This is a genomic window from Flexilinea flocculi (genome assembly GCF_001192795.1).
Classification (GTDB): Bacteria; Chloroflexota; Anaerolineae; order Anaerolineales; family Anaerolineaceae; genus Flexilinea; species Flexilinea flocculi.
Genome location: NZ_DF968180.1, coordinates 173015 through 230685 on the forward strand (window position 1 = coordinate 173015; position 57671 = coordinate 230685).

Annotated in this window: 46 protein-coding genes, 1 tRNA gene, 1 other RNA gene and 1 pseudogene (2 of these 49 running past the window's edge); 21 read left to right on the top strand and 28 right to left on the bottom strand. The window is 42.1% G+C overall.

Features of this window, described 5'->3' with window-relative positions; all coding sequences use genetic code 11:
* Positions 1-674, bottom strand: the start of a protein-coding gene (gene pelF / locus ATC1_RS02820; protein WP_062278198.1) for a GT4 family glycosyltransferase PelF. It extends 757 nt beyond the left edge of the window; 674 of the gene's 1431 nt are visible here — the first part of the coding sequence; the start codon lies at positions 672-674; its stop codon lies off the left edge, out of view.
* Positions 671-2167, bottom strand: a pseudogene (locus ATC1_RS02825) (DUF2194 domain-containing protein); the annotation flags it as partial. The gene pelF and the pseudogene ATC1_RS02825, both read right to left, overlap by 4 nt.
* Before the next feature lie 98 nt (positions 2168-2265).
* Here ATC1_RS02825 and ATC1_RS02830 point away from each other — a divergent pair.
* The gene (locus tag ATC1_RS02830) at positions 2266-3441 is read left to right on the top strand and encodes an integrase catalytic domain-containing protein (RefSeq protein ID WP_062278202.1); all 1176 of its coding nucleotides are present in this window, start codon (positions 2266-2268) and stop codon (positions 3439-3441) included.
* A 145-nt stretch (positions 3442-3586) separates the two neighbouring features.
* Here the strand turns inward: ATC1_RS02830 and ATC1_RS02835 are convergent, their stop codons facing one another.
* From ATC1_RS02835 to murI, 5 genes are all read right to left on the bottom strand, one after another.
* Positions 3587-4000, bottom strand: a complete 414-nt coding sequence (locus tag ATC1_RS02835) for a hypothetical protein (RefSeq protein WP_062278204.1) — start codon at positions 3998-4000, stop codon at positions 3587-3589.
* Entirely contained in the window at positions 3997-4881 is an 885-nt protein-coding gene (locus ATC1_RS02840; RefSeq protein ID WP_062278206.1) for a hypothetical protein, read from the bottom strand. The genes ATC1_RS02835 and ATC1_RS02840 overlap by 4 nt, the downstream gene beginning before the upstream one ends.
* A complete protein-coding gene (locus tag ATC1_RS02845; RefSeq protein WP_172667700.1) occupies positions 4874-6580 on the bottom strand; it encodes an NAD-dependent epimerase/dehydratase family protein in 1707 nt (568 codons plus the stop codon). Before ATC1_RS02845 ends, ATC1_RS02840 begins: the two co-directional genes overlap by 8 nt.
* Positions 6478-7008, bottom strand: a complete 531-nt coding sequence (locus ATC1_RS02850; protein ID WP_152024207.1) for a Rossmann-fold NAD(P)-binding domain-containing protein — start codon at positions 7006-7008, stop codon at positions 6478-6480. The genes ATC1_RS02845 and ATC1_RS02850 overlap by 103 nt, the downstream gene beginning before the upstream one ends.
* Before the next feature lie 778 nt (positions 7009-7786).
* The gene (gene murI, locus ATC1_RS02855; protein WP_062278212.1) at positions 7787-8596 is read right to left on the bottom strand and encodes a glutamate racemase; all 810 of its coding nucleotides are present in this window, start codon (positions 8594-8596) and stop codon (positions 7787-7789) included.
* Between the two features lie 622 nt (positions 8597-9218).
* Between murI and ATC1_RS02860 the strand changes: the two genes are divergently transcribed.
* The 7 genes from ATC1_RS02860 to ATC1_RS02900 all read left to right on the top strand — a co-directional run bounded on the left by ATC1_RS02860 (position 9219) and on the right by ATC1_RS02900 (position 18469).
* Positions 9219-10157 (top strand): LysR family transcriptional regulator, encoded by a 939-nt coding sequence (locus tag ATC1_RS02860; RefSeq protein ID WP_062278213.1) that lies wholly within the window; start codon positions 9219-9221, stop codon positions 10155-10157.
* Positions 10158-10414: 257 nt separating this feature from the next.
* Positions 10415-11590 (top strand): iron-containing alcohol dehydrogenase, encoded by a 1176-nt coding sequence (locus tag ATC1_RS02865; RefSeq protein WP_062278215.1) that lies wholly within the window; start codon positions 10415-10417, stop codon positions 11588-11590.
* A gap of 997 nt (positions 11591-12587) precedes the next feature.
* The gene (locus ATC1_RS02880; protein WP_062278220.1) at positions 12588-13430 is read left to right on the top strand and encodes a sulfide/dihydroorotate dehydrogenase-like FAD/NAD-binding protein; all 843 of its coding nucleotides are present in this window, start codon (positions 12588-12590) and stop codon (positions 13428-13430) included.
* Position 13431: 1 nt separating this feature from the next.
* A complete protein-coding gene (gltA, locus tag ATC1_RS02885) occupies positions 13432-14829 on the top strand; it encodes an NADPH-dependent glutamate synthase (protein WP_062278222.1) in 1398 nt (465 codons plus the stop codon).
* Positions 14830-15140: 311 nt separating this feature from the next.
* Positions 15141-15431 carry a (2Fe-2S) ferredoxin domain-containing protein gene (locus ATC1_RS02890; RefSeq protein WP_082174631.1) on the top strand — a complete coding sequence of 97 codons (291 nt, stop codon included), beginning with the start codon at positions 15141-15143 and terminating at the stop codon, positions 15429-15431.
* Positions 15432-15624: 193 nt separating this feature from the next.
* Positions 15625-17301, top strand: coding sequence for a [Fe-Fe] hydrogenase large subunit C-terminal domain-containing protein (locus tag ATC1_RS02895; RefSeq protein WP_062278226.1), 1677 nt, complete (start codon positions 15625-15627; stop codon positions 17299-17301).
* On the top strand, positions 17294-18469 hold the full coding sequence (locus ATC1_RS02900; protein ID WP_062278228.1) for a SpoIIE family protein phosphatase: 1176 nt from the start codon (positions 17294-17296) through the stop codon (positions 18467-18469). The genes ATC1_RS02895 and ATC1_RS02900 overlap by 8 nt, the downstream gene beginning before the upstream one ends.
* Positions 18470-18749: 280 nt before the next feature.
* Here the strand turns inward: ATC1_RS02900 and ATC1_RS02905 are convergent, their stop codons facing one another.
* Complete coding sequence (locus tag ATC1_RS02905; RefSeq protein ID WP_062278230.1) at positions 18750-19958, bottom strand: ATP-binding protein; 1209 nt, start codon at positions 19956-19958, stop codon at positions 18750-18752.
* Between the two features lie 766 nt (positions 19959-20724).
* Here ATC1_RS02905 and ATC1_RS02910 point away from each other — a divergent pair.
* A tRNA-Val gene (locus ATC1_RS02910) sits at positions 20725-20799 on the top strand.
* 24 nt (positions 20800-20823) lie between these two features.
* Here the strand turns inward: ATC1_RS02910 and ATC1_RS02915 are convergent.
* From ATC1_RS02915 to ATC1_RS02935, 4 genes are all read right to left on the bottom strand, one after another.
* On the bottom strand, positions 20824-21717 hold the full coding sequence (locus ATC1_RS02915; RefSeq protein WP_062278231.1) for a class I SAM-dependent methyltransferase: 894 nt from the start codon (positions 21715-21717) through the stop codon (positions 20824-20826).
* A 25-nt stretch (positions 21718-21742) separates the two neighbouring features.
* Positions 21743-21842, bottom strand: an RNA gene (ffs, locus tag ATC1_RS02925) — signal recognition particle sRNA small type.
* A 238-nt stretch (positions 21843-22080) separates the two neighbouring features.
* On the bottom strand, positions 22081-22704 hold the full coding sequence (locus ATC1_RS02930; protein WP_062278233.1) for a DUF47 domain-containing protein: 624 nt from the start codon (positions 22702-22704) through the stop codon (positions 22081-22083).
* A gap of 29 nt (positions 22705-22733) precedes the next feature.
* Positions 22734-23786 (bottom strand): inorganic phosphate transporter, encoded by a 1053-nt coding sequence (locus tag ATC1_RS02935; RefSeq protein WP_062278235.1) that lies wholly within the window; start codon positions 23784-23786, stop codon positions 22734-22736.
* Positions 23787-24211: 425 nt separating this feature from the next.
* On the opposite strand from ATC1_RS02935, the gene ATC1_RS02940 reads away from it, so the two are divergent.
* From ATC1_RS02940 to ATC1_RS02960, 3 genes are all read left to right on the top strand, one after another.
* A complete protein-coding gene (locus tag ATC1_RS02940; RefSeq protein WP_062278237.1) occupies positions 24212-24667 on the top strand; it encodes a TM2 domain-containing protein in 456 nt (151 codons plus the stop codon).
* A gap of 255 nt (positions 24668-24922) precedes the next feature.
* Entirely contained in the window at positions 24923-26329 is a 1407-nt protein-coding gene (locus tag ATC1_RS02950) for a glycine--tRNA ligase (RefSeq protein ID WP_062278241.1), read from the top strand.
* A 618-nt stretch (positions 26330-26947) separates the two neighbouring features.
* Positions 26948-28021, top strand: coding sequence for an NADH:flavin oxidoreductase/NADH oxidase (locus ATC1_RS02960; protein WP_062278245.1), 1074 nt, complete (start codon positions 26948-26950; stop codon positions 28019-28021).
* Positions 28022-28150: 129 nt separating this feature from the next.
* Here the strand turns inward: ATC1_RS02960 and nifJ are convergent, their stop codons facing one another.
* From nifJ to ATC1_RS02980, 5 genes are all read right to left on the bottom strand, one after another.
* Positions 28151-31735, bottom strand: coding sequence for a pyruvate:ferredoxin (flavodoxin) oxidoreductase (gene nifJ, locus ATC1_RS02965; RefSeq protein ID WP_062278247.1), 3585 nt, complete (start codon positions 31733-31735; stop codon positions 28151-28153).
* A gap of 281 nt (positions 31736-32016) precedes the next feature.
* The gene (locus ATC1_RS02970; RefSeq protein WP_062278249.1) at positions 32017-32568 is read right to left on the bottom strand and encodes an NUDIX hydrolase; all 552 of its coding nucleotides are present in this window, start codon (positions 32566-32568) and stop codon (positions 32017-32019) included.
* 38 nt (positions 32569-32606) lie between these two features.
* The gene (locus ATC1_RS15075) at positions 32607-32735 is read right to left on the bottom strand and encodes a hypothetical protein (protein ID WP_269079289.1); all 129 of its coding nucleotides are present in this window, start codon (positions 32733-32735) and stop codon (positions 32607-32609) included.
* Positions 32736-32915: 180 nt separating this feature from the next.
* Positions 32916-34139, bottom strand: a complete 1224-nt coding sequence (locus tag ATC1_RS02975; protein WP_152024208.1) for a YihY/virulence factor BrkB family protein — start codon at positions 34137-34139, stop codon at positions 32916-32918.
* A 181-nt stretch (positions 34140-34320) separates the two neighbouring features.
* The gene (locus ATC1_RS02980; protein ID WP_062278253.1) at positions 34321-34854 is read right to left on the bottom strand and encodes a leucine-rich repeat domain-containing protein; all 534 of its coding nucleotides are present in this window, start codon (positions 34852-34854) and stop codon (positions 34321-34323) included.
* A gap of 191 nt (positions 34855-35045) precedes the next feature.
* Between ATC1_RS02980 and ATC1_RS02985 the strand changes: the two genes are divergently transcribed.
* Both ATC1_RS02985 and ATC1_RS02990 read left to right on the top strand, forming a co-directional pair.
* Positions 35046-35477, top strand: coding sequence for a hypothetical protein (locus tag ATC1_RS02985; protein ID WP_062278255.1), 432 nt, complete (start codon positions 35046-35048; stop codon positions 35475-35477).
* Between the two features lie 462 nt (positions 35478-35939).
* Entirely contained in the window at positions 35940-37331 is a 1392-nt protein-coding gene (locus tag ATC1_RS02990) for a TrpB-like pyridoxal phosphate-dependent enzyme (protein ID WP_062278256.1), read from the top strand.
* A 187-nt stretch (positions 37332-37518) separates the two neighbouring features.
* On the opposite strand, the gene ATC1_RS02995 is transcribed toward ATC1_RS02990, so the two are convergent.
* Positions 37519-39009, bottom strand: a complete 1491-nt coding sequence (locus tag ATC1_RS02995) for a phosphohexomutase domain-containing protein (protein ID WP_062278258.1) — start codon at positions 39007-39009, stop codon at positions 37519-37521.
* Between the two features lie 565 nt (positions 39010-39574).
* Between ATC1_RS02995 and ATC1_RS03000 the strand changes: the two genes are divergently transcribed.
* On the top strand, positions 39575-40852 hold the full coding sequence (locus ATC1_RS03000) for a chloride channel protein (RefSeq protein WP_082174633.1): 1278 nt from the start codon (positions 39575-39577) through the stop codon (positions 40850-40852).
* Between the two features lie 158 nt (positions 40853-41010).
* On the opposite strand, the gene ATC1_RS03005 is transcribed toward ATC1_RS03000, so the two are convergent.
* From ATC1_RS03005 to ATC1_RS03015, 3 genes are all read right to left on the bottom strand, one after another.
* Positions 41011-41691: a TIGR00266 family protein gene (locus ATC1_RS03005; RefSeq protein ID WP_062278259.1), complete on the bottom strand. Its 681-nt coding sequence runs from the start codon at positions 41689-41691 to the stop codon at positions 41011-41013.
* Positions 41692-41849: 158 nt separating this feature from the next.
* Positions 41850-42917, bottom strand: coding sequence for an alpha/beta hydrolase family protein (locus tag ATC1_RS03010; protein WP_062278261.1), 1068 nt, complete (start codon positions 42915-42917; stop codon positions 41850-41852).
* Positions 42918-43007: 90 nt separating this feature from the next.
* Entirely contained in the window at positions 43008-43451 is a 444-nt protein-coding gene (locus ATC1_RS03015) for a hypothetical protein (protein WP_062278263.1), read from the bottom strand.
* Positions 43452-43692: 241 nt separating this feature from the next.
* Here ATC1_RS03015 and ATC1_RS03020 point away from each other — a divergent pair, with 241 nt between their 5' ends.
* The 6 genes from ATC1_RS03020 to ATC1_RS03050 all read left to right on the top strand — a co-directional run bounded on the left by ATC1_RS03020 (position 43693) and on the right by ATC1_RS03050 (position 51682).
* Entirely contained in the window at positions 43693-44862 is a 1170-nt protein-coding gene (locus ATC1_RS03020) for an IS256 family transposase (RefSeq protein WP_062278265.1), read from the top strand.
* A gap of 220 nt (positions 44863-45082) precedes the next feature.
* On the top strand, positions 45083-46204 hold the full coding sequence (locus ATC1_RS03025; RefSeq protein ID WP_062278266.1) for a radical SAM protein: 1122 nt from the start codon (positions 45083-45085) through the stop codon (positions 46202-46204).
* A 26-nt stretch (positions 46205-46230) separates the two neighbouring features.
* Positions 46231-46938 carry an AzlC family ABC transporter permease gene (locus ATC1_RS03030; RefSeq protein ID WP_062278973.1) on the top strand — a complete coding sequence of 236 codons (708 nt, stop codon included), beginning with the start codon at positions 46231-46233 and terminating at the stop codon, positions 46936-46938.
* Complete coding sequence (locus ATC1_RS03035) at positions 46935-47261, top strand: branched-chain amino acid transporter permease (RefSeq protein WP_201777232.1); 327 nt, start codon at positions 46935-46937, stop codon at positions 47259-47261. Before ATC1_RS03030 ends, ATC1_RS03035 begins: the two co-directional genes overlap by 4 nt.
* Positions 47262-48209: 948 nt before the next feature.
* Entirely contained in the window at positions 48210-49340 is a 1131-nt protein-coding gene (dnaN, locus tag ATC1_RS03045) for a DNA polymerase III subunit beta (protein WP_062278272.1), read from the top strand.
* A 23-nt stretch (positions 49341-49363) separates the two neighbouring features.
* On the top strand, positions 49364-51682 hold the full coding sequence (locus tag ATC1_RS03050; RefSeq protein ID WP_062278273.1) for a PEP/pyruvate-binding domain-containing protein: 2319 nt from the start codon (positions 49364-49366) through the stop codon (positions 51680-51682).
* 122 nt (positions 51683-51804) lie between these two features.
* On the opposite strand, the gene ATC1_RS03055 is transcribed toward ATC1_RS03050, so the two are convergent.
* The 7 genes from ATC1_RS03055 to ATC1_RS03085 form a co-directional block, all read right to left on the bottom strand.
* Positions 51805-52332: a 2-oxoacid:acceptor oxidoreductase family protein gene (locus ATC1_RS03055; RefSeq protein WP_062278275.1), complete on the bottom strand. Its 528-nt coding sequence runs from the start codon at positions 52330-52332 to the stop codon at positions 51805-51807.
* The gene (locus tag ATC1_RS03060; RefSeq protein ID WP_062278277.1) at positions 52332-53078 is read right to left on the bottom strand and encodes a thiamine pyrophosphate-dependent enzyme; all 747 of its coding nucleotides are present in this window, start codon (positions 53076-53078) and stop codon (positions 52332-52334) included. Before ATC1_RS03060 ends, ATC1_RS03055 begins: the two co-directional genes overlap by 1 nt.
* The gene (gene vorB, locus ATC1_RS03065; RefSeq protein WP_201777233.1) at positions 53075-54154 is read right to left on the bottom strand and encodes a 3-methyl-2-oxobutanoate dehydrogenase subunit VorB; all 1080 of its coding nucleotides are present in this window, start codon (positions 54152-54154) and stop codon (positions 53075-53077) included. The genes ATC1_RS03060 and vorB overlap by 4 nt, the downstream gene beginning before the upstream one ends.
* Before the next feature lie 10 nt (positions 54155-54164).
* A complete protein-coding gene (locus tag ATC1_RS03070) occupies positions 54165-54380 on the bottom strand; it encodes a 4Fe-4S binding protein (RefSeq protein ID WP_062278283.1) in 216 nt (71 codons plus the stop codon).
* A 20-nt stretch (positions 54381-54400) separates the two neighbouring features.
* On the bottom strand, positions 54401-55108 hold the full coding sequence (locus ATC1_RS03075; RefSeq protein ID WP_062278285.1) for a hypothetical protein: 708 nt from the start codon (positions 55106-55108) through the stop codon (positions 54401-54403).
* Entirely contained in the window at positions 55105-56442 is a 1338-nt protein-coding gene (locus ATC1_RS03080) for an acetyl-CoA hydrolase/transferase family protein (RefSeq protein ID WP_082174635.1), read from the bottom strand. Before ATC1_RS03080 ends, ATC1_RS03075 begins: the two co-directional genes overlap by 4 nt.
* A gap of 729 nt (positions 56443-57171) precedes the next feature.
* Positions 57172-57671, bottom strand: the 3' portion of a protein-coding gene (locus ATC1_RS03085; protein ID WP_062278289.1) for an AIR synthase family protein. 538 nt of this gene lie beyond the right edge of the window; 500 of the gene's 1038 nt are visible here — the last part of the coding sequence; its start codon lies off the right edge, out of view; the stop codon is at positions 57172-57174.

Sequence of the window (57671 nt, forward strand, 5' to 3'; positions counted from 1 at the left end):
ATATTAATCCATAAATCTTTAAAATGGGGTGGAACCCAATCCGTCCGCAGAATTTCTTCCTCGCGTTCTCTTGTATAAATCCCATGTTCGGTGAGTATGTAGGGTTTCTTGTAACTGATCGCTGCCATTGTTCCCAACACGCCTGCATATCCTGCTGAAACAGAGTGATACACATCTGCTTCTGGCAATGGGCTGCCCATCAGATATAACAATGGCAGAAACATCGAACGAATCGTCCAAAAAAAATCAGTAAAACCGACATAAGGGTAATCTTTCGCACAGATTTCCTGTAACAATGAAAAAAAATCGTGATCTAATAAAAATTCCACGCCTTTTAATCGATTTCCCCGAAATAGATTAAAGAGCACGCTCCAATCAGGATTTTGACAAGAAAGCAGCTCGCGTGCAGCTTGAACCTGAGCAGCTGACAAATGAGTTCGACGTGGATTTTCTGCAATTTTTTCTTTTAGAACCGAATCAAGATATACATCCTGAAATGAAACAACATTTTGCGGAAGTTGATAGGCGAAATGATTCTGTTGTTTTTCCTGTGCTCCGATTGCCCAAATGACGAATTCATGCTGCGGCATACTCTGAATGAGCTGCTGAAGCCATGAAGAAACACCACCTGCCACAAACGGATAACTGCCCTCACAGATCATACAAATTTTCATTGTTTTGCCTTCCACTCAATATGAACTTCAGGACTATTTGCTTTAATCCAATAAAAACCACTGGTAATTTCGTGAATTTCTCCGCCTTCAATGGAAATTAACGGATTCCTCGTGCGTAAAGCCATCCAGGCTTCATCATAGAATGGTGACAAGGAAAGATCCAAGGCATCCTCTGTTTCTTTCCGATGAATTGTCAATCGATCATAACGTTGGACTGCTGCTGCGCCTTCTGTCGATGTTGAAAATCTCAGAACCGGATAAGTGTTTATCACTTCTTTTATAAAATCCAGAAATACCTCATGCATTTTATCCCATCCAAGAGAAGCACCGCGCAATTCATCCAATAAATCATCGGGATGGATAAAATGAGAAAAAACGCCATGTAACAGGAGTTCTTGTGCCATGGTGAAACGGGAAAAATCGGTTGGAACAAATCCTGAAGTAACACGTGGAACGCTGATAAATCCATCCGGTTCTTCACGAAATTCCTGAACGAGGGCATTAACACCTTCCTCCCTCAGGTAGAGCCCTGAAATTACTTTGATTTGGGGTATGGTTTCTCGAATGGTCTGCCGTCCTTGATCGCTTAGGTAATTGGATGGAGGCACATAGGTTGAAAACCTGGGCTCGAGTAAAAGCGTATCGCCATAACGGACCAATTCCTGAAGCCCTTCCGACATTTTTTCTGTAGAAGGCCACGTTTTATAATTTTCCCCTTGATAGGGAAAGCCATCCGGGCAAAGCGGCATGTGATTATATCCGTGCAGACCCAATTCCCCCCCCGAATGTAAAAGTTCGGAGGTATAAAATTTTAGCAGGACATTATCAACACCTTTGTCATTAAAAGGACCTTCAACATTATCGTTGTATGTTTCAATCAAGACACCTGTATAGCGGAGTCCATATTTCCACGTCAATTGTTTCATATCCGGCCACCAGTGGTTGCGATAGAAACCTTTAATGTCGTAACCATAGGCATCCAGCAGCGCCTGGTTTTTACCTTCAGGCTGCGGTGCAGGGAAATCATCGATATAAACCATACCTGCGTTAATGATCGGATAGACGATTGTGTCTTCAAGCGCGAATAAGATCGAAAGGACAAATCCTCTTCCGGCTTTATTGTTCATCAGACTTGTATTAAATACAACCGTTCTCCCTTTTCCGAACGGATGCTCCCATAATAATGGCAGTTTAGGTTCCTCCGCCGTTGTAATATGAACAATGCAGTCTTTTTCCAGCTGGACAGGCATTGCATAATCTGTCAGCAGTCCATCTTCATCATATTTTGTATTGAAAAAAAGCGGCAGCAGATTCGTAACGTATTCAATTGATTTGAAATTGTAAAACTCCAATCCATATTCGATAATTCCCAATTTCCGATAAAAAATTCGGAACACTTCATCAGATTGTTGTGACATCATTAATCCAAAATGACCGCCGTCATTAATCCAGTTGGAAATCTTCATGATATCATGTTTCAGCGGCAGCATTGACTGACTGCAAAAGAGCGACGTGAATCATAATTAATGTTACCCAAGAAGTATCGGTGAATCAAAATAAATTGTTACCATAAGCTGCGGAGGAAAGGCTGATGGGTAACAAAATGAGTAAGAAGAGCAGGCTGGAATTAGCAACACAAATACAATCCCGATATCTAAAAGCGAACAATGGGGTAAAAGGAAAAATTCTCGATGAATTTGTCGAGAGCACTGGTTACCACAGGAAGACGGCGATACGTTTATTGCATTCAGATCTTCGGCCAAAGACATTCAAAAAGAGACCTGGGCGGAAAAAGAAGTATCCTCGAGAGATAATCAAAAAGTTGGAACGGTTGTACGAGATCAGCAATTATATCTGCGGACAGCGATTACAGCCATACATTTCCGAGCTGATAGATATACTGGAGCGATGCAATGAAATGTACTTCACATCTGAGGAAAAACGTCTGCTAACCGAGATGAGTTCGGCAACGATCAATCGAAATCTGAGGGAATACAAGAAAAACCACCAAGGAAAAGGCAAAACCATGACGAAGCCCGGCGGATTACTCAAGAAACAGATTGCGATCCGGACGGGGATGGACTGGGATGATAATCGCCCAGGTTTTCTGGAGATAGACCTGGTTGCTCATTGCGGGCAATCGGAAGCAGGAGCTTTCTTTTACACATTGACAGCTACCGATGTATGCACTGGTTGGACAGATAACTTCATTCTCCGGAACAAATCAAAAGAAGCCGTTGTGGAAGCAATGACTTTGCTTGAATCCCTTTTACCTTATCCCATCCTTGGTATTGATTCTGATAATGGCTCCGAGTTCATCAATTATCTCCTTTTTGATTATTGCAACAATCGGGAAAGAAAGATAATCTTCACCCGATCAAGACCCTACAGGAAAAACGATCAAGCTCATGTTGAGCAAAAGAACTGGGCCGTAGTCAGACGGTTGCTTGGATATAACCGCTTCTATACTCCAGACCATTTTGTACTCATTCAGCGTATTTATCAGCTGAACCATGTGTTCAATAATTTCTTCCAACCTGTACGTAAGACCATTGCCAGACCAGACAAAGATGCCGGTGTCTTTTCTCCTAAATACGAATCTGCTAAAACACCTTTCCGTCGTATCCTTCCATCTGGCGTCTTATCATTTCCTAAAAAGGCCTCTCTTGTAAACCTGTATAATGCATCAAATCCCGTCAAGATCCTTGCAGAAATCAATGATCTGCTCCGTATTCTTGCCGAAACTTCTTCTTATCAAACAAAGTAACGATAAAAATTGGCTGCTTGGGTTTTTTCGCTTTAGGCCAATCCCTATCGTTTATGGTAAAATGCCCCTGCACTTCCAGGGAGTAGAGCTCTGCTGGGGAGCAACTCGAGCACTGGATGTGCCCAATTTACTATCGTAGAGATGCCTACGCATCTCTACATTTTTCGTGGTCGTTGGGTAACATTTTTATTTGATTCTTCGATCCCTCAAAGTAACATTTTCTTTTGATACACACCGAGAGGATTGTGGAAAATTGCGAAAGGTCAGGCAGCTCTTCCTGGGACAGATCCGTTGTGTGAAATGCTATTTTCATTTCATTGAGTGTGTCAGTCAATGTTATTGTAAAAGGCACTTCATCTGTACGTTCCCGATTGACAATGACTAATACTGCCGGTTCCTGATATACAGCGGATTCTATCTTCTCTTTATCCAGAATTGGGAGCAGGGGCTGTCTGGCTTCCAGTGTAAATCCTTTCTTTTCGAGAAGAATGGCACATGCAAGCAGCAACATAACCAGGATCGGATTCAGCAGTCGAAAGAAAAAAAACTTTTTCGTCATTCCAAGTTCTCCACATAAAAAAGCAGATGCTGACGACCGGCAGCGGTAAAATCTACCGGAGTTTGTTTTAATCGCATGAGCAACTGCTGCATCCCGTCTTGATCATGTATTTCCACACATACACGAATTGCCTCAAGCCATGACGATTCATCCAATGGATTTAGACGGATCAATGATTGTGCAGTTCTTTTTGCTTCTTCAGCTTCTTTTAAGGCCAGACAGTTGCGTATTTTAATGCGGAGTATTGATGGATCTTCTGAGATTTCCGGCGCTTTTTCAAGCGCTTTTTTTAGTACCAGCTGTTGTCGGTAAAGCAATTGTCCTTCCAAAAGTCCGCTATCACAATATCGTGACAGCAAATCAATGTAATCGCGGTGTTTCGATGGATTCTGAGGATCGTCAGCTAATTCCTGCTGCATCCTTTGGGATTCCAATTGAAATAGTCTTTGGATTTCCATGATAGTAGCTGTTGCATAATGTGCAGTTTCTGAATCTTCGTTGAATCGGGCTACCAGCAATAAATCGAGATATTTCATTGGATCCGAACGAAGGATGTTCATCATTAGCAAACGTCGTTTTTTGGGATCATTGATCAGCAGTGCTTCTTCGAGCGGGATTGTCTCTTCCGGTGAGAGATAGGAAGAAAAGTTAAATTTCTCAAAATCTTCTTTTTGGTTTAACCAATCTAAATCGGGAGGTGTTTTACTGGAAGCACGAATTAATGCAAATCCGGTCAAGGGACCAAAAAACGGGATGAGAAGCATCCAGAGGAAATGGCTTGGATTAATTCTGCGCCAATTTTTAATAGCATATATGCTTGTAATCAGCAACAATATTGCATGGATTAATAGAATTATCCCGATAATACCCAATTCAGACATTGGTAAACTCCATGGACGTAACGCTGCATGTTAAACCGGCAGACAAGAAGCGTTTTTCGATCTGAGGAAAATTATCGAGCGTTGCCTGCGGGAGCATCACGTAGATAGATCCGTTTTCCAGTTGTCCGGCGATGTCTGTGCTGCGAATTGCACGGCCGATTCGTTGATCCAATTCACGGATGGAATAGTTATCGGTTGTGTTGTTAATACTCAGGAGCAGGTAGGAAGAAGCGCGCTGCCTGCGCATTTTACTGTAGACGGAAATCGTCGAACGGAATGCTTTGGCGGTCATAATGTGGGTGTCGTTTATATAAATCTCCGGATTGGTTCCAAAATAATATAAAGCGCGTATCATGGCTGATTGAACCAGCCCAGAAACAACATTTAACAAATTTTGATGGTACAGCGTTTGCTGTTCAAAGGGTACTTCCCATAATGTTATGACGGCTATTGGATGGTCATTCTGCATAATCGGTGTACAAAATGTCGGATATCCTGGAATCAGTTGTTTGTTAGCGAACATTTCTCCGCGATTGATAGATTCACGCATCTGAGGCATCTTATCCATGTCGATGGATTTTGGTAGATTGATTAATTCACGGGAGTGAACAACCATGCGCGCAAAGGATGAACTGCTGCTGCAGGAATATAGAGCCACACTCTTATTTTGCATGACATCTTCTAATATTCCCAGTGTTGAGAGAAAAACTTGCTCAGGCTGCAATGTGTCAAGTTCCTGTGTAATCGCATAGATACGGCCATAACTGTCACGGTAACGGACGACTTGTTCCTGCAGAGAATTTCTGTCTGCATCCACTCGTTTCAGCATCGTTTCAATAAATTCAGTTTCTTCAACACGTTGTTCTTTTTCGATTTGAATCGCTGTCATCGTTTCGGCGGTTCTATCATGCAAAAATCCGAAGAGACCGCCGCTTAAGAGATACATTAACAGCGGCAGCCAATTGTCCATGTTGTATAACAGAAGATATAGATCTCTTCCGCTTTCTCTCCAACTGGCAGCATATCCGATACAGGCGATCATTCCGGCCATTGTTCCAAAAGGAGCACCATGTAATGTGCCCATGAGAATGACATAAAACAGCCAATAGTCTACAAAACGGAACATGGCATCGTTATCGGTCATGCGCAGTAGACCTTCTGTTATCGCTGCGAAAAGGATCATCTCGATCCAGGGAATTGCTTTTCCAAATATTCGGCGAATATTTCCTCTGATCCATTTAAAAAAGTTTCTATCTTCCTTTTTTAAGCTGGTCCTGGTAAATATTTCGTCCAATTCGGAAATCCAGCGATGTCGTGGAATCCAGTTAACCCCGGCTTTCGTATCCCGACTTTGAAGACGCGGGCGAGGCAGAGAATTTTCCAGATAGGATATTTTCAATGACGGCAGATATTGTTGTATCTTGCTGGCTGCATCCGCATAGGTATATTCCTCACCGTAATAGAGGTGTACGATACCGGAACATCTTTTTTCCAGTCCAAGCGTGAGAAATAATGCGAAGTCATCCACATGCAGAAAATCGCAGGGCGTTTCCGGTGGTCCTGATAATTGGAAAGTCAGATCATTTTGAGAACTCTTTAATGCGCGGGAGAAAAAAGCATCTTCAGTTCCCGGTGCATATAGACTGGGAACACGAACGAGCAGTTTTCCATATTCTCTGATGCGGTGAAACGCAGACAATCCTCTGCGGCTTTGATCAAAATACCGGTCTGTGTGTCTGGGATAGGAGTCTCTTCTTCATAGCCGTTTTGACCGCTGCTAAACACGCGCAGATCCGTTACTAAAATGAACTTTTCTACGCCGGAGGATGAAGCAGTGTGCGAAAACTGGAAAAGAACGTCCAACATGGAACCTTGAACAGAACCAAATGCCAAATTGTCTTCACATTGATAGGCGTAGAAGAAAACAATGGCATCAAATCTTCCGCTCTCCAAAACCTGCAAAGCATCAGGATGACTGGGACGTATGTCATGCAGGACAGCTTTCGTTTGCGGCGGGACTGGCGAAATCCCGCGTCCAAGGAGAGAGACCTGGTGCCCTTCCCGTGATAGTCTGTCAACCATCCCCCAGATCATTGGTGTTAGAATGCCAGTCAACAATATCTTCATGCCCATAACCTCATTTTTTCACGAGACGTTGGTTTATATAATTCGATCATACTGTTGTTGAAAAGAAAATAAGAAACCTAAAGCAGAAATAAGCTGTGATCCACTGTATTGTTCAAAAATAACAATTTTCAGTATGATCGAAAAAATATCTATTGAAGATGATGGTATCAGCAATTCCAAATTATCTTTCTTTATTCGAATATTTACTCAGAATTTGCAATCACTGTTATTCGATAACTGACATTCTAAAAAATTTGAAATTTCGGCCGGTCCTCCGATTCAATCGAGAAAATAATAACGAATAATTCTCTCCTCCATTTCGAATCGCTCCTGACAACCCTGTAAGGTTGAAAACCATTGTTTTTGTGTAAATATTCTATCTAATTGTCTCATAAATGTAAATGAACAACAGTTCGAAATATGGGGCGGGTTCCATCTTGACAACATGGAACTCCCGATTGATCTGAATTGTGAGTCTATATTTTGAATTGCTGGTAGATGAATAGGTAGTTCGGAATTTGGATGAGACTATTCAATAAAGATTTAGATTTTATGATTCTGTTCTTGATGCGCATAGCATATAAATAACGGAATCATAATTAAATCATCTTTATTTCGAACCGATAGTAAATGACCAGTCTCCTGGCAGAGTAATTCGGACTTAGAAAAAGTCTTTTAAAAAAGGCAGTAGAATGCCGTTACATCAGCGAATTATTCTGATTGAGGATGCTAAAATCTTGTTTCAATCGATATCAAAATTCCTTATGACCATTCGCAATTAATACGATTCAATTTGGATTGTCTGTACGTTTTCGATTTGAAACGGCATGATCATGTTGGCAAATTCAACCATTTTTTGCGCTGAGTCGCTGACATAAAACTCATATTTCGGATGTTGATTCTGTGTATTTAATAAATTTTTTGCCTGCAGGATTTTCTTGACTTCGAGTGAAGTGACCTCAGAAGGATCAACACAGGTAACTCCACTGCCCATAAACTTTTCTATAGACGATCTGAGTAATGGATAATGGGTACATCCCAGCATCAGTGTGTCTATGTTTGAGTTCCGCAGCTCTTCCAAATAGCGGACGATGATGCCGTCAGTCAACACATCTTCCAGCATGCCTTCTTCGACAAAAGGAACAAACAACGGGCACGCTTTGTTAAAAACCTCTATTTGCGGATTGATTTTTTTTATCGATGATTCATATGCACGACTTGCGATGGTTGCATAAGTGCCAATAACGCCAATCCGTTGATTCCGGCTGCTTTCAACGGCTGCTATAGCGCCGGGTTGAATTACGCCCAGGATCGGAATCGGTAATTCTTTTTCAACCTCATGCAGGGCATACGCGCTGGCTGTATTACAGGCGATGACGATTGCTTTCACCTGTTTCGTCTCAAGAAAGCGAATGATTTGGCGGGTGTACCGCAGCACCGTTTCTTTGGATTTATTACCATAAGGGACTCTGGCTGTATCTCCAAAATAGACAATATTTTCTTCAGGCATGATTTGTATCAATTTTCTCATGACTGTCAACCCTCCGACTCCTGAATCAAATATGCCGATTGGTGCGCTGGAATTCATCCCGTTTCTCCTGAACTGTATCGATTTCAATTTCTCATTGATTATAAAACAGTTTCAAAGTGATAGATTGAACATCAGCAATTCCAAATATGAGAAAAATTATTTATTGTTGTGTTGTTTTTACGCTTCGTACTAACGATTTATAGGGTGAGTAGTTCATGGATTTATCTGTTTTTGGGAGGAGGGTGTTAGTCCGATGAAGCAATCTGTTTTCATTTGCGGCAGGAGATTGCTTCATCTCTACGATTTTCATTTTTTTCTCCGAATTCCCATATTTCAAATTGCTGGCAGATGTTTCTTAGGGCATTAAGAAATGGTTTATACTTTTTTTAGGTACAAATTTTTATATCGCTGTTCTCTGATTAACCAGTAATTCGAATTTTGGAAATGCTTTTCAAAAAATATCCTCCTGTAATTCGAGTTCCTGCTTATTAACACCGAATTCAGGCAGCAATTCATTTGATTCAATCAATCGTAATTTGAAATATTCACTGACGATTTGAAAAACAATATTGTTGAGATGCTTTTACGTTTCGTGTAAAAACATCTCAACGACAAAGATTTCACACCATGTTTTGTATTGCTATTCACTCAAGGTATATCTGAAAAGAGGTCATATAACGTGAATATCCTTCATCTGAAATATGCACTGGAAGTAGAAAAAACCGAATCGATTACCAAAGCGGCAAAAAACCTTTATGTCGGGCAGCCCAATTTGAGCAAGGCGATCAAAGATCTGGAGAATACAATCGGTTTTAATATTTTTTTGCGAACTCCAAAAGGAATGACTCCGACCCGGCGTGGCAGAGAATTCCTGGATCAGGCAAGAACAATTGTTCTGAAATTTGATGAATTGGAATCGACTTATCAACCAGTTAAACCCACTGTCCAGCGATTTACAATTTCAATTCCGCGTGCAAGCTACATTTCCCGTGCGTTTACCCGCTTTGTTCAGACACTTGATCCGCAGAAAGAGATTGAGCTGAATTTTTTTGAGACCAATTCGATTCGGGCGATTGATAATATTTTGGAGACAGAATGCAATTTGGGCGTGATCCGTTTTCATACATCGCATGAGAAGTACTTTCTTGATTTGATCCGGGAGAAGAGCTTGCAGCATCGTGAGATCTGGCAGTTTGAGTACGTCTTGTTATTGTCGAAAAATCATCCGCTGGCAAATAGCCCGACAATCACTTATACGGATGTTTTGAACTATATTGAAATTGTGCACGGTGACCTGACGATTCCAATGACGCAATTTACCGGGTCTCAGACTGCGCAGAATTTATTTTCAGTCAGCAAACGCATTTTTGTCTATGAACGCGGAAGCCAGTTCGATCTGTTAAGCAATATTCCGGAAACATATATGTGGGTATCTCCCATTCCGGCAGATCTGGCTGACCGTTATCAATTGGTGCAGCGAAAATGTAAAATGGATAACTGGAAATTTAAGGACGTTTTGATTTATCCGGTGGGGTATCAGCTTTCTTCGCAGGATCAGGTGTTTATTACTGAGCTTTTCCGGTGCAAAGACGAAGTATCTTCCATTCGTTATAATTGATTGCTGAACTGTCATCATTTTTTAAACCACTGAATAAAGAAGTATGAACGGGCTTCTCAAAATAACAGAGAAACCCGTTCTTTTTCAATGATTCGAGATGTAGCCCGGTCTTTCGAATTGCAGATTCTTTTATTGAACTGGTATATTAAAAATTACATCTCCGTATGAATTATAAGAATTTTACAAAAACCATATTTCTCGTTATTATTTTCACAAGTCAAGATCAGGAAAGAATCTTGAAAAAAAAGGAGAGAAAAATGGCAAGATTTACTTTACCGCGTGATATTTATTATGGTCCGGGTTCACTGGAGACTTTGAAGACGTTAAAAGGGAAAAAAGCGATCATCGTCGTGGGCGGCGGATCAATGAAAAAATTCGGATTCCTGGATCAAGCTGTCGCATATTTAAGCGAAGCCGGAATTGAAGTGCAATTATTCGAGAATGTGGAACCGGATCCCTCGGTTGAAACTGTTATGAAAGGCGCTGAAGCGATGCGCAAATTTCAGCCGGATTGGATTATTTCGATGGGTGGCGGATCACCGATTGATGCGGCAAAGGCTATGTGGGCTTTTTATGAGTATCCAGAAACCACATTTGAAGATCTGATTGTTCCGTTCAACTTTCCGGAACTGCGCACAAAGGCGAGATTTCTGGCAATTCCTTCCACATCCGGAACTGCCACAGAAGTGACGGCATTTTCAGTGATCACCGATTATGCAAAAGGAATCAAATATCCATTAGCTGATTTCAACATCACTCCGGATATCGCAATTGTGGATCCAGCGCTGGCAGAGACCATGCCTGCCAAATTGACGGCTCATACCGGTATGGATGCGCTGACACATGCCATCGAAGCATATGTTTCTACCTTGCATTCCCCGTTTACAGATCCTCTGGCAATTAAAGCAATTCAAATGGTCATTGATTATCTGCCGGCATCCTATCAAGGCGATATGGCTGCCCGTGAACAAATGCATTACGGTCAATGCCTGGCAGGAATGGCATTCTCCAATGCATTGCTGGGTATTGTACACTCTATGGCACATAAGACCGGCGCTGCATTTTCAACCGGACATATCCCTCACGGCTGTGCCAATGCCATTTACCTGCCGTATGTGATTCATTTCAATGCAAAGATGGCAGAAGCCCGCTACGCAGACATCGCCCGCTCCATTGGTTTGCAGGGTACAACCGATGCCGACCTGGTCAATGCGCTATGCAAAAAGATTGAAGCATACAATGAAAAATTATCGATTCCAAAGACCTTGAAAGAATTTGGAATTGATGAGACTGAGTTCAAACAAAAAATCATCAAGATTTCCGAGTTGGCAGTCGGTGATGCCTGCACCGGTTCCAATCCGCGCCCGATTACAGCGGCTGAAATGGAAAAGCTCTTTACCTGCATCTACTACGGAATCGATGTGAACTTCTAAGGGAAGGTTTGCCGGAATTCCTCCGAAAATTTTCTATGTAGAGATGATCATCCCGGTATGGGATGATCATCTCTCACCGGCAAATCCGCTCAAAAAGAATCATATTTGAAACAGAATGGACACAATCAGCAATTCTAAATATGGAAAAGAATAATAGTTGTTGTGTAGTTTTTGCGCGAAGCGCAAAAACTACACAACAACAAGATCTCTTTTTTTCTCAAAAGGCTTTTCGAAATTTCGAATTACTGGGACATAATACGGAATCTTGATCAGTAAAGCGGAAGGTATATAAAAAAGTATATATCCTTATGTAATTTAGGAATTTCTCAAAATAGAGAAAAGTGGTTACCATTTTGACCAGTTAACGCATAGAAGCGCCGCATCATAAACTGGAAAAACCAAAAAAAGTTTTGCAACATAGCGGCTTTTCTTCAGCAAAACAGCTTATATCGAATCTCTTTCTTCGTTAAATGGTCGTACCGGAAGTACTTTTCTCGGTACGACCATTCCTTTAAAAAAAATATACCTCCTTCTTTGATCAATGATTCGCAATATGGAAAGTACTATTTGTTGTTATGTTGTTTTTATGCTGCGCGCAAAAACATCACAACAACAAAGAATCCTCCCCATAGTTTGAATTGCTGCTTTTTTTCATTTCCTTCTCCCTTCTATGGAGAAGGACAGGATGAGGGTTGTGTGGCTATGGAAATTTGTCTTGATAAGGTGAATACTGGCCGCTCCCCTCACCTAACCTCTCCCCATAGGGGAGAGGGACAAGCTTTCTTCTTCGCCCATCTCCTCTCTCTGGGGTACGGGACAAGTTTCCTTCTCCCTTCCAGGGAGAAGGGCAGGATGAGGGTTTGTGTGGACATGGAAATTTGAAACGCAGACTCGAATTACTATCCAATTATCGAATTGCTGTTCTTTGATAGAATTCTTTATGATATATTTTTTATGATTACTAAGGAAACGCAATAAACACAGAAAGGCCGTGAACATGTATACGATTCAGAAAAAAGTCGAATTGAATCCAACGGTTACATTGATGGAAGTACAGGCACCGCTTGTAGCCAAAAAAGCAGAACCCGGACAGTTTATCATCCTGCGTGTGGACGAGGATGGTGAACGCATTCCGCTGACGATTGCGGACTATGATCGGGAAAAGGGGACAATCACGATTATTTTCCAGATTGTTGGAGCGACAACTGCAAAGTTAAATCAGTTAAAGGAAGGCGAAGCCATACATGACTTTGTCGGCCCGCTGGGTGTTCCTACGCATACGAAGGGGATACAAAAAGTTGCCATCGTCGGCGGTGGTGTTGGATGTGCCATCGCCTATCCGGTGGCGAAAAAATTTCATGAACTGGGAGCCGTTGTTCATTCAATCGTTGGATTTCGAACAAAAGACCTGGTGATCCTGGAAGATGAATTTCGCAAGGTCAGTGAAAAATATCTCCTGATGACAGATGACGGCAGCTATGGTGAAAAAGGATTGGTAACGAATGCTTTGAAAGAGCTTCTGGATGCCGGAGAGAAATATGATGAAGTGGTCGCCATTGGTCCGATGATCATGATGAAATTTGTCAGTCAGTTGACGAAGGAGTACAACGTAAAGACGATGGTCAGCATGAATCCGGTCATGATCGACGGTACCGGTATGTGCGGCGGATGCCGTCTGACAGTCGGTGGTCAAACAAAATTTGCCTGTGTGGATGGACCCGAATTTGACGGACATCAGGTTGATTTTGATGAAGCTATGGCACGAGCCAGTTTTTATCGTGATTTTGAGCGGCATGCTTATGATGAGACATGTAATCTTTTCAAGAAAGAGGTAAATTGAGATGCCAAATATGTCGATGAAAAAAAATGAGATGCCTGCTCAGGCACCGGAAATCCGTAATAAAAATTTTCAGGAAGTTACGCTTGGGTATTCTACAGAACAGGCAATTGATGAAGCACAGCGCTGCCTGAATTGCAAGACGAAACCATGCGTCAGCGGCTGCCCGGTGCAGATCCATATCCCTGCCTTTATTCAGGAGATCGTCAATGGGAACTTTGAAGCAGCTTATCAGATCATCGCTCAGACCAGCTCGCTTCCGGCAGTCTGCGGAAGAGTGTGCCCGCAGGAATCCCAATGCGAAAAATATTGTGTTCGCGGGATCAAAGGAGAGAGTGTCGGTATTGGCAGATTGGAACGTTTTGTCGCAGATTGGCACAATGCACAACCGGATGTGAAGATTGAAAAACCGGCATCCAATGGTCATAAAGTGGCGATTGTCGGTTCCGGTCCTGCTGGATTGACTTGCGCTGGTGATCTGGCAAAAAAAGGATATGATGTTACTATTTTTGAAGCATTACATCTGGCAGGCGGTGTGCTGGTGTATGGAATTCCGGAATTCCGTCTTCCAAAATCGATCGTTCAGAAGGAAGTGAATGCGCTGATGCAACTTGGGGTGACGATTCATACGAATGCGGTGGTCGGTAAATCGATTTCAGTCGATGAATTGATGGAAAGCGGTTATGAAGCGATTTTTATCGGATCCGGAGCCGGACTGCCTCGTTTTATGGGAATTCCCGGAGAAAATCTGAACGGTGTATATTCTGCAAATGAATTTTTAACCCGTATCAATCTGATGAGGTCTTATCAAATGGGTAGTAATACGCCAATTATGTCTATTCGAAAAGTGGCAGTGGTTGGTGGCGGAAATGTGGCAATGGATGCCGCTCGCTGTGCAAAACGTCTTGGCGCTGAGGAAGTTAGTATTGTCTACCGTCGCTCTGAAACCGAACTGCCTGCTCGTAAAGAGGAAGTGGAGCATGCCAAAGAAGAAGGGATCCTTTTTAAACTGCTGAGTGCTCCGTTGGAAGTGTTGGGAGATGAGAAACGATTTGTCAAAGGATTGAAGTGTATCGCAATGGAACTGGGCGAACCGGATGCTTCTGGACGTCGGAAACCGGTCGAAAAAACTGGTTCAGAGTTTATTTTGGATGTGGATTGCGTTATCGCTGCGATCGGGACGTCTCCGAATCCACTGATTAAATCGACGACCAGCGGTTTGGATACGCAGAAATGGGGCGGGATCATTGTGAATGAGGAAACAGGTCAAACCTCTAAAAAAGGGGTTTTTGCCGGAGGAGATGCAGTGACCGGAGCAGCAACTGTGATCCTTGCGATGGGTGCCGGAAAGATTGCTGCGAAAGGCATCGATGAGTACCTGATGGGGAAAACTCAGGCATAATCCTGTAAGTTTTTGGTGGGAAGGCTTCGAATGATCAAATATGATCAACCAGGATCCTTTCGACATGAAAGAACAAGATATTTGTTGAAGAAAAGTCATCCTGGTACAACTGTAGCAATTCGAAATATAAAAAGAGTTCATTGATGTTCTTATCGTTTTGCATAAAGCATAAGAAAAATCACAATAACAAAGAATCCTCCACGTATTTCGAATTGCTGATGGAACGATGATCGTTGTACCGGGATGCAAAAAGATCACCTCCCTATTAAAAGTGAAAACAGGATATCCGATTCAATCCTGTTATCAAGGAAGTGTCACGTTTTTTGAAAAAGATAAAAAATGAGGAGATCTGTCCCATGATAATTGTTGTTTGTATCGGTAGTTCATGTCATTTAAAAGGGGCGCAGCGCGTGGTTGAGAAGCTGCAGCAGCTGGTACTTGAAAATCACCTCGAAGAAAAAGTTATTCTGAACGGCAGTTTTTGTATGGGTAACTGTACAAAAGGCGTCTGTGTTCAGATCGGTGAAACGACTTATTCTGTGAGCCCTGAAAGTGTGGAGACTTTCTTTCAAAATGAAGTATTGCATGCAGTCAGACAGTAATTCGAAATATTGACTGGTTATTCGAATCAATAACGAATAACTTGTTATGGTAATGCTACTTACGCTTATATAAAAGCATTACTACAACAAAGAATCCTTCCCATATTTTGAACTGCTTACAGTCAGGCGCTAAAATACACAGTGTGATAAGTGGTTTTCTCAACGATAGTCGAAAACAGGAAAAAGAAATCGCATGGAAGAATATATCGACTTTTTAAAGTCTAACTGCAAGAATTGTTATAAATGTATCCGTCATTGCCCGGTTAAGTCAATTCGTTTTTCCGGAAATCAGGCGCACATCGTCAGTGACGAGTGTATTTTGTGCGGACAATGCGTTCTGATCTGCCCGCAGCAGGCAAAACGTATCCGCAGTGATATTGAGAAAGCCAAATCGATACTTGCCACCAACAAATTTGTCGCAGCCAGTATAGCGCCCTCTTTCATCGCCTATTTCCCTGATGTGAGTATTGCTTCGATGGAAAAGGTTCTGCGGAAACTGGGATTTTCTCAAATTGAAGAAACTGCTGTTGGAGCCACACTGGTCAAGAACGAATATGAACGCATGATTGAAGAGAAATCCAGAAATGTCATCATCAGCTCCTGCTGTCATACGGTTAATTTGTTAATTGAAAAATATTATCCGGAGACGCTACCATATTTGGCAAATGTTGTTTCACCAATGCATGCTCATTGTCTGAAATTGAAAATGGAAAATCCGGAAATAAAGACTATTTATATCGGTCCATGTCTTTCAAAAAAAGCAGAAGCAGAACAGACCGGTGGAATGGTCGATTGTGTCCTGACTTTTGAAGAACTTTCACAATGGATCGCGTCGGAACATATTGAATTTGACCGGATCCCGGAAAACAACCGGCAGAGCAAAGCCAGACTCTTTCCCACAACCGGCGGTATTCTGAAAACAATGAATTGCATTTCGGATACTTATTCTTACCTGGCAATCGATGGCGTTGAAAATTGTATACTTGCTTTGAAAGATATTATGACGGGTAATTTATCGAATTGCTTCATCGAAATGTCAGCCTGTCCGGGAAGCTGCATCGGCGGTCCTGCCATGAATAAGACGCAACATCTGCCAATTCGCGATTTTTTGGCTGTCGAAAAGATCGCCGGGGATCAGGATTTTCCCGTTTCTGAGCTCGATCCTGGCGCGATGCGCAAAGATCATTTTCGCATCGATATCAGCCAAAGAATTCCAGGGGACGATGAAATAACAGCAATTTTACGGAAATTGGGAAAAGAAACCCCGGATGATGAACTGAATTGCGGTACGTGCGGCTACAATACCTGCCGCGAAAAAGCAATAGCGGTTTGTCAGGGCAAAGCGGATTTGACCATGTGTCTCCCCTTTCTGAAGGAGAAGTCGGAATCGATTTCGAATCAGATCATCATGAACACACCAAACGGAATCTTGATTCTTAATGAAATGCTGGAAGTGCAGCAGATTAATGATGCTGCCCGGGCGATCATGAATATCCATAATGCCTCGGATGTTTTAGGAGAACCGCTGGTACGCATTCTTGATCCGCAAGATTTCCAAAAGGTGATCGATACCGGCATGCGCATCGTCACAAAACGGACATATCTGGCGGAGTATCTGAAGTTTGTGGAACGGACGATTTATTACGACAAGACCAGCCATTTGTTGATGTGTATCATGAAAGATATTACCGAGGAGGAGCGGGCGAAGGATGAAAAAGAACGGATCAGCCGCGAGTCGATTGAAATCACCGATCGTGTCGTGGAAAAACAGATGCGCGTCGTTCAGGAAATCGCTTCCCTTTTAGGGGAGACTACTGTCGAAATGAAAGTTGCGCTTTCAAAACTGAAGGATACCTTGAAAAATGAATGATCTTTGCACGGACATTGGATACATCAGTCTGGCAAAATACAACGAACAGCTTTGTGGTGATCATGTCGATATCATCCATAAGGATGATGGGACGACCGTGGTGGTTCTGGCTGACGGACTGGGAAGCGGTGTGAAAGCCTGCATTCTATCGACATTGACATCAAAGATTATTTCGAGCATGATCAATAACGGCATGAGTATTGAAGAATGTAATGCGACGATTGCCGCGACATTGCCAGTCTGTTCCGAGCGGCAATTAGCCTATTCCACATTCACGGTTTTTCATAGTCTTTTACAAAGCGAAGAAGTAGAAATTATCCAATTTGACAATCCATTCGTGATTCTGTTCCGCGAAGGGGAATTTTTAGAATTTCCCAAAACGAAAATGGAGATTCAGGAGAAGACTATCTATTGTTCCAGAATTCCGGTTCAGGAAGGTGATATCTTTATTTTGATGAGTGATGGCGCAGTTCATGCCGGAGTGGGGAATATTCTGAACTTCGGATGGAAACGAGAGGATATCATCCGTTATATGAAGCCGTTGTCCGTTGTCGGCTATACAGCGAAGACGCTGACGCGTATCCTGATTGATGAATGCAGCCGTTTGTATGAGGAGAAACCCAGGGATGATACGACGGTCTGCACCATTCGGATTCGAAAACGAGAACCGATGAATCTGTTGATCGGACCCCCGTCCAACAAGGATGATGACGCAAAGATGATGTCGTTGTTCTTTTCCAAGGCGGGAAAGCATATTATCTGCGGCGGTACAACCGCAAAAATTGCATCGGACTATCTGAAAAAACCGATCATCCCTTCATTCAATTATTTTGACCCTGCAATTCCCCCGACTGGGAAAATTGAGGGTGTCGATCTGGTGACAGAAGGCGTGATCACGATTAACCGTGTACTGCAATATGCACGGAATTACCTGACTGAAAACGATTATTTTGCAGACTGGAATTTTAAAAAGGACGCTGCGTCCCTGATTTCCTGCATGCTGTTTGAAGAAGCCACGGATATCAATTTCTTTGTCGGCAAAGCTGTCAATCCGGCGCACCAGAATCCCGATCTGCCGATTACATTCAGTATTAAGATGCAGTTGATTGACGAACTGGTCAAGTGTTTGGAACAGATGGGCAAGCGAATCAAAGTCAGTTATTTTTAAAGTTCGCTGATCATTGGCAGCCTGTCATTGCGACGAAGCAATCTTTTTTTGCATGATACCTGTCATTGTTATTACCCTGGAGGGGCGAGGAGGGCGGCAGCCCGACGAAGCAATATCTTTTCGAATAGCACTCTTTCCTTAAATGTGGCTTGGAGATTGCCGCGCCTCTTCGAGGCTCGTCCCTACAGGACTCACAAGTTCGCAATGACAAATATCGCTCGACAAAGCAATCTCTTTTCGCATGGTACCTGTCATTGTTATTACGAGGAAATGTCATTATTCATTCCGATTGAAGCAGAAAATTTCGTAGATTCATATGCGTAATTCCGTTCCGGCTCATGTCAAATTCGTCCATCGAAATCACATATTTGGGGTAATTATCCGGGATCTTTTCCAGACTACCGAATTCTCTGTCAATCGTTTCCTGTGATGCCAGCAGATAAACAACCTGGATATATTGTTTCATTTCTTGTTTTTCACAGACAAAATCAATCTCAAGCGAACCAATTTTCCCGATCGTTACCTTCCACCCGCGTCGCAATAATTCAATGGCTACAATGTTTTCCAATACCTGGTTGATATCCCGTTCGTTTTTCCCATAAACTGCTTCACGGATGCCATGGTCTGCCATGTAGTACTTGTCGTTTACAGTGAGAATTTTCTTTCCGATCAGATCTTGACGATGAAAACTGAAGAAAAGAAATGCATCTTCGCAAGCTTGCAGATAGTTAAGAATTGTCTCCGGCGACACGATCCGATTTTCATTTTTAAAATACTTTGATATGCTTGTCGCGGAAAACGTCTGCCCGATGTTTGCCATAACATAGGTGATGATTTTATTAAGCAAAGCAGTATCCCGAATATTGTTCCGGCTGACAACATCTTTCAGAACTACCGAGTTATAAACATCCTGCAGGTATTGTTTTGAAGGGTCCGGTGAAAAATTCAGATTCGCTAAAAACGGCATTCCGCCGAATCGAATGTACTGATTGAAGATTTCTGGTGTTGAAGCCTGCGGGTTTCTTTCCAAATACAAATCACAGAATTCCGCGAATGAAAAAGGATAGATCATGATTTCCACATACCTGCCAGCCAGGTAGGTTGCCAATTCACCGGATAACAATTTCGCATTTGACCCGGTAATATAGATATCGCAACCATACTTCACACGCAGGGAGTTAACGCCTTTTTCCCATCTTTCCACTTCCTGGATTTCATCGAAGAATAAATAATACTTGTCTTTGGAATCAGCAATCCTATCAGAAACATATGTGTGAAGTTTTTCGGCAGTACACAGATGATTGTTCTCAAAATTTTCAAAATTCAGGCTGACTATATGATCCTGCGGAATACCCTGTTCGCGAAGTTCATCCATGATCAATGAGAGCATCACTGATTTTCCGCTGCGCCTGATCCCGGTCAGCACTTTGACTAAATCAAGCCCGATGAACGGATGGATTTTCTGCAGGTAAGATGTTCGCTTGATCATTCATTCCCTCGCTCATTATTTGTAAGTTATAACCGATAAATAATTTATTATTACTTATTATATCCGATATAACTTATAAAATTCAATGAAGATAACTCGCCTGTCATTGCGAGCTATGCGAGTCCTGGAGGGGCGATGAGAGCGTCAGCCCGACGTGGCAATCTCTTTTCGAACAATGCCATTTACACAATGGAACAAGGAGATTGCCACGCCTCTTCGAGGCTCGTCCCTACAGGACTCACAAGTTCGCAATGACAAATAGAGTACTGTCATTGTTATTACCCTGGAGGGGCGAGGAGAGCGTCAGCCCGACGTGGCAATCTCTTTCGCGTGGCACCTGTCATTGTTATTACCCTGTAAGGGCGATCATAGAGAAGCAATCTTTTTTTGGATGATACCTGTCATTGCGAGGAGGGCGTCAGCCCGACGAAGCAATCTCTTTTCGAATAGCACTCTTTCCTTAATGTGGCTTGGAGATTGCCGCGCCTCTTCGAGGCTCGTCCCTACAGGACTCACAAGTTCGCAATGACAAATGGAGTCCCTGTCATTGTTATTACCCTGTAAGGGTGATCATAGAGAAGCAATCTTTTTTTGGATGATACCTGTCATTGCGAGGAGGGCGTCAGCCCGACGTGGCAATCTCTTTCGCGTGGCAACCTGTAATTGTTATAACCCTGGAGGGGCGATCATAGAGAAGCAATCTTTTTTTCGAATGGCACAGTTTCTTGCCAGTTCGGAAAAGATTTGCTATAATCCATCATGCTTTGGGCGCATAGCTCAGTTGGTTAGAGCGCTTGTATCACACACAAGAGGTCCGGGGGTTCGAGTCCCTTTGCGCCCACTATTAGAACGCGAAAGCGTTTTTTTAATTTAATCGGAAGTTGTAAATGCCATTGACGATGGGATACTGCCGGCCGCAGCAGTAGCACTCCACAAATTTAGAAGTTTCCTTGAGCTCGCCGCTGTGGCAATTCGGACAGCGGAAAAATTCGCCAACGGTTGCCACCGACTTGTCTGCACGCTGAACACATTTCATAAAGACACTGGGGCTTAGCGGCTGTCGGCTATTCAAAATCTGAAGCAGGGATTCGATTTTCAACATCCAGTTCAAATTTTCTTTTTTCTTTAATGTACCAATGCGCAAATTGGAAACGGCGAGCGTTTTTTCAATCTGAAAACCGTGTTTCCGGAGGCTTTCTTTGACGGTATCCGGATGGTTATCGAAGTTTAATGCAACGAATTCGACCATTTCGCGGGTGAAAGGATTCCATGATTGCTTTCCAAATAGATACCGCAAGATGGCTTTCAGATTTCGCTTGTTCGCAAACTCCAGAATCAACGCTGCATCTCGGCGCATGACGCGCTGAATTTCGGCAAAAGCCGGATTGATTTCACTGAGATGATGAAGTACGCGGATCATTGTGGCGCCATCAAAAAGGTTGTCCGCAAAGGGTAGATGATAGACATCTGCTGCGACATAAATGAAACGATCCGATTTTCCGAGTCTTTCTTGCGCTTGCTCCATTTGTGTCAACGCATAGTCCATCAGGACAATTTTCTTAAATCCCTCATATCGGAGCGTGTTGCGGCCTGCGCCGGCTCCGATCTCCAGCAGGAGTTCACCGGATTGGGGAAGAAGGCGCTTCAGCGCAATTTCTTCCGCACCATCTTCATAATCTCTTTTTCCGCCTCCCCAAAATTCACCCTGATAATCAGAATTGTCATAATTGCAGAAAGCGGGGGTTTCGTTCGCATCCATATTGTTCATTCCTTAAAAAAATACGTCCGGACAGGTTTCCCGGCGGCGCCCGGATGATCCACCTTATCGCTGCTTCCTCTCGGACCTGACGAGGTTCGCTGGTATCCGCCGCGCCGGTCCCATCCGAACGCGCCTTAAGGATACCTTATTCATTTGCGAATGTCAATAATCCCGGTCAGCAATCCATAATTTAGAAATATAGTCCTTGTTATCCGAATCAATCAGGAAAAACTTGTTATTATGATGTCTTTGCGCAAAGACATCATAATAACAAAGAATTCTCCCCTTGTTTCGAATTTCGAAATTTCAAGTGTTCAGAATTTGTTCTCGCACAAATCCATGTCGACTGGCAAATCCGGAGTCTTAGCTATTCTTCATGATAATATTGGCAACTTCATTGGAAATATCCTCAGCTGTATCCAGCACTTCTTCCAAAATTCCATAAAGCTCTTTGTAGCTGATCAAATACCGCGCATCGTGGTCTTCCAGGAATAACTTCCTTAACGCATCGTGATACAGCAAGTCACCATTTTCTTCGAGTCGGTTTATTTCAATGATCCAGTTATTTAATGAAGCGTCTTTCTTGTAATTACTGAAATTTTCCAGCAAATTTTTCAGCTCGGATATTGATTTTTCAATCAAATCCAGAAAGCGTTTCATCGGTTCTTCAATTTTTGTGACGTTATAGGTATAAATCATGATTAATACATCTTCCAGCGCATCAGCCAAATCATCCAGCATCTGCGCTAATGCAACAATGTCTTCCCGTTCGATGGGTGGAACAAACTCTTTCGACAGATGTTCCATAATCTCATGATGTTTGATATCCGCTGTATGTTCGATCAGATGGACTTCATCCATCAACATGTGCAAATCGTTGACATTGAAATCCTTGAAAATCGACTGCAGTTTTTCGACCATGATGCAGGAAAACTTAGCCTGTGAGACAAAACTCTCAAAATAATAATTGTCATTTTTTGATGCCATGTGCAACTCCCCAATTCAAAAAGAATCGATTAGAAAATGTAGATGAAAATTTTTGCCATCAGAAAACCAATCAGCCCGCAGCCTGGGAATGTCAGAACCCAGGCAAGCGTCATGTCATTTACTACGCCCCAATTTACAGAGGACAGCCGTTTGGCAGCACCAACACCCATGATCGCAGTTGTCTTGGTATGCGTTGTACTGACCGGCAGACTGAGCATCGATGATATAAATAAACAAAGGGCTCCGGCACAGTCTGCCGAAAAGCCCTGAAAAGGCTCCAACTTAACCATATCCATACCAACCGCTTTGATGATCCTATATCCTCCGATGGAAGTTCCCAATGACATTACCATAGAACACAGAACCATCAACCAGATCGGGACTTCAAAGCTGGTCACATTCATGTCACCTTGAGCGATGAAAGCGCCTAAGAGAAAAACGCCAATAAACTTTTGCCCATCCTGCGCTCCATGCATGAAAGCCATTGCAGCACTGCCAAATATCTGTGCCTTGCGAAAGGGTCCCTGCGTTCTTCTGCGATCGGCGTTTTTAAAGAGGATCGTTACCAGCTTCATAATGATGTAACCCAGACTGAAGCCCAGAATTGAAGAAAGGATTAGCCCGTATATCACCTTGATCCATTCGCTGCCGTTGATTCCGGCAAGGCTGCCCTGCAGTGCGATAGCTGCGCCGGAGATCCCGGCAATCAATGCATGGCTCTCACTGGTTGGAATTCCAAGAAAAGATGCAGCGGTTGCCCAAATGACGATGGCCGTCATGGCAGCGCATAAGGCGACTACAGCTTCTGATGCGTTGCCGCCGAAATCAACCATGTTATAGATCGTCTCCGCCACTTTGGCGCTGAACATCGTCATTACGAAAACGCCCAGAAAATTAAAGATGGCAGCCATAATGATCGCAGCTTTGGGATGTATGGATCGTGTTCCAATACAGGTTGCGATGGCGTTCGGTGCATCTGTCCATCCGTTGACCAGGATGACGCCCAAAGTGAGCAAAACTGTAATAGCAAATGGCAAACTGTGGGTGAAATGGTAGATAAACTCAGAAAATTCAATCGTCATTGAGAAAAATCCTTCGTTTTTCCGGTTAAATCATCTTATATTTGTGCAATTGGCAATAATCATATCATGATTTTGTTGGTCAGTATGATCATAATAATATGTAACTAAGATAAAAATAATAAACGATATAAATTATTCGTGTTCACCTTAGAATCCCGATTTGAAGGAACGCTATCAACGAAAAACTATTTGAAAAAAATTTATTTACTGCTGGAATACTTTGAAATATTGACTTGCTTTTAAATCATTCGGGGAAACCTTGTCGTGATAGCTGGATTGCGATTGAACGGGGCAGCCAATTATCATATAATATAGTTGATAGTCTCAGACGCTCAGCGTCTATCGCAGGATGAACACAAAATCAATTTTTCGTGATCATTTTTTATATCGGCATTTAATTTTTTTTTATAGCATTGGAGGTTTCCATGAACAAAGGATTTCAATATTCTTATTCAACGGGTCAATTAGACGGAAATGCATTAACCATTATCGGAATTTTCCTCTTAATTTGCATCATTCTATTTATCATCCTGCTGGTTCGCTTGAGTAAAAGCATGACAGCTGCTGCGGAGGAAAATGCCCGAATTAATCAGATGCTGGCTGCAATTCCTGCGGACAGGATCGGCACGGTCAATGCGTTGTACTCCAATGCTCGAAAAGAATTAGGCATCGCGCTGGCCATTGTCTTTTTCATGGGCAGTATTGGTGTGCATAAAATCTATTTAGGCAGAAAGAAAGCTGCGATTTTATTCATGATCTTCGCTTTGACTGGAATCCCTGCCATCATCAGTTTCTTCGACGCAATGAATATGCCGAAAACGATATCGGAATACAATTTGAATGTGATGACGACGTTATACAATCAGTTCATAAATCGGTAATATAAAATAACGAATTTTTTTACTGATTGAAATTTGAGTAGTTTTTTTAATGATGCTTTGTTTTTACGCGGAGCGTAAAAACAAAGCATCATTTTTTTTCCCTTTTTTCCACATGTTTTTCATCTTCCCAAGTTGCATTTACTTTGTCAATTCACGTTCAAATTTAGAATTGCTGGATGCGTATGCAAAAGAACGTCTGACGGCTTTCATTATGATAAAATTTACAGGATTTTATTATTGTGAAGGAACTCCAAAATGTCACAGGATTCGTTGTTATCATTAGAAAAGATTGTCGCGCTTTCGAAAAGACGCGGTTTCATTTATCCGACTTCCGATATTTACGGCGGATTAGCCAGTTCATATGATTACGGGCCGTTAGGCGCCGAGTTGTTGCGGAATATTCGCAACCTATGGTGGCGTGAGATGATTACTTGCCGGGAGGACATGATCGGAATTGATTCTCAGATTTTACTTCATCCGGAAACCTGGGTCGCGTCCGGACATGTCAATGCTTTTAATGATCCGCTGGTTGAGGACAAAGTCACACACAAACGCTATCGGGCTGATCATTTGATCGAAGCATGGCTGGAAAAAAATCCACAGGATGAAAAAATCGTTGTGGAAGGTCTGGATCTACCGGGAATTGCTGCTTTTATAGAAAAATACCATGTAAAAACACCGGATGGAAATGATGTCTTTCCACCGAAAGCATTCAATATTATGTTCCAGTCTTCCATCGGTGTTGTGGAAGGGGAAAAGATGCCGGTATACTTGCGGGGTGAGACGGCACAAGGAATTTTCACGAATTTCGCAAATATTCTCAACTCGACTCGTATGCAGCTTCCTTTTGGCGTCGGTCAGATCGGAAAGAGCTTCCGCAACGAAATTACGACCGGTCAATTTGTTTTTCGCACGCTGGAATTTGAACAGGCTGAGATTGAATACTTCTTCGATCCAGAAAAGACTGACTGGCAACCGCTTTTCAAGAGCTGGCAGGATCAAATGTGGAATTTTATCCACGGAACGCTCGGCATTCGCGAGGAAAAACTTCGCTGGCGTCGCCATTCCGATCAGGAACGCTCATTCTACAGCAAAGACACCTATGATCTGGAATATGAATATCCTTTCGGCTTCAAGGAATTGTGGGGTATTGCATATCGTACAGACTATGATTTGAAACAACACATTGATCATTCCGGAAAAGACCTGCGTTTCCGTGATCCTCAGGACCCCAACCGATCGATTATTCCGCATGTTATTGAACCGGCAGTTGGTGTTAACCGCATTCTCTTAATGGCGATGTGCGATGCATATTGGGAAGATTCGGAAAACAATCGTGTTGTCATGAAATTTAAACCCAATGTTGCACCTTATAAAGCTGCCGTCTTTCCACTGGTAAAAAATAAACCCGAAATTGTCGGAAAAGCTCGCGAGGTGTTCCATATGCTCGGCAAGAAGATGGGCACCTGCTGGGACGATCGCGGGAATATTGGGAAACGTTACTTCTATCAGGATGAAATCGGCACTCCCTTCTGCATTACCATCGATTATCAAACATTGGAAGATGATACGGTCACCATTCGTGATCGCGACACCATGGTGCAGGAGCGGATTCATATTGCTGACTTAAATGCAAAAATTTCAGCTGCGCTTGAAGCATGACTGTGAGTCAGTAACCGATTTCGAATCTGTACTTAATTGATACTGAAAAAAAAGAGCATTATTCTTTAAAGAAAGAGGATGCTCTTTTTTCTTTGGATGGAATAAGCGCGCAGCTTCAAGGGGATTCTCTTGCCGCTGCCATCCGATGGCTTACCTGTCGGTTTTCATATCTTCGGGCGATTCGAAATATCGATTTGCTATTCGAATCACTTGAGAAAAACATCACTACAATAATGGATCATCCCCATATTTCGAATTGCTGATTGTACAGGCTACAGGGGGACATATTATAATCTTTAACAATGGTGTACTGATGAATACCAGCAGTAATTCGAAATTCGAAATTTGAATTGACTTTTAGACTCAAAAAAATTTGTTCGGCAATGAATTCTTTTCATATTTCGAATTAATTGAATATCGATCAAAAATTCGAAATTTAAATATACCTTTTGTATCAACCAGGGAAAAACGTTCTGTTGTTTTTATGTGAAATGCAAAAACAACATCCCATAATTCATTTTTTCTATCTATCGAATCGTTGATTACGAGTATTTTATTTTCAACGATATAAATCAAGAAAGAAAAATGGATAAATACTGTATGAATAAGGAGAATTCTATGTCCCATTTATTCGATCCGTTAACCATTCAAGGGATTACGTTACGAAATCGAATCGGTGTTTCACCGATGTGTATGTATAGCTATCAGGACGGTTTCTCGAACGATTGGCAGGTAATCCATCTCGGATCTCGTGCTGCAGGTGGAGCAGGATTGGTTATGACAGAAGCCACTGCAGTAGAACCACGCGGCAGGATTACTGCGCATGATGTCGGGATCTGGTCCGATGAGCATATCGAGCCGTTGCGGCGTGTGACAGAAGCCATCAAGAAAAATGGAGCAGCAGCCGGGATACAGCTCGCACATGCCGGAAGAAAAGCCAGCTTCGCACGTCCCTGGGAGGGAGGAAAACCTGTTTTGCCGCATCAACCGGAGGGGTGGCAATGCGTCGGTCCCAGCCCGATTCCTCATAATGAAGAAAGTGCCATCCCGCACGAACTGGATCGAAATGAAATCCTTATGATTCAGGAAGCATTTGTAAAAGCTGCACAACGCGCGCTGGAAGCCGGATTTGATGTGTTGGAAATCCATGGCGCACATGGCTACTTAATTCATAATTTTCTCTCTCCGATCTCCAATCAACGGACGGATGAATACGGCGGCAGTTTCGAAAACCGGATCCGTTTTTTAATGGAAATTGTTCGCAAAGTCCGCCCCATTTGGCCGGATAAATTGCCGCTTTTCGTACGTCTTTCCTGTTCGGATTGGACTGAAGGCGGATGGACCGTTGATGATTCTGCTCTCCTTGCAATACAACTAAAAGAGGAAGGCGTGGATTTAATTGATTGTTCTTCCGGCGGCGGGGTTTTCTATGCAAAAATTGAATCCGGACCCGGATACCAGGTTCCATTTTCTGAGGAAGTACGTAGAAGAAGCGGGTTATTGACTGCCGCAGTCGGTCTGATTTCCTCCCCGGATTTGGCAGATGCTATCATCCGAAACGGACGCGCTGATATGGTACTGCTGGGCAGAGCTATGTTGCGGGATCCTTATTGGGCAATTCATGCAGCGGTGACGCTCAATCAGATGATCCCGATCCCATCTCAATACCTGCGTTGCTTTGAATGGAAATAACACAACTATAATTTTTCCTCTTTTTACAAAACGTGTTTTCAAATTAAGAAGTGCTGAACAAGTACATCATCAAACAAAAAAACTCCTGCCGAAAAGGCAGGAGTTTTTATCATCGGATTTGAAGATGAATTATGCTTCGTCTTTTGAGCCGAGTTTGTAGTTGAGTTCAGCCAACTGGCGATAAAGCTCCCAGCGTCTTTCAGCATCTACCTGAGCTTCTTTAATCAATACTTCTGCACGAGCTTCATCACTCTTGACCAGCATCTTATAGCGGTTTTCACCATAAGCATATTCAGTCAGAGGAATCGAAGGAGCTTTGGAATCGATTGTGAGCGGATTTTCGCCCAATGCAATCTTTGCAGGATTGTAGCGGAACAGCGGCCAATGACCCGATTCAACGGCTTTCTTTTGCTGCTGCAATCCAGTCCGCATATCGATACCATGATTGATACAGTGTGAGTAAGCAACGATCAGAGATGGTCCGTCATAGGCTTCAGCTTCGAGGAATGTCTTGACAACCTGAGCGTCATTTGCACCCATGGAAACTTTTCCGACATAGATGTAGCCATAGGTCATGGCGATATATCCAAGGTCTTTCTTGGGCAGGTCTTTGCCTTTTGCAGCAAATTTGGCGACCGCAGCGCGCGGGGTTGATTTGGAAGCCTGACCGCCGGTATTGGAATATACTTCGGTATCCAATACGAGGATATTGACATTGCGTCCGGAAGCCAGAACGTGATCCAAACCGCCGTATCCAATGTCATAAGCCCAGCCATCACCACCAACGATCCAGACACTCTTCTTTACCAATGTATCTGCAAGGGAGACCAGGTTACGAGCTTTTGCATCCTTGGAACCGGCTAATTTTGATTTCAATGCAGCAACACGCTTGCGTTGTTCATTCAGTCCGGCTTCGGTTGATTGATCTGCATTTAAAAGACCTTCCACCAGTTCGGAACCGATTTCAGCGCTTAAATCTTTGAGCAGTTCTTTGGCAAATTCATTTTGCTTGTCAATGGTCAGACGCATACCCAGACCGAATTCCGCATTGTCCTCAAACAGGCTGTTTGCCCAAGCAGGACCATAACCATCTGCGTTGGTCGTATACGGTGTTGTCGGCAGGTTGCCGGAATAGATGGATGAACAACCGGTAGCATTGGCAATGATTGCGTGATCACCGAAGAGTTGCGTGAGCAGTTTAATATAGGGAGTCTCACCGCAGCCAGCGCAGGCGCCGGAGAATTCGAACAGCGGGCGCAATTGCTGTGACAGTTTTACGTTGTTCGGAACGATCTTCGTCCGATCCGGATCCGGAATGGACATGAAGAATTTCCAGTTTTCTCCTTCAGATTCACGCAGAGGAAGCTGTTCAGCAAGGTTGATCGCCTTCTTTGTTGGATCTGCTTTATTTTTGGCAGGGCAGGTTTCAACACAAAGACCGCAGCCGGTGCAATCGCTGACAGAAATCTGCAGTGTGAATTTTGTTCCCGGGAATTCTTTGTAACCCTTGGAATCAACGGATTTGAAGGTCTTCGGGGCATTTTCCAGATAGGATGCGTCATAAACTTTTTGACGAATCACACCATGCGGACAAACGATCGAGCATTTACCGCACTGAATACAAGTTTCTGGATCCCATACAGGTACTTCCTGTGCGATATTCCGTTTTTCCCATTGAGAAGTTCCTACAGGGAAGGCACCATCTGCCGGCAGCAGGGAGACGGGGAGTTTGTCGCCTTTGGCAGCGATCATCGGAGCGATCACTTTTTGGACAAATTCTGGCGCTTCAGCCGGAACTGCAGGTAAGCGATGGATCTTGCTTGTGACCTGATTGGGATATTTCACTTCAAATAAGTTTGCGAGCGTTGAATCGACTGCTTCGAAGTTCTGAGCAACGACTTTCTCGCCTTTTTTACCGTATGTCTTCTTGATCGATTTCTTGATTTGATCGATCGCTTCATCTCTTGGCAGGACACCGGAAATTGCGAAGAAGCAGGTCTGCATAATCGTGTTGATGCGTCCGCCCATGCCAGTTTTGTTGGCAACGGAGAATGCATCGATCACATAAAATTTCATCTTCTTTGCAATGATATCTTCCTGAACTTCCACAGGTAGTTTATCCCAAACCTCTTCCGGCCCATAAATCGTGTTCAGCAGGAAAATTGCATTCGGTGCAGCAAACCGGGTGATATCCAGTTTTTCCAGGAAGGTGAACATATGGCATGCCAGGAAATTGGCATCATTTTCGCCGATCAAATATGGAGCGCGGATTTTATTGGGACCAAAGCGCAGGTGGCTGATCGTTGTGGATCCGGATTTCTTGGAGTCATACTCAAAATAGCCTTGGGCATCATTTTCAGTTTCAATACCAATGATCTTAATGGAGTTTTTATTCGCGCCGACAGTACCATCTGAACCCAGACCGAAGAACATACAACGAACGGTTTTTTCTTCTGGTAGCAGGAAGGAAGGATCATATTTAATGCTTTTTCCAGTAACATCATCCTCAATACCGACTGAGAAGTGATTCATCGGGCGATCTTTCTTCATTTCTTCAAAAACGCCAGCTGCCATTGCCGGTGTGAAATCTTTTGATCCCATACCGTAACGTCCGCTTGTGATCATCGGAGAAGTCTTGAAAGGTGCAGTACCGTCAGCAAGCGCCTCAGAAATGGCTGTTACAACATCGAGGTAAAGCGGTTCACCGGCAGAACCTTGTTCTTTGGTGCGATCTAAAACTGTAATTTTCTTAACTGTGGAAGGAAGAACTTTCACAAAATCAGCAACGCTGAATGGGCGATACAACCGGACCGCAACAACGCCGATCTTTTCGCCTTTCGAATTCAAGAATTTCGCGGTTTCTTCCAAGGTTTCGATTCCGGAACCCATGGCGATCACAACACGATCAGCATCTTTGGGTCCAAAATAATCAAAAAGATGATAGGAACGGCCAACGATTCCGGCAAATTTATCCATAGCTTCCTGAACAATTGCCGGAGTTGCTGCATAATAGCGATTGCATGCTTCTCGACCCTGGAAGAAGACGTCCGGATTCTGAGCTGTTCCATGGACAACAGGTTTTTCAGGGCGAAGAGCACGTTCGCGATGTGCACGAACGAGTTCATCATCGATCATGGCGCGCATATCTTCCAGATCCAATTGTTCAATTTTCTTTACTTCATGCGAAGTGCGGAAACCATCAAAGAAATGGAGGAATGGAACGCGGGATTTCAAGGTTGCAGCTTGTGCAATGAGAGCCATATCATGCGCTTCTTGCACGGAATTGGATGCGATCAGGGCAAATCCAGTCTGACGGGTTGCCATGACATCACTTTGATCGCCGAAAATTGACAATGCATGCGGAGCCAGAGCGCGGGCTGTTACATGAAATACAGTGGACGTGAGCTCACCTGCAATTTTGTACATATTCGGGATCATCAATAATAAGCCTTGAGAGGCAGTGAAGGTAGTTGTCATGGCGCCTGTGCTGAGCGCACCATGGACAGCTCCGGCTGCTCCGCCTTCGGACTGCATTTCCATGATACTTGGGACGGTTCCCCAAAGATTCTTTACACCTTTGGCTGCCCATTCATCCGAATGCTCGCCCATTGGTGAGGACGGAGTAATTGGGAATAGTGCGATAACCTCGTTCATGCGATAAGCCACATAAGCGACGGCTTCGTTGGCATCGATTGTTACTTTTTGACGAGCCATGAAAGTTCTCCTGCAAGTTATAGTATTTATGATTGATCTAAACTTTTACTCCCGAAGGAGAAGGTTGAGATTGTGACAACTAAAAATAAACGTCTTTTCAACGCTCTTAACCTGATATTATTGTACCCTGATTTTCCACTATTTTTTGCCTGTTTTTTTAACAGCGGTTCAAATTATCGATTGTTTTTTCGCATCAATCGAGGAAAATTATGGTTGTGTTGTTTTTGTGTTATGCGAAATATGATAGGTATTCCAAATCAGCATAACAGTATTCCGTTTTTTCATTTGAATTCAGTGTTTCTCAATTCTTTTTGGGCCATCATTAATGCTGCAATTGTTTTCACATCTTCAAAAATCGCATTTTCTGCCATTTTATAGGCTTCTTCAATCGGCAAAGCTTCAAGATTTAAAAACTCATCGTCGTCCTGGGGTAATGGATTTTTGACAAGCTCTTTGGCAAGGAAAACATGGATATATTCATTGCAATATCCAGGTGTCATAAAAAATCCGCCGATCCGCCTGATGTTTTTTGACTCATAGCCTGTTTCTTCGCGGCATTCTCTTTCAGCAGCCAGCAACGGATCCTCACTGCCATGATCGCCATTAAGAATTCCTGCTGGCAGTTCAAGCAGCTGTTTATTCGCACCCATACGAAATTGCCGGACAAATAAAATCATCCCGTCACTGGTTACCGGGATGATTTCAACCGCTGGAACATGTTCCACCAAATCATAATTCCGGATTTTTCCGTTAGGAAGACGAACTTCCAGACTGGAAACGTTAAAAACATGTGCGTGATATTTTTTTTCGGATTTTAAAATTTCAGTATCCATGATTACTTTTTTCTCCCGGGAGGGTTCTGTTTGATCTTTTAAGAATCGACGTTTTCTTCTTCAATAGGTTCTTCAAGCCAGACTTCATTTGCCTCGGCCTCCAGTATCAGATTCCGAATTTCATCGTCATCATCAGCTGCTGTTTCATTCGTATATTCTTCTGACATAAGTACCTCCGTTACAAATTATACTAGCCACTTGAGTCGCAATAAGCAGTAATCCGAAATAAAACAATGATTCGAAATTTGTAGAAAATAGCTTGTTATTTTGTTGTTTTGACATTCTGCGTACAAACAACAAAACGATAGCCATTGATTTTCATATTTCGAATTCGTGAGATGGTTCTGTTATTTCCAGCGGAAAAGATAGTAGATGATTTTTTTCGCAGATACTCGGATCCGCATGAATGTTTCGTTTTTTTCAAGTTTGGCAATATTTTTCATCAGATCAGAATTGGCAAGCGGAATGTGATTTGAAGATTTGAGAAAATCTTTATTTAGCTTGCGCAGTCGTTGATTCATATTTCCCTTTTGCTGAAATCGGATCAATTTGATTTTTTGCCGATTTTTTTTCATGGAAGCAGGAACTGTATTAAGAGGGACAGGCTGCACAACGGTAATTGTATCCCCTGCTTTCTTTGCACGTTCTGCCTGTTTGTTTTTATAGTGTGTGATGGATGCAACCAGGTGTGCAGAAAAGAGGATGAAAAGCGCAGAAACATAGACATAAAACAGGATCAAAATAATCATGGCGACTGAGCCGTAGATCACATCGTATGTGTTGAAAGGGCTCAGAATATAGATACTGAACAGATACGTAAATACTCGCCATACAACGGCGGTTAGTAATGCCCCGATCCTGGCTCCAATCCGATCCACTTTTACGGAGGGGACGTAATAAAAAAGGACAAAGGCGGCAAAGTAAACTAAAACTGTTGGTAACAGATAGCTGGTTGCAAAACTGATCAGAAAACGAATAATCTTATTAACGCGGATATCAAAGACTAGCATTGAATCCGAAAGATTGAATAACATGGTGAATATTAATGTTGCTGCCAGCAGGAAACAAATCACAATAATCGCGGAAATTGCAAACGCACGATTAATAAAGTATCCGCGTCCCCGCGATTCAGGCCATGCCAGATGGATGTTGTAGATAATGCAGTTGAAAACTCCAGACCCGGACCATAACAATGTAATAGCCGCAGTTATGGATGTAGTAAACCGGGAACTGAGGATATTCTGCATATTCTCGATGACGAGCGTCTCTGATCCGGGAAGGATCTTCTCAAGGATCAGAATAATCTCCTGTTGAATAACCGTAATCTCCAAAAAATAGGAGAGAACGACCACCATGAACAGCAGCATCGGGAAAAGAGAAAATAACGAATAATAAGATATACTTGCAGCGGCTTGAACAGGATTCGTTTTTACCAGAGAAGTAATTGCGTCAATCGTAACAGAAAGTATCGCATCGATTCGGATTGCATTCTTCTTCTCCAATTCGATAGCGGATATTCCATCCTGGTTTCGTTTATTTTTCATATGACGAAAAGCATTTGACTCCAACACAATTCACTCCTAAAGCTTATTATAATGAAACTTCCAAAGTTATGTGTGAATCAAAATAACAATCCAACGATTCGAAACGGGAAAAAATCTTATTGTTGTGTTGTTTTTTACGCTTAGTGATAAAACAAAACAGCAACAAAATAACTTTCTTTATTCGAAAAACTTGCCCACATTCGAATTGTCACGTTTGATGAATCACCAATCCGCGTTTTTCGAATTTTTTCAGGCTGGAGGTATTAATTTTAATGACTCCTTTAATATCCAAATACTGCAAGCGTGGAAGTTTCTGAATATATTGAGCCGCCTTTTCCGATATGCGGTTACAGTAACTGATATCCAGAAATTTCAGGTTCGTTAAGGACGGTAAAAATGCCAGCCCCTCACTGGTAATATCACAGGAGCTAAGATTTAGATATTCAATCTGAGTCAAATTCTCCAGGTTTAAAATTCCTTTGTTCGTGATTCCTCGATTTTCTGCGAGGTAGAGATATCGCAGACAACTGACCGATGACAATTCTCTAACTAACTGAACGAAGTTGTTATCATCAATCCCTTGTGCTCTGATTCCTAAAAAGGAATCTTCGGGAATAATAAAAATTCCCGGTCCGGTATCGAAAGGCTGCCAGTCAAGCCAGCGAGAAGAAGATGCATTCTTGTTGATTATAAATAACTGAACAGTTATTTCAGTTGAAAATTTATTTGTCTGATTTTCCATGATGTTGATTATACAGCAGCGATTCGAAGTATGGACATTCTTTATCAATTAAGAGAGAAAGTTTATTATTGTGTTGTTTTGTGCTCCAATCGGAAGTCGGTTCTTCAGAATCAAAGGAACTTTTTCTTGAAATTTTGCGTTACAGTACTATTGAATTGGAGTTCAACGATCGATCTGATAGGAAAATACCTATGAAAAAGAAGAATATACTGTTGTTCCTGATCTTTTCAGCCATTCTTTTTACCTCGGCTTTTATCAATGACTTTAAAGGTGAAACGCCGGATCTATCCCTTGCCAAAGGCGATCCTGTGTTTCAATTATCAGAACCAATGATCGAAAAAATACATGATCAGGCTTTTCTGGGATATGTTCATCAGGCACAATCTGATGAAACCAGGGAAATCCAGGTTTTTAAGGTTTTTATTAAATATCAATCCGGTCAGAAAGAATCGATACAAAAAGTTATCGATACATTGGATGTAGAAAACGTTTATTTCTATCGATACACAAATCTGATCAGTATCCAGGCAGAAGCCGGAACTCTGGCTTCGTTATTAACTGAAGAAAGCGTCCTTTCCTTGGAACCGGATAAAATCAACAAGGCATCAGGTGTCTGCAATTAAGTACAGAAGACGTCAACAAGATTTTCCTGGATGATTGATTCGGAAAGTTGATTTGTATTTCGAATCGCTGATTATCAAAAACTATGTTGACATTTCTTTTAGGAATTGATAAAATAAAAACAATTAAAAATACGAAACCGTTGATTGAGAATAGTAAATACGGCCGTGCAGTTTACAGAGAGCAGCGCACTTGCTGAGAGCGCAGCAACCAGCAGCAGTATGGAATGGACTCATGAGGGCAGGACGAAAGCAATAAGCAAGTAGTAACTGCCGGGAACTTCACCCGTTATCAAGGAAGTGTGCATGATGGTGCACAGAAAAAGTGGGCGTGAGAACACGTCAAGTTGGGTGGTACCGCAGAAGCTTAAAACATACAGGCTTTTGTCCCAGGCATTTGAAAGCCGGGACAAAAGCTTTTTTTTATCCCGGTATTGAGATTAGTTTTTTATAGGAGCCTTCATCATGAATAACTTTTATATCAATACCAAAAAAGTTCCGCATCGATATTATCTGACGGAAGAACAAATTCCTACACAGTTCTATAATATGCGGGCAGATATGAAGAACAAACCGGAACCACATCTCAATCCCGCAACGATGAAACCCGTTACACGGGAAGATTTACTGCCGGTTTTTCCGGAAGGTCTGGTTGATCAAGAATTGGATGACGAGACACCGTATTTTGATATACCGGATGAAGTCCGGGAAGTATATAAAATGTATCGTCCCTCGCCATTAATCCGTGCATATCATTTGGAACAGGTTTTGGATACACCCGCAAAAATCTATTTTAAATTTGAGGGGAACAATACTTCCGGAAGTCACAAATTAAACTCAGCCATTGTACAGGCTTATTATGCAAAAAAGCAGGGATTGGCCGGTCTGACTACGGAAACCGGTGCTGGACAATGGGGAACTGCATTGGCAGAAGCATGTTCCTATTTTGGACTGCCGCTGACTGTTTACATGGTGAAAATCAGTTATGAACAGAAGCCATTCCGCAAATCGGTAATTAAAACGTTTGGAGCCGGGATCGTTCCCAGTCCAAGTGATACCACTGCTATCGGACGATTGATCCTGGAGAAAAACCCCGGAACAACCGGCAGTCTGGGTTGTGCAATCAGTGAGGCGGTGGAGAAAGCGGTTTCCACAAAAGATTATCGTTATTCTCTCGGATCTTGTCTGAATTATGTACTGCTGCATCAATCGATCATCGGTATAGAATCAAAAATTGCGATGGAAGAAATGGATGAATACCCGGATATTGTCATCGGATGTGCCGGTGGCGGATCCAACCTTGGCGGATTGATTTCAGTATTTTTTAAGGACAAAATAAATGGAATTGCAAATCCGCGATTAATTGCAGTGGAACCGGCATCCTGTCCTTCCTTCACACGCGGTAGATTTGCATATGATTTCTGCGATACCGGCAGAATCACCCCGCTTGCAAAAATGTATACGCTTGGTTCTCAATTTATTCCATCACCGGATCATGCAGGCGGTTTACGCTATCATGGCATGAGCCCGATTCTCTCTCAGCTTTATCATGATGGATTGTTGGAAGCTGTCGCTGTCAATCAAATTGACGTTTTTTCAGCAGCCCAGTTATTTGCCAAGACAGAGACAATTTTACCGGCTCCGGAATCTGCGCATGCAATCCGGACAGCCATTGATGAAGCTTTGATTTGCAAAGAGACTGGTGAGAAAAAGACTATTCTTTTCGGGCTTTCTGGTACAGGGTATTTCGATATGAAAGCATATGACGCATATCTGCAGAATAAGATGGTCAATACAAATCCATCCGATGAGGAACTGCAGAAAAGTTTTGCTGACTTGCCATCGATCTTGGCTTAAGTGTTCCATTATCTTTAGAAGCTGCGATTCGAAATATGAGAGGGACTATTTATTGTTTTGCTCGGAGAGCAAAACAATAAATAGTCCCCGTTTATTCAAAAGGCTTTCAAGATTTCGAATAACTGTGAAAAAAACAGTCTTATTTCTTCTTATGTAGTGTGAGCGTTTATTCTTACTCCGGAAACCCCTATCGGATTTCTAATTCCTGATATTGATCCAGAAATGGTTTTAAATCATTAAAAATAGAAACGACACCATTTTCCTGATCGCTTTCGATATTTAAAACAAGCAGCGGATCATGAAGTGAAGCTCTCAGCAAAAACCAACCTGCAAATTCTGGAAGAGAAAACCGAAGTCCTTCATAATTTTTTTCTGCAATTTTCCAGGTTGATTTTTGTTTCGCATAATCTTTCAAATCCCCCAGTATCCTTTTTGAATAAGCTGTCGGATCTTGATTCCGTATTTTCAGTCTCATTTCTGATGATTCCAGCGGATCGCGTAAATCTCTGATCACATCAGAGAGCGTTTTCCCTTCAATACGTAATCGTGCCATTTCAATAATCAGCTTGCAGGACAGGTAAGCACCATCATCCAGAAAATAATTTTCTGCATACGCACAATGACCGGATGTTTCAATAGCTATCGGGCAATTGATTCCTTCCTTGTTCAGCCGAATACACTCATTGATGACATTTCGATATCCCCGTTTATATCGGTGGTGGATGCAGCCAAGTTTATTTGTCAAAAAGTCGGACAGTTGATCAGAGGTCACGGAATCTGTGACAATCGTACAACCCGGATGCCTGCGGGCTTCGATGGCGGCTAATAACCCGATCAACCGATTCCGACTGAATACCTCTCCGGTAATATCAACGGCTCCAGCCCGATCTACATCGGTATCGAAAATCAAACCCAGATCGCAGCGATTATCCGTCACCATTTTTTTTGCCGCGGCCATAGCTGTTTGATCTTCCGGATTGGGAACATGATTGGGAAATCTTCCATCGGGTTCAAGGAACTGGCTGAAAGAAATATCCGCTCCTAACGGTTTTAATACTTTCTCCGCAAAAAAACCACCTGCTCCATTTCCTGCATCGACTGCAATCTTAAAACCGCTCAGCGGCGTTTCATCTGTTCCGGTCTGATCTGTTATGATGCGTCGTAAATAACCGCTGTATGGATCAATAACATTGAAGTTACGCTTTTTTCCCTGATCCTCATCAATTAAGGGCAGTTGAGCAGCAAGTTCCAAAATTGTCATAATCTCTTTTTTCTCAAGTCCGCCGGAAGGAGAAAAGAATTTAAGACCATTGCGATTCCATGGCAAATGGCTGGCAGTGATCATGATGGATCCATTAAATTGACAGCTCGGGAGAACCGTTGACATAAACATTGCTGGTGTAGAAGCAATACCGCAGTCGGCACAGTTAGCCCCTGTTTTGCGTAAACCTTCAAAAACTGATTTTTTTATAATATTTGCCGATAGACGTGAATCGGTTCCAACGGATATTTCGAGATCATCAGGATCTTTCCCTGTCTTTTCGGAGATCCATATGGCGAATGCAGCTGCGATATCGGATGCTGCCTCCGGTGTTAAAGTTACTTCCTCTCCTTCGACTCCAGGCAAAGCGACACCGCGGACATCACTTCCATTCTGTAAATGCAAATAATTCTTCATATTGTTTCCATCTTTCAATGATTAATTTAATTTTACCGTAGACAAACTGTTTTCTTAATAATCAATAGCATTAATCAACAATTCGAAATGTGAATTGACTTTTCGAAGAAAGAATGAGAATTTGTGGTTGTGATGGCTTTACGTGTAGCGTAAAACCTCACAACAAAAGGGAAACCTCGCTATAAACTGAATTGCTGAACAAATAGGTTCATCTCACAATCGGTTTACTGAATTGATTTTCCGGATTGCTGTGCGTGTCATCTGTTGATGATGCAAGTTATTCTTGAATCATAATCTGAATATTAATACAGGTTGAATTATCTTTACAAACGTATAATGATCGCCGATCAATAATAAATATACGAAAAAGAGGATAGCCGTTTTTTTCCATATAGCCATAATACAACCAGCATGTCGAAATAAGGATTGACTTTTCGATTAAAGAAATAAAAATTTGTTGTTCTTATGTTTCTACGCGACGCGCAAAACATAAGAACAACTATGAATTCATTTCATATTTTAGAATGCTGCTGATTAACACTTGAGAAAGATGATGCAATAGAAAATGATTAATCTGAAAGTATTAAAAAAAGGGATGGTGATGAAACTTGATGGCGCCATCACGTATTTTTCAATTTTCATGCGGTGGATTTTCATCTCCGTCATTATTGGTTTGATTACAGGAATTATCGGAATTATATTTCAAAGAAGTGTAGCCTGGGCTAATGAATTCAGAATTGCTCATTCGTTTCTGATTTATTGTCTGCCGATTGGCGGCTTATTCATTATCCTGTTTTATCGATTGTGTAAAATTGATCCAAAAACCGGGACAAATTTGATCATTAACTCAATTCGCTCTGATTGTAAAATTCCATCCCTATTGGCTCCGTTGATTTTCTTCGGCACGGTCGTTACTCATTTATTAGGCGGATCTGCCGGAAGAGAAGGAGCAGCATTGCAGTTAGGAGGAACAATCGGATCTCAGATAAGTCGGTTTCTCCATTTAGACGCGAAAGTTGGAAATATTGTCGTAATATGTGGTATGAGCGGAGTTTTTTCAGCGCTTTTCGGCACTCCGGTTACGGCCGTATTTTTTGCCATGGAAGTCATCAGTGTTGGCGTAATCTACTATGCGGCTTTTGTCCCCAGTATCCTATCGGCACTCACTGCATATGAAATTTCATTATTATTAGGTGGTAAAACAGAACAGTTTCATTTGCTCACAGTTCCGAACATTACAGCTTCTATAGTCTGCAAGGTAATCTTGTTTGCCAGTCTATGTGGAGGGATCAGTATTGTTTTTTGTACAGCCATGCATAAAACGGATCACCTTTTTCAACAGGTTTTGCATAATGATTATCTTCGAATTCTGACTGGCGGTCTTCTGATCACCTTATTAACAGTTGTCTTAAATACAGAAGATTACAACGGAGCCGGTGTTTCGGTCATCGAACGGGCAATTGGCGGGATTGCCAAACCAGACGCTTTTTTTTGGAAAATATTATTCACAGCTGTAACAATTGGAGCCGGATTTAAAGGCGGCGAAATCGTTCCAGCATTTTTTATTGGCGCTACATTTGGTTGTTCTGTAGGGAAAATTCTTGGTATCGATCCTGGATTTGCAGCAGCGCTTGGATTGATCGCTGTATTTTGCGGTTCCGTAAACTGTCTTTTTACATCGATTGTGTTAAGCGTTGAAATGTTCGGATCAGAGGGGCTGATTCTATTTGCAATCGCGAGTGGCGTCAGTTACATGCTATCCGGTAATTATGGTTTATACAGCAGTCAGAAAATTCTATATTCAAAACTAAAAGCTGAATTTGTAAACCTCAATGCCAAGTAATCAATAGAAAAAATCATCTTATTTTTTGAATAAGGAAAGAAAACTAATTGTTGTGATGCTTTTGCGCTTTGCACAAAAACATCACAACAACAAAGAATCCCCCCGTATTTCGAATTGCTGTAATGGAACTCGAATAGTCACTACATGATGATCAGCTATTAATTGTTGTTGGAAGGGAAGTATGGCCGAAGCACTTTGGCAAGATTGTTGATCGGTTGTGTTTGGAGATATACTTTCCCCGGACCAACGACCTCTGTATTGAATAATCCCTCACCGCCAAACAATACATTCTTCATACCACTGACCGTTTTTATATCCATAGAACAGGTACTTTCCATAGCAGCCAGATAACCGTTGTCCAAAAGCAATTTTTCCCCGGCACGAAGTTCATAAGCTTTGCAAAATCCGTCAATTTCGACAAACGCAGTGCCCTGACCGGATAATTTCTGCAAAATAAAACCTTCTCCACCAAACAATCCAGCGGCAAACTTCTTCTGGAAGAAAACAGATAAATTGACTCCTTCTTCAGCGGCAAGGAATCCGGATTTCTGCACAATCATCTCTTTACCAGGCGTAATATCAAAAGAGAGGATTTGACCGGGGAAACTGGAAGCAAAGGCAATCATGCCTGTACCATTTGAGGTATAGCGGTTCATAAACAGTGAATCACCGGACAACATTCGCCCTAAAGCTTTACTGATCCCGCCTCTTGATGTAGTTTCCATCTGCATATTCGGGGTCATCCAGGCCATTGCCCCGCTTTCAGTAAACATAGTCTCTCCATTCTGCAAGGTGCAGATGACGACAGGAAATGGTGCTCCTTCAATTTTATATTCCATAGTTTTCCTCTTTTTTCAAAATTCAGAAGTCAGTATCAGTTTTCCATGATGACTTCATAATTTCTTTGAGCTATTTGAAATTTGGCTGATCCTTCAAATACGGATAGGGACTATACAGAATACCGCCCATATTTCAAACCGCTGCTATATTTACGACATTATTGAATGGAGGTTGCATTTTTTACAACCGAAATGCCCCCATAGGAAGTCTCACCTTCGGGAACAGCAGATTCTGCAGTTCCTTTTATATGTACGACCGATTGATTGACTTCCGAATAACTATTCATATCGGTTGCGAAACTGCCTCCATATAAAGACTTCACATGAGCGCCCTCAGCGACAGTAATTTCCGCGGTCCCTGTCAGGAACGATTGTCCCCCCTGATAGGTGAAATCTCCGCCAAAAGCCCAAGCTGCCGCCCCATAGATGATTGATGAAGCCATTTTCGTTTCGGAAATACTGCCTTGTCCAACTGCGTTGCCTCCGCCAAAGGATCCAATAGCAGCCGTTCCCCCGGATTCAATTGTGACAGAAGTTGATTCACTGACAACCACTCTGCCATTCTCTTTTGCCAAACCGCCACCCAAGACATAGTCCGCAGTTCCAAATATACTCAAACTGGTCTTGCTGACTTCTGAAATACTATCGACCCCTGCTGCATAACCGCCTCCGAAGATTTCCCAGAAAATTTTCCCTTGCCTGCCTAAGACAACGGATGTCTGTCCGGAAACAAACGAGCGCCCACCATTCAACGCTGCGCCACCTCCAAACGCGTAAGCAGATGATCCAAGAATCGTTATGCTGGTGCCTTTTACATTTCTGATCTTCCCGTTTTCTGCCTTACTGCCTCCAAAAACCCAGCCATTCGGGAGTGAGACTTTTTCTCCAAGTATGAAAGGAATTCCATTTGCGAAGATTTCACTGATCGTCTCGATGACAATTGAATTTTCCAAATCAGAATTTTCAATCGTTAAGGACGTGATTCCCTTATTGATCGGAATTGAAAGAGATACGATAGGATCTCCATCAACGCTTTTGTTTAGACGAATGATTGTTTCACCGCAGTTCTCCGGCAGTTGATCGAATGCATCTTCTATGGAAGGCATATCCGTAGCACCTTCTCCTACCGTAATAATTGTTTGCGCTGCAACATTGATTCTTTCTCCCATGGAGAAAAAAAGTATTGAAAAAATGACAAGTACGAAAAGCGATTTTAGTTCTTTCATATAAAAAATTTTACTTGATAAAAAAAAAGCCGTTCGTGATTTTCATAATACTTGAAATCAAGAACGGCTTTCTCATCAAATTGAAATTAATTATTCATTATACAGGCCAGCATTTCTGATGACGGCGTCCAATTTTTCACGCGCCAAATCTGCGTAACCGGTTGCGATCTTTCCAACACCGCAAATTTTATTCTTCGTGATTGTAGTTTGAATTATTCTCAGATTTACCGTTGATGGAATTTTCAGCCCCATTTCTACCATTAGACTCGAAATACCCTCAATACGGTTTTGCAGCAGCGCCATTTTTTCTTGATAACCTGCGTCGTTCGCGGCACAAATCGATTCATCGATAATTCCCGGCAGCCTCTGCAGGTCATCCAGATAGGATTGTAATGTTCCAATATAATGAGATGGCGGCCAAATGCTTTTTGTCGGACTGACTGTGGTTTCTGTCTGAGCGATAACGGTGGTTGTGAGTGACAGCATGCTGATCATGATCAGAATAAGAATTGATACAAGGTTTGTATTTTTCATTTTTCCCTCTTTGATGAACCGATAGTGTTGATATAGGTTCAAATTTTCTAATGTGTTTTATTAACGATGCAGTAACACGAACAGTTTCATATTTTATTATATTGATGCTATTTGAAATTGGAAATGCGCATATTTCCTGATAAGTAGGTGTATCATTCTTTCTGTAAAATCATGAACCTTAACAAAAGAGGTGAGTCAGAAGTATCCTTAAACGGCGACCAAACCAAATAAGGAGAACCCAATGACTCACCAAAATGATTATAGCCTGTCTCCGGAATTAGTAGCGGAGATTACCCAGAATGGACTTCAAGCAGTTCCAGAGATGTTACGAGTGCTGCTCAACAACCTCATGCAAGCAGAACGTACAAAATACTTGCATGCCGATGAGTACGAACGAACTGCGGAGCGACAAGGTCACGCCAACGGCTTCAAACCCAAGACGGTTAAAACTCGGGTGGGCGAAGTGACGTTTGCCATTCCCCAGGTACGGGAAGGAGGTTTTTATCCGACTGCCCTGGAAAAAGGGTTGCGCAGTGAGCGAGCCTTGACAGCCACCCTGGCGGAGATGTATGTGATGGGGGTCTCAACCCGCAAAGTGAAACAAATCACCGAGAGGTTATGTGGTTTTGAGATTTCCGCCGAACAGGTCAGTCGGGCCACCGCCCAATTGGATCAGACCTTACAGGAATGGCGAAATCGGCCGCTTGGAGCAATAACATACCTGTATCTGGACGCTCGTTATGAGAAAGTGCGTGAAAACAGCCAAATTCGGGACGCTGCGGTCCTGATTGCCACCGGGATCACTCCCCAAGGCGAGCGGCAAGTCCTGGGGGTTTCTGTCTCTCTGAGCGAACAGGAAATCCACTGGAAAGACTTCTTGAAAAGCTTAAAAGATCGGGGGCTGAATGGAGTGAAACTGATTATCAGTGACAGTCATGAGGGTCTGGGAGCTGCAAGAAGAGCTGTTTTCGGGAGTGTGCCATGGCAGCGCTGCCAGTTCCATTTGCAGCAGAATGCGGGTTCCTACGTTCCCAGACAATCCATGAAAGCAGAAGTTGCTGCCAATATCCGGGCGATCTTCAATGCGTCGGATCGGAATGCTGCTGAAAAGGGCTTGCAAGCGGCTGTCCAGAAATATGCGATCTCTGCTCCTCGGCTTTCTGCCTGGATGGAGGAGAACCTGACAGAAGGATTTACCGTGTTTGATTTTCCATTGGAGCACCGCAGGTCGATTCGCACAACGAATAGTTTGGAGCGTGTGAACAAAGAGATCAAGCGTCGCACCAGGGTGGTTGGCGTTTTTCCGAATGAAGCGTCCTGTTTACGGCTGGTGACGGCGCTGTTGATGGAAACCAGCGAAGAATGGCAGATCGGGAAAAGGTATTGTTTTGCGAAATCCGTGGATTGTTAAAGAAACATGGATATTTCTGACTCGAATTTACAGAAAAAAGGTTGCGTAATCCCTGATAATTCGAAACCGAGACGATTATCATCAATAAAAAAAAGACTTATCTGAGTAATGATATGATAAAAGAGCATTGGAAAAGTCATGAAAATAGTAAAAAGACTCCGTGGAAAATTGACATTCTTATAAAGAAGAATGGATTAGTACGACGCAGAATGAGGCAGAGATGTTTGAAGGAGAAGCGTTAACACAATATCTGAATGAAGGCGTTGAAAAACTTGTCGCAGATATCATCAAATCAACATTTCAGAACCCGAAAGAGACGAAGTTCCTTTTAGACTATCAAAGTAAAAATCGAAAGAATCTGCAACTCCGCTCAAAATTTGAGGCTGAAGGATTACATGTCCCGGCATTTCTGATCTCCAGTATTGCAAACACCTGCAACTTGTTCTGCAAAGGGTGCTATGCGAGAATCAACGGCATATGCGGTGATCAGAATTCCCGTGAGCTACTATCAGCAGATCAATGGTCTGCGATTTTCAGTCAAGCTGCCGCATTAGGTGTATCGTTCAATCTATTAGCCGGCGGAGAACCGCTCATGAGACGAGATGTCATTGAAGTTGCTGCAAATTTTCCGGGAATACTATCTGCAATCTTTACCAATGGAATTCTGATTGACAATTCATATTTGAGTCTGTTTAATCAGTATCGCAATCTGATTCCGATCATCAGTATCGAAGGTGGCAGACAAAAAACAGATGCCCGACGCGGATCAGGTGCTTACGAAAAAATTTCAGCAATCATGAAACTGCTAAAACAGGAGCGAATTCTCTTTGGAACTTCGATCACAGTAACAACCGCAAATCTGGAAGAAGCAACGTCACAGCTGTTCCTTTCTGAATTAAAAAATACGGGTTGTAAATTGATCTTTTTTGTAGAGTATGTACCATTCGAACCAAACACCAGACAATTGTTATTAGGAGAAGAAGAACGAAATTTTTTGGATCATCGTCTGAATGATTTACGATTATCATTTCCTGAGATGCTTTTCTTATCTTTCCCAGGTGATGAAAAAGAAATGGGCGGATGTCTGGCTGCAGGAAGAGGTTTCTTTCATATCAATCCTTATGGAGATGCCGAACCATGTCCATTCTCACCTTTTTCAGACCGCAGCCTGAAAAATCATACGATGGTAGAAGTGTTGCAGTCGCCATTTTTCAGAAAGCTTCAGAATGAAAAATTGGTCGGCGGAGAACACGATGGCGGATGTGCGTTATTCGAGCATGAAGCTTTCGTCAAAGCATGTCTATCTTCACAAAACCATCCCAATGACATGGTTTCCGCATGATGCCTGCTCCTTTAAATCAATCGAAGATGACGAAACCAAATCCGAAAATCGAAGCGTTCAAAGCAGCTTTTCCATATTCTTTGCCGGTTATGGTTGGCTATGTGGTTTTAGGAATTGCATTTGGGATCATATTAACAGGTAAAGGTTTTTCCTGGTGGCTGGCGCCAGTGATGGGATTGTTGATTTATGCCGGATCGATGCAATTTGTAGCTGTTGATTTGCTTTCAGCTGTTTTTAATCCATTCCAGATTATCATCATGACACTGACTGTTAATGCCCGACATCTGTTTTATGGAATTTCCATGTTAGACAAATTTCGCAGCATGGGGACGAAAAAACCGTATATGATTTTTTCACTGACCGATGAAACCTACTCGCTTCTCTGTTCTGCCGTCCCTCCAAAACAGGCAGATGAAAATTGGTTCTATTTTTTTATTTCATTGCTTGACCAGATTTATTGGATCACGGGTTGCACGATAGGCGCTATCGGCGGATCATTCCTTCACTATGATACAACCGGCATCGATTTTGCCATGACTGCTTTATTCATTGTGATCATGGTGGAACAATGGGAAAGTACATCCAATCATCTTCCAGTGATTACCGGTATTATTGTCTCGATAATGAATCTGATTCTTTTCGGACCAAAAAACTTTATTATCCCATCAATGGTTGTAATATTTCTGGCTCTGGTCTTATTCCCTAAAAAATTTAAATCGGAAATATCCTCATGACCAAGTCACAGATTCTTTTCTCCATAATCATTATGGCAGTTTGTACGCTCATTACAAGACTTTTACCATTCCTGATTTTTCCGGAGCACAGGAAAACTCCTCCATTAGTTACTTATTTGGGTGCAGTTCTCCCCTATGCAATTATCGGCATGCTTGTGGTGTATTGTTTTAAACAAGTTTCGTTTATCCAATATCCCTTCGGTATTCCTGAGATGATTGGATTTCTTTTTGTGATATTTGTCCATCGATGGAAACATCATTTACTGCTCAGCATTGGAGGAGGAACACTCTTCTATATGATTTTGATTCGTTTCGTTTTCTAAAAAAAAAGCTGAGCATTGATTCAGTAATTTGAATTTTCAACTTGTTATGCGAATCAATCGAGAAGAGCTTTTTGTTGTGATGTTTTTTCCGCTTTGCGGAAAAAACATCACAACAAAAAAGAATTCTCCTGATATTTCGAATTGCTGGCTGCAATTTGAAAACGACGCTATTCTTCAGAGAATTGAGAACCGAGATGTCTGAAATTTTTATAAAATCATCCTCATGTTTTATTATAAAAAAAAATTTTGGTCATATTTCTGAAAAAAGAGAACTAAATCAGCCAAAGAATTGCTATAATTTAAGGGTTGAATTGTCAATTTGTATCAATTTTTCGATTTTTTGGAACGTTTGACCAAAGAAAAAATGCATTACAAAAAGAAGTATTTATGACAATGATTACTAAAATAGTAATGAATTAATAATTCTTTCTGATTTCCAATGGATTGTTCCCAAATTCAGGGAGAAAACTTGAAAATATCAACGATAACATAATCAGAGGGCAATTAGATTTTTTATCTCCGATCTTTCGTCAGCAAAATAAATTTGTTTATCGGTTTTACGGCGAACCATATCTTTTCTGCAAAATCGAGAATATAAAACTTTGAACCTTTAAAAATACGAGCGTATGAAGAATCCATCCGAACCAGAAGTACAAGGAACTGTTCGATGTTGAATCAAAAGCTTAACCGGATAATTTGGCTTCGCATTTCGAAATATGGATAGATGATTGATTCGAAAAGCAAGTCGATATTTCGATTTGTTATTCGAATCAATCGGGAAACAGATTTTATTGTGATGTTTTACCGCGAAGCGCCAAAACATTACAATAGAAAAAATCCTCCTCATATTTCAAATTGTTGATTCGAAAGACCAGTCTAAGTTTCAAATTGCTGAAGTGGTATACTTTTAGCACGTATAAATTTAATATGACAATTTGGAGTGCCAAAATGAACGTCTCCGTATCCCAAGCAAATTTAGCTCACGCACTAAGTATTGTTTCACATGCTGTGGCGGCAAAAAGCACGCTGGCGATTTTAGTTAACATTCTGATTACAACAGAAGATGGTCAGCTTAAATTATCTGCGACAAACCTGGAATTGGGGATTAATTATTGGATTCCAGCCCAAATTGAAGAAGAAGGCGCTGTAACTGTTCCTGCCAAACTGCTCATCGACTTGGTGAATACATTACCGGATGATAAAGTCCAGCTAAAACTGGATCCCGCAACACAGACTTTATCGGTCAGATGCCTGCAGATTGTCACGGATATCAAAGGTATCAGCGCAGAAGAATTCCCGCCAATGCCTGTTTTTGATGATTCTGAAGCAATTGCTTTTGATATGAATGACCTCCGAAAAATGATTCAGCAAGTTGCGTTTGCTGCATCCAGCGATGATTCGCGGCCTGTTCTACAAGGCGTTTACCTCAATGTCAATGGTAACGAAATGGCAATGGCTGCAACCGATGGATATCGAATTGCAGTAAAAAATATCGTATTGAAGGAGAATTTTGATCAACCAATATCCGTAATTATTCCAGCGAGAACTTTGATGGAATTGGTTCGAATCACTTCTGAAAACGATAAACAGGTTCTTGTCACCTTATCTTCCGGGAAAATGCAAGTGATATTTCATTTGCAGAATGTGGAACTGGCGTCACAGATTATTTCTGGAACCTATGTCGATTACAAAGCGATCATTCCAAAAAGTTTTCAGACAACAACGGTTGTTTCTACTGCTTCCATGTTAAAAGCTTGCAGCCAGGCAGCAATTATCGCTCGCGAAAGTAAAAATTTAACACGCCTGAACATTCAGGGCGGTGAAAATGGTGCAGGAAAAGTTCATATTACAGCACAATCTGAGGAAACGGGTTTTTATGAGAACTACATTGATGCGAATGTGGACGGTCCGGATATCCAAATTGCATTTAATGTAAGATTCTTAAAAGAAGTGATGGAAGTCATTGAATCGCCGAATGTGTCCATTCAGACGAACACCAGTATGTCACCCGGCCTGATTGTCCCACTCGATGATAATCAGAATTATCGATATGTAATCATGCCGATGCATTTTGGATAATTCCTTATTGGTTTTGAAAGAACATGCCAAATAATTCCTACAATTCAAATACGCTTTTTTCAATCCAAATTATATTGGGGCAATATCCAATATTACGGGATCGAATCAGTGAATATATGTATAATCGGCTGATTCAGGATGGGTTTATTACATTCACGGACTTTGAGGAACGAGTCCGTGATTTTGCATTAATGTCCCAAAAACGTGAAGGGTTGCAGAATCCATTTGCGCAGGAAGGTCAAAACGTTTGGGAGAACCGTCTTCAAAGAGTCCGTGAGCAGTTAATCAACATTGAGTTTTCTCAGCATTATCCGCTGGATGTTTTTTCGGAGCTGGTAGATGCGATTGTGCAAAATCGCCAGACAGAAAAACAGCCGTTATTTATGTGGCATAATCTCGAATTTGCTTCAGTAGATACCATCTTTGAGCAGGCGCTGGCGATTGAAAGAAGACCTGCTGCAGAGCGGAAACAATACGAGGCTACATTGATGGGTGCTAAAGTGGTTCTGATCAGGAAAATGATCAGCAGCCAGCTTCAATATATTGAAATCGCAAAAAAAATCTTCTCCATTCGGGACTTGATTGAGATCAATAAACATCGCATTGGCAAAGGTTGTATTGGTGGAAAATCTGCCGGAATGATCCTTTCAAGGAGAATCCTGCAGGATGCGGCAGATGAAGAGATTCGCAGTGCCATCAGTGATATGGAGTCTTATTTTATCGGTGCTGATGAGTATTTCTCTTTCCTGTCTATCAATGATCTGTTGGATTTATTAGACAGTAAATATGGCGACGAAGATGAATTGCAAAAAAGATATCCCGAAATTGTCCAAAAGTTTATCAAAGGCAATTTCCAAAAAGAAATTGTGGATAGTTTGGGACGAGTCATTCACGAAATAAACGGAAAACCGTTCATTGTGCGTTCCTCCAGCTTGCTGGAAGACAGCTTTGGACATGCTTTTACCGGTATGTATGAAAGTTTTGTCATACCGAATCAGGGTTCACCGGAAGAAGGGCTGCAGCAGCTCCAGAATGCGATTCGAAAAATATATGCGTCTTCGTTTGATCCAAAAGTATTAGCTTATCGGTCCCGTAACGGGTTAATTGATTATCGAGAAAGCATGGGTATCTTAATCCAGGTTATTGCCGGAAATCACTTGGGTAACTTCTTATTTCCAGATGTGGCTGGTATTGGCTCCAGTAAGACAGCTTTTATCTGGCATGGTGAACCCTATGATGCTGCTAAGGATGAAGGATTTCTTCGAATGGTTTTTGGTATGGGAACGCGGGCAATACGGCGTACTGGCAACGATTTTCCTCAGATTGTCGTTCTGAACGATCCATGCAGCTCAAAAACTGTATTCTCAGTCAACAATCCCTTATTATCACAATCCGAAATTGATGTGATTAACCTGAAAACCAATGAATTTCAAAGTCTGGATATTGAAGATGTCCTGAATGAAAAATATCCGATACTCCCTTGGGTTGCGCAAGCATATCAAAACGATACGCTTCAGACCATAACGCGCGGCATCGATCCTGACCGATATGTAATCAATTTCCGGGAACTGGTAAAAAAGACATCCTTCACACGATTAATGCGGGACATGCTTCAGCTCTTGGAGCGGACATATAAAAATCCGGTTTTCATTGAATTCACAGTACTGATGAATTTGGACAATCCCGGATCACCTAATTTTCAAATTCAGATCGATAAATGCAGGCCAATCAATATTTCTGAAAAAATGAAGAAATTAAATATTTTTGAACCAGTTTCTCAGGAGAAAATTCTGCTTTCAACAAATCTTTTTGTTCAAAATGGACTGATAAAGGATGTTGATTATATTGTTTATGTAGATCCGGATGAGTATAAAAAATTACCCAGAAAAGATTGCGCGGAATTACCGGAAATGATCGGTCTGGTCAACAGAGCTTTGTTACATCAACGTTTTATCATTCTGGGCATGAATCGCTGGGGAACAAGCGGGGACACAAACGGTCTGCCAGTTCGATATGGGGATATTTCGAACACATTAGCGTTGATTGAAATTTCAGGTTATGATCCGAATAAAATTTCTGACCCGCCGATGGGCACTCAAATATATCAAAATCTGCTGGAAGCAGGAATTTTTATGATCCTCTTGAATCGTCAATCGGAAGAAGGATATTTTGACGAAAATTTCTTTAAAACACAGCAAAACGTGATGAAAAATTGGTGCAGTTTGCCTGAAAAATTCGAAAAATGCATTCGCTTGTTGCCAACCAGCGGCTACCACAACTCACAGGGGCTGGATATTGCGCTCAATCAGGAACTTGGTAAAACAATCATTTACTTTAAATAATGCGTATTTTTTCAATTTATGGATTTGAAGATTTAGCAAAAAATTCAAATAAGAAAAACACCTGTGTTCTATTCAATCTGACACAGGTGTTTTTAATCCTATACTAATTTTCTGATTTGAATCTATTCCCAGGCGTGCAGCGCATTTCGATTCAATTCAATCACTGATTGTTTTTTCCCGGCGAATGTTTTTTCCATTACGTGTTCGATGCTATCAAATGAGACGACTCCGGTCTTTTTAACAATTGCGCCAAGCATCACCATATTGGCAGCTTTCTCATTTCCAAGGTTCTTGGCAATCTCATTTGCATTGACATATGCAATTTGAATGTCCGATCTTGTTGCAGACTGCGAAATAATGGATGAATTGATAAATAAAAATTTATCCGGCTTAACCATTCTTTCAAACTTGATTAGAGATGGCAGATTCATGACACAAACTAAATCTGCTTCATAGATCAACGGGCTTGAAATCATTTTGTCAGATACAATTACGGTACAATTGGCTGTTCCACCGCGCATTTCAGGTCCGTACGAAGGCAAAAAAGTTACTTCTTTTCCTTCAAGCATGGCTGCATAAGCAATGTTTCTCCCGATCATCAGAACACCCTGACCGCCAAAGCCTGAGAAGAACATTTTCTGGGTCGCCATTATTTCACCTCCTCAGGGCAGCGCAGATTGCCAAGCGGATAATAGGGGATCATATTCTCTGTCAGCCATTTCAGTGCATCAACCGGTTGATATCCCCAGTTCGTCGGGCATGCTGAGAGAAATTCAACAAATGAAAATCCCAGACCTTTTTCCTGAACTTCCAGTGCTTTCATAACCGCTTTTTTGGCTTTTCGAATATTCGCCGGTGAATTCAATGCCACGCGTTCGACAAAAACAGCTCCGTCAATAGTAGCGAGCAGTTCGGAAACACGCAGCGGCATACCATTGACTTCTTTTTTTCTGCCTTCGACGCTGGTTGTGCTTTTCTGCCCGATTAATGTTGTTGGCGCCATTTGACCGCCGGTCATTCCATAAATGGCATTATTAATAAAAAATGTTGTAAATTTTTCTCCGCGATTGGCAGCATGGATAATTTCAGCTGCTCCAATGGATGCAAGGTCGCCGTCACCCTGATAGGTAAAAATGAGATGATTGGGGTGGACACGCCGTAAACCCGCAGCGACAGCGGGGGCTCGACCATGAGCAGATTCGCACATGTCAATATTCATAAATTCATGTGCCACAACACTGCAGCCGATCGGAGATACGCCCAAAGTATCGCCCAGACGCCCTTTTTCTTCAACACATTCCATGATCAGCCTGTGAGCAATCCCGTGCGTACAACCCGGACAATAGCTGGTGTCAACAGGCAGCATACCTTTTGTCGGTTCAAATATCGTTCTCATTTGTATTCTCCCAGGATCTTTTTCGCTCTTTCATAGATTTCAAGCGATGTCGGGATAATTCCTCCAGTTCTATTGATCAGCCGGACAGGAAATCTTCCGCAAACGGCAGCTTTAACATCGGTCATCATTTGGCCCATATTCAATTCCGCAGAGATGACCACTTTCGTTTTCGGATTCACTTTGGAAAAAGCTTCTTCAGGGAACGGCCATAAGCTGATCGGGCGGATCAAACCCGCTTTAATACCGTCTTCCGCCAGCATATCGATTACTTCGGATACGATCCGTGCGGTAGTCCCAAACGAGACAAAAACAACTTCTGCGTCTTCAATTCGATCCGAATCATATTTGACAAGTTCTTTTTCAGCCTGCCGATATTTCTCGAACAGTTTTTCAACATGCTTTTCGAGATCATTAGGCTGCATACGCAGTGACTTTACAACACTGCGATGACCTTTTTTTGTACCGGACAGCGCCCAGGGTTTCCTCACGGCAATTTCATCTTCAGAAATTGGGGCTTTCGGTTCAGGAAGCGTAACAGGTTCCATCATCTGCCCGATCATACCATCAGCGAGAATCATAATTGGATTCCGCCACTCATCCGCCAGTGAAAAAGCGTCATATAGTATATCGATGGATTCCTGAATACTGGCAGGTGCAAAAACTGGAATATGATAGTCACCGTTTCCACCACCGCGGGTAACCTGGTTGTAGTCAGCCTGTCCAGGCTGTATACCGCCAATACCGGGGCCGCCACGGGATACATTCAATGCTACCAATGGCAATTCCGCGGAACAGATAAAACTGAGTCCTTCCTGCATTAATGCAATACCGGGGGAAGCAGAAGACACAAACACATTCCCGCCTGCAGCAGCAATACCGTATGCCATATTAATGGAGGCTAATTCGCTTTCAGCCTGAACGAATTTTCCCCCCCGTTTTGTCATTTCACGGGACATAAACTCGGTTAATTCATTTTGAGGTGTGATGGGATATCCCACATAATAACGGCATCCGCCTCGGATTGCAGCTTCTCCAAAAGCTTCATTGCCTTTCATCAGAACTCGTTCACTCATCATGCGCTCCTTCTCATTCTGCATAGATACTGATTACACAATCAGGACAAATTGTCGCACAACTTGCGCAGCCGATACAGCTATCCATATCTGTGATCGATGCCGGGTGATAGCCCTTTGCATTGACTTCAGTCGTACTGATTGCGAGAATATTTTTTGGGCAGACTGAGACACACAATTCACATCCCTTGCATTTGTCCACATTAAATTTCACAAGAAATTTTGCCACTTGTTTGATCTCCTTTCGAGTCAAGGCTTTTTATCCAGCCAGGTCTCTCTCATATGCAAAGCGACCGGCAATATTCCATCTTTCATTGCTTCATTGATATCTTTTTTGCAAAGATCTTCATATAACAAAACCGGACAACAACTGAATCGAATCGGAATCCGTAATTCTTTCGATAGTTCCTGACAAAACTGATATCCCTGGATGATATCATCAACGCGTGTTTCTCTAAGAAGATGCGTGTTATTGATCAAACCCGTGATTTTCAATCCTGTTTCCTTTTCAATTCGATAAATATGACTGAGAGCTCCCTCTATCGAGGAAGTTTCCGGACGGTTTTTATTGATGACACAAAGTAATTCGTAATCTCCTTCAATAAAATACTTGAAAAATTGAATCAGAATCATTGAACCGCTGGCGTCTCCGCCTACATCGATTGTTACAGCGTAATTCTTATCCTCAAGCGGAAATCGGGCATTTGCGGTCAGAGCAGGCAGTTCCGCAGTGATCTCTGATTGATAAAAACTGCCAAAAACTCTAATTCCAGCTGATTCCAGCAGAGATCTTTTCTCACGGCTGCGAAAATAAGGGTTTGCAATATCCAAATCAATCAATGCTGATTTTTTATACAGTTTTGCACGTTCCAGGGCATAGTTGATGCAGAATTCTGTTTTTCCGCTGCCAAAATGTCCAACGACAGCGACAATGCGTTTATCCATCGCAAGATTCATCGGTTGGACTTTCTCCAAATTTTATTTTTTTCCGCTTCTTTAACTAATTCATCGCGAAAATCAGGATGAGCGATTTGAATCAGGCTTTCTGCTCTTTCCCAGGTTGATTTTCCGATCAGATTTGCCATTCCCCATTCTGTAACGATGAAGTAGGCACAACTTCGCGGATCTGAAACGATTGTCCCGGATTGAAAAGCCGGAACAATTCTGGATTTGTGGCGGTTTTCTTTCTTATCAAAGTATGTCGATGTCATACAGATAAAACTCTTCCCGCCTTTCGACAAGAATCCACCTGTCAAAAAATCAAGCTGACCACCTGTTCCGCTGATTTGGCGGAATCCGGATGATTCAGAAGATACCTGTCCAAATAAATCCGCTTCGACACAATTGTTAATGGTGATCATTTTGTCGTTAAGCGCCATAATTTCCGGCGAATTGACATAATCGACTGGATATGAGAGATGATCGCGATTTTCTGCAACCCATTCATATACTTCATGAGATCCAAGCGCAAATGTCCATACACTTTTACCTTTGTCGATATTCTTTTTGGAATTTGTAATTTTTCCGCTCCGATAAAGGTCATAAAAAGCATCGCTCATCAGTTCGGTGTGGATTCCCAAGTCTTTGAGATCAGACTGCGCAATAAATTTTCCGACGGCGGAAGGAACGCTGCCGATTCCCAATTCAATGGTTGATCCGTCTTCAATTTGATCGACAATTTGCTTTGCAATCCGCAAATCCAGATCCGAAGGCTCTCCTGCTCTCATTTCAGGCAATGGACCATGTTCGCCTTCAACAATATAGTTCACGTCGGAAATGTGGATTTTTTCATCCTTGCCGCCGAATACTTTTGGCAGTTTTTCATTTACTTCCAGAATAACAATTTTCGATTTTTCAAGAATGGCTTTCGAGGCGCTATTTGTTAATGAAAAACTGAAATACCCATCATCATCCATCGGAGCAACAGACATCATCGCAACATCCACGATAATGTGATTGCGATAGATCATCGGTTTCCAGCGATAATCAAGCGGAACAAAATCACAAAGCCCTTTTTCATAAAGTTTTCGTTCATAATTGCCCAGATAGGTGCTTTCATAATGAAAAGTTTTCTGTTCCGGATCCCTTTCAACAACCTGCAATGGCCGCACAGCCAGCAATCCGCGAACTCGTATATTCGATAACGTATCTTTTCGATCTGCCAACGCTTTATCAAGCAGCTCAGGCATCGATAATGTACAGCCGAAATCCACCCAGTCCCCGTTTTTTACCACGCGTACTGCTTCTTCCGGTGATCGTAACTTTTGCTGATACTCATATCGAAAGGTCATCATCTTTTTCCTTGTTTTCCCAGTCTACTCTAATTTTATGGTTTCTTATTGCGAAAAACGAAATTGTTTTTCCGTTTAAAAATTTTCCAGTCTTTTCAATTCATCACCAAAAAAAAAGAGCCTTGGGTATTTTCTTGTCTGAGAAGCTCAGATGAAATTACTCAGGCTCTTTCGTCCTTCTAAAGAAATGGTTTTAAGCAACAATATCGAAAGCAATTTTCGGATGATATTGTAAAAGAAATTGTTTTTTTCGAATAGATCCGTTCGAGTCCCCTTGTCGGTTCCCAATGTGATGTAGGCTGGTTGTTGTCTATTCTTTCGAGTTATTAAAGCGATCATTGAAATCAAATTTTTTAAATAATAATCCTTGTCTTCTGATAATTACGATTTATATCCCATCGATGCACGATTTTTATTATAAATTGTTCAATTTCTTGTGCAATATTATTTTTATCCTCATTTTTCGTTGTATTATATGATAATTAAATGACGAAACATGATTAGTAAAGAATTCTGATCCATAAATATAAATTTATTAGTCTGAGGAAGATATCAGATTTTTAATAACTTTGGAAGAGCAGAAATATTGGATCGATTGGTTACTATCTTTTCGAAATTAGAGTATTTTTTTATAGAAAAGAAAGAGACTGTTGTTGTGTTATTTTTGCTCTCTGCGTAAAAATAACACAACAACAAATAATCCTTCCCATATTTTAAATCACTGATTGTTCACGCTAAAGGTTGAAACGGCTTTTCTTTTGAAAAAATTTTTGCGATTTCATCCTGTTCCGGGCGCTCAAGGCGACCACTGCTGGCAAGATCCCATATCTGGACCTGCTGCTGATTTTGAACCTTTCCAATCCTGGAACATGGAATTCCTGAACGCTCCAAAGCCTCGATGACTCGATCCGCATCTGATTCATCAACAGTAAACAGCAGTGATCCTGAAGCGATGGTATTGAGCGGATTTAGTTCAAAGAAATCACAGATTTTTTTAGACAGTGGAGAAATCGGTAAACATCTTGAGTCCATTTCAATTGTGTAACCGCAGGCTTCCGAAAGTTCCCATAATGCTGCTGCAATACCGCCTTCTGTCGGATCATGCATTGCTGTAATATTGCCGTTTTCGATTGCTATTTTTGCATCTCTTGAAATGCCGATTCCCGGATTATGAATATAGTTCTGCGCTGTTTCCAGTTCTTTTATCGTAAGAATTGCATGTAGCCGGT

What these genes read in the sequence shown, in the direction of transcription:
- ATC1_RS02830 (WP_062278202.1), top strand. Translation starts at nt 2,266, where the DNA reads ATGGGTAACAAAATGAGTAAGAAGAGCAGGCTGGAATTAGCAACACAA.
- ATC1_RS02835 (WP_062278204.1), bottom strand. Translation starts at nt 4,000, where the DNA reads ATGACGAAAAAGTTTTTTTTCTTTCGACTGCTGAATCCGATCCTGGTT.
- ATC1_RS02840 (WP_062278206.1), bottom strand. Translation starts at nt 4,881, where the DNA reads ATGTCTGAATTGGGTATTATCGGGATAATTCTATTAATCCATGCAATA.
- ATC1_RS02850 (WP_152024207.1), bottom strand. Translation starts at nt 7,008, where the DNA reads ATGAAGATATTGTTGACTGGCATTCTAACACCAATGATCTGGGGGATG.
- murI (WP_062278212.1), bottom strand. Translation starts at nt 8,596, where the DNA reads ATGAATTCCAGCGCACCAATCGGCATATTTGATTCAGGAGTCGGAGGG.
- ATC1_RS02865 (WP_062278215.1), top strand. Translation starts at nt 10,415, where the DNA reads ATGGCAAGATTTACTTTACCGCGTGATATTTATTATGGTCCGGGTTCA.
- ATC1_RS02880 (WP_062278220.1), top strand. Translation starts at nt 12,588, where the DNA reads ATGTATACGATTCAGAAAAAAGTCGAATTGAATCCAACGGTTACATTG.
- gltA (WP_062278222.1), top strand. Translation starts at nt 13,432, where the DNA reads ATGCCAAATATGTCGATGAAAAAAAATGAGATGCCTGCTCAGGCACCG.
- ATC1_RS02895 (WP_062278226.1), top strand. Translation starts at nt 15,625, where the DNA reads ATGGAAGAATATATCGACTTTTTAAAGTCTAACTGCAAGAATTGTTAT.
- ATC1_RS02900 (WP_062278228.1), top strand. Translation starts at nt 17,294, where the DNA reads ATGAATGATCTTTGCACGGACATTGGATACATCAGTCTGGCAAAATAC.
- ATC1_RS02905 (WP_062278230.1), bottom strand. Translation starts at nt 19,958, where the DNA reads ATGATCAAGCGAACATCTTACCTGCAGAAAATCCATCCGTTCATCGGG.
- ATC1_RS02915 (WP_062278231.1), bottom strand. Translation starts at nt 21,717, where the DNA reads ATGGATGCGAACGAAACCCCCGCTTTCTGCAATTATGACAATTCTGAT.
- ATC1_RS02930 (WP_062278233.1), bottom strand. Translation starts at nt 22,704, where the DNA reads ATGGCATCAAAAAATGACAATTATTATTTTGAGAGTTTTGTCTCACAG.
- ATC1_RS02935 (WP_062278235.1), bottom strand. Translation starts at nt 23,786, where the DNA reads ATGACGATTGAATTTTCTGAGTTTATCTACCATTTCACCCACAGTTTG.
- ATC1_RS02940 (WP_062278237.1), top strand. Translation starts at nt 24,212, where the DNA reads ATGAACAAAGGATTTCAATATTCTTATTCAACGGGTCAATTAGACGGA.
- ATC1_RS02950 (WP_062278241.1), top strand. Translation starts at nt 24,923, where the DNA reads ATGTCACAGGATTCGTTGTTATCATTAGAAAAGATTGTCGCGCTTTCG.
- ATC1_RS02960 (WP_062278245.1), top strand. Translation starts at nt 26,948, where the DNA reads ATGTCCCATTTATTCGATCCGTTAACCATTCAAGGGATTACGTTACGA.
- nifJ (WP_062278247.1), bottom strand. Translation starts at nt 31,735, where the DNA reads ATGGCTCGTCAAAAAGTAACAATCGATGCCAACGAAGCCGTCGCTTAT.
- ATC1_RS02970 (WP_062278249.1), bottom strand. Translation starts at nt 32,568, where the DNA reads ATGGATACTGAAATTTTAAAATCCGAAAAAAAATATCACGCACATGTT.
- ATC1_RS15075 (WP_269079289.1), bottom strand. Translation starts at nt 32,735, where the DNA reads ATGTCAGAAGAATATACGAATGAAACAGCAGCTGATGATGACGATGAA.
- ATC1_RS02980 (WP_062278253.1), bottom strand. Translation starts at nt 34,854, where the DNA reads ATGGAAAATCAGACAAATAAATTTTCAACTGAAATAACTGTTCAGTTA.
- ATC1_RS02985 (WP_062278255.1), top strand. Translation starts at nt 35,046, where the DNA reads ATGAAAAAGAAGAATATACTGTTGTTCCTGATCTTTTCAGCCATTCTT.
- ATC1_RS02990 (WP_062278256.1), top strand. Translation starts at nt 35,940, where the DNA reads ATGAATAACTTTTATATCAATACCAAAAAAGTTCCGCATCGATATTAT.
- ATC1_RS02995 (WP_062278258.1), bottom strand. Translation starts at nt 39,009, where the DNA reads ATGAAGAATTATTTGCATTTACAGAATGGAAGTGATGTCCGCGGTGTC.
- ATC1_RS03000 (WP_082174633.1), top strand. Translation starts at nt 39,575, where the DNA reads ATGATTAATCTGAAAGTATTAAAAAAAGGGATGGTGATGAAACTTGAT.
- ATC1_RS03005 (WP_062278259.1), bottom strand. Translation starts at nt 41,691, where the DNA reads ATGGAATATAAAATTGAAGGAGCACCATTTCCTGTCGTCATCTGCACC.
- ATC1_RS03010 (WP_062278261.1), bottom strand. Translation starts at nt 42,917, where the DNA reads ATGAAAGAACTAAAATCGCTTTTCGTACTTGTCATTTTTTCAATACTT.
- ATC1_RS03015 (WP_062278263.1), bottom strand. Translation starts at nt 43,451, where the DNA reads ATGAAAAATACAAACCTTGTATCAATTCTTATTCTGATCATGATCAGC.
- ATC1_RS03020 (WP_062278265.1), top strand. Translation starts at nt 43,693, where the DNA reads ATGACTCACCAAAATGATTATAGCCTGTCTCCGGAATTAGTAGCGGAG.
- ATC1_RS03025 (WP_062278266.1), top strand. Translation starts at nt 45,083, where the DNA reads ATGTTTGAAGGAGAAGCGTTAACACAATATCTGAATGAAGGCGTTGAA.
- ATC1_RS03030 (WP_062278973.1), top strand. Translation starts at nt 46,231, where the DNA reads ATGACGAAACCAAATCCGAAAATCGAAGCGTTCAAAGCAGCTTTTCCA.
- ATC1_RS03035 (WP_201777232.1), top strand. Translation starts at nt 46,935, where the DNA reads ATGACCAAGTCACAGATTCTTTTCTCCATAATCATTATGGCAGTTTGT.
- dnaN (WP_062278272.1), top strand. Translation starts at nt 48,210, where the DNA reads ATGAACGTCTCCGTATCCCAAGCAAATTTAGCTCACGCACTAAGTATT.
- ATC1_RS03050 (WP_062278273.1), top strand. Translation starts at nt 49,364, where the DNA reads ATGCCAAATAATTCCTACAATTCAAATACGCTTTTTTCAATCCAAATT.
- ATC1_RS03055 (WP_062278275.1), bottom strand. Translation starts at nt 52,332, where the DNA reads ATGGCGACCCAGAAAATGTTCTTCTCAGGCTTTGGCGGTCAGGGTGTT.
- ATC1_RS03060 (WP_062278277.1), bottom strand. Translation starts at nt 53,078, where the DNA reads ATGAGAACGATATTTGAACCGACAAAAGGTATGCTGCCTGTTGACACC.
- vorB (WP_201777233.1), bottom strand. Translation starts at nt 54,154, where the DNA reads ATGATGAGTGAACGAGTTCTGATGAAAGGCAATGAAGCTTTTGGAGAA.
- ATC1_RS03075 (WP_062278285.1), bottom strand. Translation starts at nt 55,108, where the DNA reads ATGAATCTTGCGATGGATAAACGCATTGTCGCTGTCGTTGGACATTTT.
- ATC1_RS03080 (WP_082174635.1), bottom strand. Translation starts at nt 56,442, where the DNA reads ATGACCTTTCGATATGAGTATCAGCAAAAGTTACGATCACCGGAAGAA.